57 protein-coding genes and 9 tRNA genes (1 of these 66 only partly in view) are annotated in these 57,671 nt (G+C 43.8%); 42 read left to right on the top strand and 24 right to left on the bottom strand.

From position 1 onward, the window contains the following. The 4 genes in view from yggU to hemW are tightly spaced (at most 38 nt apart) and all read left to right on the top strand, a layout consistent with a single transcriptional unit that may run on beyond the window. Positions 1 to 296, top strand: the 3' portion of a protein-coding gene (gene yggU, locus KP803_RS07115) for a DUF167 family protein YggU (RefSeq protein ID WP_248008161.1). It extends 13 nt beyond the left edge of the window; 296 of the gene's 309 nt are visible here — the last part of the coding sequence; its start codon lies beyond the left edge, outside the window; the stop codon is at positions 294 to 296. Between the two features lie 38 nt (positions 297 to 334). After that, complete coding sequence (locus KP803_RS07120) at positions 335 to 766, top strand: DUF4426 domain-containing protein (protein ID WP_248008162.1); 432 nt, start codon at positions 335 to 337, stop codon at positions 764 to 766. A gap of 32 nt (positions 767 to 798) precedes the next feature. Further along, complete coding sequence (locus KP803_RS07125) at positions 799 to 1,389, top strand: XTP/dITP diphosphatase (protein ID WP_248008163.1); 591 nt, start codon at positions 799 to 801, stop codon at positions 1,387 to 1,389. A 12-nt stretch (positions 1,390 to 1,401) separates the two neighbouring features. Further along, on the top strand, positions 1,402 to 2,574 hold the full coding sequence (gene hemW, locus KP803_RS07130) for a radical SAM family heme chaperone HemW (protein WP_248008164.1): 1,173 nt from the start codon (positions 1,402 to 1,404) through the stop codon (positions 2,572 to 2,574). Positions 2,575 to 2,639: 65 nt separating this feature from the next. Here hemW and KP803_RS07135 read toward each other — a convergent pair whose 3' ends face one another. After that, a complete protein-coding gene (locus tag KP803_RS07135) occupies positions 2,640 to 3,737 on the bottom strand; it encodes a DUF1254 domain-containing protein (protein ID WP_248008165.1) in 1,098 nt (365 codons plus the stop codon). Positions 3,738 to 3,907: 170 nt separating this feature from the next. On the opposite strand from KP803_RS07135, the gene KP803_RS07140 reads away from it, so the two are divergent. After that, positions 3,908 to 4,831 carry a LysR family transcriptional regulator gene (locus KP803_RS07140; protein WP_248008166.1) on the top strand — a complete coding sequence of 308 codons (924 nt, stop codon included), beginning with the start codon at positions 3,908 to 3,910 and terminating at the stop codon, positions 4,829 to 4,831. 3 nt (positions 4,832 to 4,834) lie between these two features. Here the strand turns inward: KP803_RS07140 and glsB are convergent, their stop codons facing one another. Both glsB and trmB read right to left on the bottom strand, forming a co-directional pair. After that, a complete protein-coding gene (gene glsB / locus KP803_RS07145; RefSeq protein WP_248008167.1) occupies positions 4,835 to 5,755 on the bottom strand; it encodes a glutaminase B in 921 nt (306 codons plus the stop codon). 95 nt (positions 5,756 to 5,850) lie between these two features. Beyond that, the gene (gene trmB / locus KP803_RS07150; protein ID WP_248008168.1) at positions 5,851 to 6,570 is read right to left on the bottom strand and encodes a tRNA (guanosine(46)-N7)-methyltransferase TrmB; all 720 of its coding nucleotides are present in this window, start codon (positions 6,568 to 6,570) and stop codon (positions 5,851 to 5,853) included. A 165-nt stretch (positions 6,571 to 6,735) separates the two neighbouring features. Here trmB and mutY point away from each other — a divergent pair, with 165 nt between their 5' ends. From mutY to KP803_RS07215, 13 genes are all read left to right on the top strand, one after another. Beyond that, positions 6,736 to 7,797 carry an A/G-specific adenine glycosylase gene (mutY, locus tag KP803_RS07155; protein WP_248008169.1) on the top strand — a complete coding sequence of 354 codons (1,062 nt, stop codon included), beginning with the start codon at positions 6,736 to 6,738 and terminating at the stop codon, positions 7,795 to 7,797. Between the two features lie 12 nt (positions 7,798 to 7,809). Continuing rightward, entirely contained in the window at positions 7,810 to 8,082 is a 273-nt protein-coding gene (locus KP803_RS07160) for an oxidative damage protection protein (protein WP_248008170.1), read from the top strand. A 106-nt stretch (positions 8,083 to 8,188) separates the two neighbouring features. Continuing rightward, positions 8,189 to 9,340 carry a membrane-bound lytic murein transglycosylase MltC gene (gene mltC, locus KP803_RS07165; protein WP_248008171.1) on the top strand — a complete coding sequence of 384 codons (1,152 nt, stop codon included), beginning with the start codon at positions 8,189 to 8,191 and terminating at the stop codon, positions 9,338 to 9,340. Between the two features lie 103 nt (positions 9,341 to 9,443). Continuing rightward, positions 9,444 to 9,519, top strand: a tRNA-Phe gene (locus KP803_RS07170). A gap of 63 nt (positions 9,520 to 9,582) precedes the next feature. Continuing rightward, positions 9,583 to 9,658, top strand: a tRNA-Thr gene (locus KP803_RS07175). 7 nt (positions 9,659 to 9,665) lie between these two features. After that, positions 9,666 to 9,741 (top strand) — tRNA-Phe (locus KP803_RS07180). Positions 9,742 to 9,797: 56 nt separating this feature from the next. Next, positions 9,798 to 9,873: transfer RNA gene (locus KP803_RS07185), tRNA-Asn, on the top strand. 309 nt (positions 9,874 to 10,182) lie between these two features. Beyond that, positions 10,183 to 11,805 (top strand): methyl-accepting chemotaxis protein, encoded by a 1,623-nt coding sequence (locus tag KP803_RS07190; protein ID WP_248008172.1) that lies wholly within the window; start codon positions 10,183 to 10,185, stop codon positions 11,803 to 11,805. Between the two features lie 222 nt (positions 11,806 to 12,027). Next, positions 12,028 to 12,103, top strand: a tRNA-Phe gene (locus KP803_RS07195). 59 nt (positions 12,104 to 12,162) lie between these two features. Continuing rightward, positions 12,163 to 12,238, top strand: a tRNA-Thr gene (locus tag KP803_RS07200). A 42-nt stretch (positions 12,239 to 12,280) separates the two neighbouring features. After that, positions 12,281 to 12,356, top strand: a tRNA-Asn gene (locus tag KP803_RS07205). A 40-nt stretch (positions 12,357 to 12,396) separates the two neighbouring features. Continuing rightward, positions 12,397 to 12,472: transfer RNA gene (locus tag KP803_RS07210), tRNA-Thr, on the top strand. 29 nt (positions 12,473 to 12,501) lie between these two features. After that, positions 12,502 to 12,577 (top strand) — tRNA-Asn (locus tag KP803_RS07215). A gap of 247 nt (positions 12,578 to 12,824) precedes the next feature. Here the strand turns inward: KP803_RS07215 and KP803_RS07220 are convergent. The 8 genes from KP803_RS07220 to mlaF form a co-directional block, all read right to left on the bottom strand. Next, positions 12,825 to 13,565: a 1-acylglycerol-3-phosphate O-acyltransferase gene (locus tag KP803_RS07220; protein WP_248008173.1), complete on the bottom strand. Its 741-nt coding sequence runs from the start codon at positions 13,563 to 13,565 to the stop codon at positions 12,825 to 12,827. Positions 13,566 to 13,652: 87 nt separating this feature from the next. Further along, positions 13,653 to 14,918 (bottom strand): UDP-N-acetylglucosamine 1-carboxyvinyltransferase, encoded by a 1,266-nt coding sequence (gene murA, locus KP803_RS07225; protein ID WP_248008174.1) that lies wholly within the window; start codon positions 14,916 to 14,918, stop codon positions 13,653 to 13,655. Positions 14,919 to 14,927: 9 nt separating this feature from the next. Further along, entirely contained in the window at positions 14,928 to 15,182 is a 255-nt protein-coding gene (ibaG, locus tag KP803_RS07230) for a BolA family protein (RefSeq protein ID WP_248008175.1), read from the bottom strand. A gap of 3 nt (positions 15,183 to 15,185) precedes the next feature. Continuing rightward, positions 15,186 to 15,503, bottom strand: coding sequence for an STAS domain-containing protein (locus tag KP803_RS07235; RefSeq protein ID WP_248008176.1), 318 nt, complete (start codon positions 15,501 to 15,503; stop codon positions 15,186 to 15,188). Beyond that, entirely contained in the window at positions 15,503 to 16,126 is a 624-nt protein-coding gene (locus KP803_RS07240; RefSeq protein ID WP_248008456.1) for an MlaC/ttg2D family ABC transporter substrate-binding protein, read from the bottom strand. The genes KP803_RS07235 and KP803_RS07240 overlap by 1 nt, the downstream gene beginning before the upstream one ends. Positions 16,127 to 16,157: 31 nt before the next feature. Next, positions 16,158 to 16,652 (bottom strand): outer membrane lipid asymmetry maintenance protein MlaD, encoded by a 495-nt coding sequence (gene mlaD / locus KP803_RS07245; protein ID WP_248008177.1) that lies wholly within the window; start codon positions 16,650 to 16,652, stop codon positions 16,158 to 16,160. 2 nt (positions 16,653 to 16,654) lie between these two features. After that, complete coding sequence (mlaE, locus tag KP803_RS07250) at positions 16,655 to 17,443, bottom strand: lipid asymmetry maintenance ABC transporter permease subunit MlaE (protein ID WP_427916935.1); 789 nt, start codon at positions 17,441 to 17,443, stop codon at positions 16,655 to 16,657. After that, positions 17,443 to 18,240, bottom strand: coding sequence for a phospholipid ABC transporter ATP-binding protein MlaF (gene mlaF / locus KP803_RS07255; protein ID WP_248008179.1), 798 nt, complete (start codon positions 18,238 to 18,240; stop codon positions 17,443 to 17,445). The genes mlaE and mlaF overlap by 1 nt, the downstream gene beginning before the upstream one ends. 243 nt (positions 18,241 to 18,483) lie before the next feature. Between mlaF and KP803_RS07260 the strand changes: the two genes are divergently transcribed. From KP803_RS07260 to mgtE, 12 genes are all read left to right on the top strand, one after another. Next, positions 18,484 to 19,449 carry a calcium/sodium antiporter gene (locus tag KP803_RS07260; protein WP_248008180.1) on the top strand — a complete coding sequence of 322 codons (966 nt, stop codon included), beginning with the start codon at positions 18,484 to 18,486 and terminating at the stop codon, positions 19,447 to 19,449. Between the two features lie 20 nt (positions 19,450 to 19,469). Then, the gene (locus KP803_RS07265) at positions 19,470 to 20,441 is read left to right on the top strand and encodes a KpsF/GutQ family sugar-phosphate isomerase (RefSeq protein ID WP_248008181.1); all 972 of its coding nucleotides are present in this window, start codon (positions 19,470 to 19,472) and stop codon (positions 20,439 to 20,441) included. Then, positions 20,441 to 21,013, top strand: coding sequence for a 3-deoxy-manno-octulosonate-8-phosphatase KdsC (gene kdsC, locus KP803_RS07270; RefSeq protein WP_427916927.1), 573 nt, complete (start codon positions 20,441 to 20,443; stop codon positions 21,011 to 21,013). The genes KP803_RS07265 and kdsC overlap by 1 nt, the downstream gene beginning before the upstream one ends. Then, positions 21,010 to 21,573 carry an LPS export ABC transporter periplasmic protein LptC gene (lptC, locus tag KP803_RS07275; protein ID WP_248008182.1) on the top strand — a complete coding sequence of 188 codons (564 nt, stop codon included), beginning with the start codon at positions 21,010 to 21,012 and terminating at the stop codon, positions 21,571 to 21,573. The genes kdsC and lptC overlap by 4 nt, the downstream gene beginning before the upstream one ends. Then, a complete protein-coding gene (lptA, locus tag KP803_RS07280; protein ID WP_248008183.1) occupies positions 21,554 to 22,048 on the top strand; it encodes a lipopolysaccharide transport periplasmic protein LptA in 495 nt (164 codons plus the stop codon). Before lptC ends, lptA begins: the two co-directional genes overlap by 20 nt. A gap of 2 nt (positions 22,049 to 22,050) precedes the next feature. Then, positions 22,051 to 22,776: an LPS export ABC transporter ATP-binding protein gene (lptB, locus tag KP803_RS07285; protein ID WP_248008184.1), complete on the top strand. Its 726-nt coding sequence runs from the start codon at positions 22,051 to 22,053 to the stop codon at positions 22,774 to 22,776. 51 nt (positions 22,777 to 22,827) lie between these two features. Then, entirely contained in the window at positions 22,828 to 24,291 is a 1,464-nt protein-coding gene (locus KP803_RS07290; protein WP_248008185.1) for an RNA polymerase factor sigma-54, read from the top strand. A gap of 25 nt (positions 24,292 to 24,316) precedes the next feature. Beyond that, positions 24,317 to 24,604, top strand: a complete 288-nt coding sequence (gene hpf, locus KP803_RS07295) for a ribosome hibernation promoting factor (protein WP_248008186.1) — start codon at positions 24,317 to 24,319, stop codon at positions 24,602 to 24,604. Position 24,605: 1 nt separating this feature from the next. Beyond that, entirely contained in the window at positions 24,606 to 25,052 is a 447-nt protein-coding gene (gene ptsN, locus KP803_RS07300) for a PTS IIA-like nitrogen regulatory protein PtsN (RefSeq protein ID WP_248008187.1), read from the top strand. An 8-nt stretch (positions 25,053 to 25,060) separates the two neighbouring features. Beyond that, a complete protein-coding gene (rapZ, locus tag KP803_RS07305; RefSeq protein WP_248008188.1) occupies positions 25,061 to 25,921 on the top strand; it encodes an RNase adapter RapZ in 861 nt (286 codons plus the stop codon). A gap of 39 nt (positions 25,922 to 25,960) precedes the next feature. Then, complete coding sequence (locus tag KP803_RS07310) at positions 25,961 to 26,239, top strand: HPr family phosphocarrier protein (RefSeq protein ID WP_248008189.1); 279 nt, start codon at positions 25,961 to 25,963, stop codon at positions 26,237 to 26,239. A 129-nt stretch (positions 26,240 to 26,368) separates the two neighbouring features. Further along, a complete protein-coding gene (mgtE, locus tag KP803_RS07315) occupies positions 26,369 to 27,724 on the top strand; it encodes a magnesium transporter (protein ID WP_248008190.1) in 1,356 nt (451 codons plus the stop codon). Positions 27,725 to 27,852: 128 nt separating this feature from the next. Here the strand turns inward: mgtE and pmbA are convergent, their stop codons facing one another. Beyond that, positions 27,853 to 29,196, bottom strand: a complete 1,344-nt coding sequence (gene pmbA / locus KP803_RS07320; protein ID WP_248008191.1) for a metalloprotease PmbA — start codon at positions 29,194 to 29,196, stop codon at positions 27,853 to 27,855. A gap of 121 nt (positions 29,197 to 29,317) precedes the next feature. Between pmbA and yjgA the strand changes: the two genes are divergently transcribed. Next, positions 29,318 to 29,848 carry a ribosome biogenesis factor YjgA gene (yjgA, locus tag KP803_RS07325; RefSeq protein ID WP_248008192.1) on the top strand — a complete coding sequence of 177 codons (531 nt, stop codon included), beginning with the start codon at positions 29,318 to 29,320 and terminating at the stop codon, positions 29,846 to 29,848. 84 nt (positions 29,849 to 29,932) lie between these two features. On the opposite strand, the gene thiQ is transcribed toward yjgA, so the two are convergent. The 5 genes from thiQ to mpl form a co-directional block, all read right to left on the bottom strand. Continuing rightward, a complete protein-coding gene (gene thiQ, locus KP803_RS07330; protein ID WP_248008193.1) occupies positions 29,933 to 30,637 on the bottom strand; it encodes a thiamine ABC transporter ATP-binding protein in 705 nt (234 codons plus the stop codon). Continuing rightward, complete coding sequence (gene thiP / locus KP803_RS07335) at positions 30,631 to 32,226, bottom strand: thiamine/thiamine pyrophosphate ABC transporter permease ThiP (protein ID WP_248008194.1); 1,596 nt, start codon at positions 32,224 to 32,226, stop codon at positions 30,631 to 30,633. Before thiP ends, thiQ begins: the two co-directional genes overlap by 7 nt. Positions 32,227 to 32,278: 52 nt before the next feature. Further along, positions 32,279 to 33,247: a thiamine ABC transporter substrate binding subunit gene (thiB, locus tag KP803_RS07340; RefSeq protein WP_248008458.1), complete on the bottom strand. Its 969-nt coding sequence runs from the start codon at positions 33,245 to 33,247 to the stop codon at positions 32,279 to 32,281. 344 nt (positions 33,248 to 33,591) lie between these two features. Next, entirely contained in the window at positions 33,592 to 34,212 is a 621-nt protein-coding gene (locus KP803_RS07345) for a flavin prenyltransferase UbiX (protein WP_248008195.1), read from the bottom strand. Between the two features lie 37 nt (positions 34,213 to 34,249). Then, on the bottom strand, positions 34,250 to 35,602 hold the full coding sequence (gene mpl / locus KP803_RS07350) for a UDP-N-acetylmuramate:L-alanyl-gamma-D-glutamyl-meso-diaminopimelate ligase (protein ID WP_248008459.1): 1,353 nt from the start codon (positions 35,600 to 35,602) through the stop codon (positions 34,250 to 34,252). 241 nt (positions 35,603 to 35,843) lie between these two features. On the opposite strand from mpl, the gene fbp reads away from it, so the two are divergent. Then, the gene (gene fbp / locus KP803_RS07355) at positions 35,844 to 36,854 is read left to right on the top strand and encodes a class 1 fructose-bisphosphatase (protein ID WP_248008196.1); all 1,011 of its coding nucleotides are present in this window, start codon (positions 35,844 to 35,846) and stop codon (positions 36,852 to 36,854) included. Between the two features lie 307 nt (positions 36,855 to 37,161). Then, complete coding sequence (ppa, locus tag KP803_RS07360; RefSeq protein ID WP_248008197.1) at positions 37,162 to 37,692, top strand: inorganic diphosphatase; 531 nt, start codon at positions 37,162 to 37,164, stop codon at positions 37,690 to 37,692. Between the two features lie 126 nt (positions 37,693 to 37,818). On the opposite strand, the gene KP803_RS07365 is transcribed toward ppa, so the two are convergent. From KP803_RS07365 to tamA, 3 genes are all read right to left on the bottom strand, one after another. Next, complete coding sequence (locus tag KP803_RS07365; protein WP_248008198.1) at positions 37,819 to 38,172, bottom strand: DUF2799 domain-containing protein; 354 nt, start codon at positions 38,170 to 38,172, stop codon at positions 37,819 to 37,821. Between the two features lie 127 nt (positions 38,173 to 38,299). Further along, positions 38,300 to 42,073: an autotransporter assembly complex protein TamB gene (tamB, locus tag KP803_RS07370; RefSeq protein ID WP_248008199.1), complete on the bottom strand. Its 3,774-nt coding sequence runs from the start codon at positions 42,071 to 42,073 to the stop codon at positions 38,300 to 38,302. Continuing rightward, the gene (tamA, locus tag KP803_RS07375) at positions 42,070 to 43,785 is read right to left on the bottom strand and encodes an autotransporter assembly complex protein TamA (RefSeq protein WP_248008200.1); all 1,716 of its coding nucleotides are present in this window, start codon (positions 43,783 to 43,785) and stop codon (positions 42,070 to 42,072) included. Before tamA ends, tamB begins: the two co-directional genes overlap by 4 nt. A gap of 150 nt (positions 43,786 to 43,935) precedes the next feature. On the opposite strand from tamA, the gene msrA reads away from it, so the two are divergent. From msrA to KP803_RS07415, 8 genes are all read left to right on the top strand, one after another. Beyond that, complete coding sequence (gene msrA / locus KP803_RS07380; protein ID WP_248008201.1) at positions 43,936 to 44,559, top strand: peptide-methionine (S)-S-oxide reductase MsrA; 624 nt, start codon at positions 43,936 to 43,938, stop codon at positions 44,557 to 44,559. Positions 44,560 to 44,682: 123 nt separating this feature from the next. Beyond that, positions 44,683 to 45,234, top strand: coding sequence for a YtfJ family protein (locus KP803_RS07385; RefSeq protein WP_248008202.1), 552 nt, complete (start codon positions 44,683 to 44,685; stop codon positions 45,232 to 45,234). A gap of 170 nt (positions 45,235 to 45,404) precedes the next feature. Continuing rightward, entirely contained in the window at positions 45,405 to 45,710 is a 306-nt protein-coding gene (locus KP803_RS07390; protein WP_248008203.1) for a DUF2607 family protein, read from the top strand. 33 nt (positions 45,711 to 45,743) lie between these two features. Further along, a complete protein-coding gene (zrgA, locus tag KP803_RS07395; protein WP_248008204.1) occupies positions 45,744 to 46,499 on the top strand; it encodes a zinc uptake protein ZrgA in 756 nt (251 codons plus the stop codon). A gap of 71 nt (positions 46,500 to 46,570) precedes the next feature. Next, positions 46,571 to 47,287 (top strand): ABC transporter ATP-binding protein, encoded by a 717-nt coding sequence (locus KP803_RS07400; protein WP_248008205.1) that lies wholly within the window; start codon positions 46,571 to 46,573, stop codon positions 47,285 to 47,287. Next, positions 47,284 to 48,543 carry an ABC transporter permease gene (locus tag KP803_RS07405; RefSeq protein ID WP_248008206.1) on the top strand — a complete coding sequence of 420 codons (1,260 nt, stop codon included), beginning with the start codon at positions 47,284 to 47,286 and terminating at the stop codon, positions 48,541 to 48,543. The genes KP803_RS07400 and KP803_RS07405 overlap by 4 nt, the downstream gene beginning before the upstream one ends. Positions 48,544 to 48,551: 8 nt before the next feature. Beyond that, the gene (locus KP803_RS07410; RefSeq protein ID WP_248008207.1) at positions 48,552 to 49,058 is read left to right on the top strand and encodes a DUF3299 domain-containing protein; all 507 of its coding nucleotides are present in this window, start codon (positions 48,552 to 48,554) and stop codon (positions 49,056 to 49,058) included. A gap of 297 nt (positions 49,059 to 49,355) precedes the next feature. After that, on the top strand, positions 49,356 to 50,258 hold the full coding sequence (locus KP803_RS07415) for a TIGR03899 family protein (RefSeq protein WP_248008208.1): 903 nt from the start codon (positions 49,356 to 49,358) through the stop codon (positions 50,256 to 50,258). A 17-nt stretch (positions 50,259 to 50,275) separates the two neighbouring features. Here KP803_RS07415 and cysC read toward each other — a convergent pair whose 3' ends face one another. From cysC to cysD, 4 genes are all read right to left on the bottom strand, one after another. After that, the gene (cysC, locus tag KP803_RS07420; protein ID WP_248008209.1) at positions 50,276 to 50,899 is read right to left on the bottom strand and encodes an adenylyl-sulfate kinase; all 624 of its coding nucleotides are present in this window, start codon (positions 50,897 to 50,899) and stop codon (positions 50,276 to 50,278) included. Between the two features lie 80 nt (positions 50,900 to 50,979). Next, on the bottom strand, positions 50,980 to 52,704 hold the full coding sequence (locus KP803_RS07425) for an SLC13 family permease (RefSeq protein ID WP_248008210.1): 1,725 nt from the start codon (positions 52,702 to 52,704) through the stop codon (positions 50,980 to 50,982). Positions 52,705 to 52,798: 94 nt separating this feature from the next. Next, complete coding sequence (cysN, locus tag KP803_RS07430) at positions 52,799 to 54,226, bottom strand: sulfate adenylyltransferase subunit CysN (RefSeq protein WP_248008211.1); 1,428 nt, start codon at positions 54,224 to 54,226, stop codon at positions 52,799 to 52,801. Positions 54,227 to 54,243: 17 nt separating this feature from the next. After that, on the bottom strand, positions 54,244 to 55,152 hold the full coding sequence (gene cysD / locus KP803_RS07435; protein ID WP_248008212.1) for a sulfate adenylyltransferase subunit CysD: 909 nt from the start codon (positions 55,150 to 55,152) through the stop codon (positions 54,244 to 54,246). A 512-nt stretch (positions 55,153 to 55,664) separates the two neighbouring features. Here cysD and cpdB point away from each other — a divergent pair. After that, complete coding sequence (gene cpdB / locus KP803_RS07440) at positions 55,665 to 57,626, top strand: 2',3'-cyclic-nucleotide 2'-phosphodiesterase (protein ID WP_248008213.1); 1,962 nt, start codon at positions 55,665 to 55,667, stop codon at positions 57,624 to 57,626. Positions 57,627 to 57,671 lie beyond the last annotated feature (45 nt).

Genomic DNA, 57,671 nt, shown 5'->3' on the forward strand with positions numbered 1-57,671 from the left:
CTTGTAAAGATTTGGCGGCTTGGAAAGACGGCCACGATATTGTTTTAAGGCTCTACATTCAGCCTAAAGCAAGTCGAGACAAAATCGTTGGCGTGCATGGCAATGAACTGAAAATTGCCATTACCGCTCCTCCTGTTGATGGGAAAGCGAACGCACATTTGACTAAGTTTCTTTCCAAACAGTTTAAAGTCGCGAAAGGGTTAATTGATATAGAAAAAGGTGAGCTTGGGCGGCATAAACAGATAAGAGTTCAAAGCCCAACTCTCATCCCTAGCGATATCGAAGCCATCTTATGATGGCTTTTTAATTTGTGAATTTAGATAAGGAACGCTTAATGACTCAATGGATCACCTTACTTATTAGTGCTCTACTCGTCGCACCAACGTGGGCAGGGCAATTTACGACAATTAAAGATGTCGAAGTACACTACTCCGCCTTTAACTCCACCTTCCTCACCAAAGAGGTAGCGACCAGTTACAAGCTAAAGCGTAATGGTTACTCTGCCATTTTGAACATCAGCGTGTTGGATAACTCTCAATTAGGTAAACCAGCAACGACAGCGGAAATATCCGGCAGCGCACGAAACCTTATTGGCCAAACTCGCCAGTTAACGTTTCGAGAAATAAAAGAAGCCGATGCCATCTACTATCTCGCTGAATTTCCTATCAGTAACGAAGAAGTGCTTACATTTAATATTGATGTACACGCAGGGAATGCAGGGGCAGGACCGTTGACGTTCCAACAAAAATTCTATGTTGAAGAGTAAATATCTCTCCATCCAATACATTTGAGAAAATCATGAAGAAATTAGTATTAGCAACAGGCAATCAAGGCAAGGTTCGTGAAATGGCAGACCTTTTATCAGACTTCGGTTTTGATGTGGTCGCTCAAAGTGAATTTAACGTTTCAGACGTTGCTGAAACGGGTACTACGTTTATTGAAAATGCCATTATCAAAGCTCGCCACGCCGCAAAAGAGACCGGGCTTCCGGCTATTGCCGATGATTCAGGACTAGAGGTCGACTTTCTTCAAGGCGCACCTGGTGTTTACTCAGCACGTTATGCTGGCGAAGGAGCTACCGATCTTGAGAACCTAGAAAAACTACTTGAGGCAATGAAAGATGCCCCACAAGATCAGCGCACTGCCCGCTTTCACTGCGTTTTAGTGCTAATGCGTCATGAAAATGACCCAACTCCAATTGTGTGCCACGGTAAATGGGAAGGTAGCATTCTAACGAAACCTGAAGGTGAAAATGGTTTTGGTTATGACCCAATTTTCTACGTACCAGAAGAAAGCTGTGCTTCGGCATTACTGGACTCAGTACGTAAGAAGCAGCTTTCTCACCGTGGCAAAGCGCTTAAAAGCCTGTTTTCTGCACTTGAAAAGTAAGTGACCGACACAATGCTAAAACCACCAGCACTTAGCTTGTATGTACACATCCCTTGGTGTGTACAAAAATGCCCATATTGCGATTTTAATTCACATGCGTTGAAGGGGAACATTCCAGAGCAAGAATATATCGCTGCGCTTCTCGAGGATCTTGATAGCGATATCGAACGCTATCAACTTAACGACAATATACGTCCAATTCATTCAATCTTCATTGGTGGTGGTACTCCTAGCCTTATTTCCGCGGAAGGTATCGATAGCCTATTGCGAGGAATTGAGTCTCGAATTCCATTTAAACGTGACATAGAAATCACCATGGAAGCGAACCCAGGGACCGTTGAAGCAGAGCGTTTTACTGGCTATAAAGCGGCGGGCGTCACTCGAATATCGATTGGCGTACAGAGCTTTGAACAAGAGAAACTAGAGCGTCTTGGTCGTATCCATGGGCAGCAAGAAGCGGTAAAAGCGGCACAGTTAGCGCACAAGATTGAGCTTACCAGCTTTAACCTTGATTTAATGCACGGCCTACCTGATCAAAGTATTGAAGAAGCTCTGAGTGACCTTGATAAAGCGATAGCACTTAATCCTCCGCATCTCTCGTGGTATCAGCTCACCATTGAACCGAACACTCTGTTTTACTACAAAACACCGACTCTTCCCGATGATGATGACCTGTGGGATATTTTTGAACAAGGACATCAAAAGCTCAGCGATGCAGGTTATGTTCAATACGAAATTTCTGGCTACAGTAAACCTGAATTTCAGTGCCAGCATAATTTGAATTACTGGCGCTTTGGCGATTATTTGGGTATCGGTTGTGGTTCGCATGGAAAACTCAGCTTTGCAGATGGGCGTATCGTTCGCACTACTAAAGTTAAGCATCCAAAAGGGTATTTAGCCGCTTATCAAAATCTCACCAAACCTTACTTAACGGGCGAAAGTTTAGTTGAAGATGAAGATCGACCCTTCGAGTTTTTCATGAATCGTTTTCGTTTAATGGAAGCGTGTCCGAAGCAGGACTTTATTGATACAACCGGGCTAAGCCTAGAAAGCATTAAACCTATGACCGAGTGGGCGATTGAAAAAGGGTACTTGATTGATTCAGATCTGAATTGGCAGATCACCGAGAAAGGTAAACTATTTTTCAACGACTTGATTGAAGTATTTATGCCTGATAGCGAATAAAACAAAAAAAGCGAGCAACTAAATGCTCGCTTTTTTTTACTATTTTAAACCATGGCTAAGAGAAATTATTTCTCTACGCGCTGTAGTACTGGAACTTGGTATTCATACATCGCTTCAACGTCAGGCTGGTATGCACGAACCATGAAGTGCCAGTTATCATCTGGAGTTGCTAGGAAGTTCATTCCTTCAACCGCACACTCAGGTGCACCAAACATGATTTCAAAAGTACCGTCTTCATTCTCAAGCCAGTTATGGTGATAAGTACCGACAGACGTTGCGGCATCAGCATAGTCCGTCATTAGGTAACGATCGTGGCCGTAAACCGTTACAGAGCCAAATGCGCCGTGTGGGATCGATTCGAACTTACCGTAGTAACAGTCACCACCTTTCGCCTCAGGGAAGCCATTGGTGTACATTGCAGTAGAATGGTGAGAAAGACCAAATGAGTTTGCAATAACATACGTTGTTGCTTCCCAGTTTTTGATGTCATCTAGCGAGTAACCGACCCAGCCAAACGGAGTGTCAACATCTTGGAATGCTTCAACAAGCTCTCCACGCATCTCTAGCATTAGTGCAGAATCAAACTCAACGATGTTAACTTCGCCTTCCCCTTCAGAGTTAATTGCTAGCTGTGGTTGGTACTCTTCCACAATGTGGTTAGCATCTTCTGGTGTTGCTGTGGTACCAATACGGATACCTACGATCACGTAGTCGGTGTTAATGTCTTCCGCTTTAAACGCATACTCACCGCCACCGGTTTGGTAATCTACATATGTATGGTTAAAGTCTTGTACTTGAATAGAAATGAAACGATCGCCAGTATCTGGAACCGTTACTGAGAAATCATGACGCGCATCAACAACCGCTACAGAGTAAATCGTGTCTTGGTTTGGTGATACAACCCAAACCATGTCTTTAGTTGAAAGTTCTTTAAAGTGGAAAAACTCATTCACACCAACTTGTTGTTGGAACAAGTTTGCGAAGAATTGGTGCTCCATGTGGATGTACTCAATTGGGCTTACGCCCCACTTTTCTTGAGTATCAACAGCCCAACCTTCAGAGCTAACCGTTGGAATATTGTCTCCTAACATAGGAACTTGAGTTTGTGCAGTTGCACCGAATGCTACGGCACTGATTGCCATCGCTAGAGCTAATTTTTTCATCATATCACCATTGGGAACAGTTATTTTCTATCCATGATGTTATAGCGATGCTTAGGCGTTCTGAAGCGAATATATCGACTTCATTACTTTCCAAAATGGAATGTTAGGGCTAACATAATTGCGTACTTTAGCTTCAATACTTTCCCAAATGGAATAATGGTAGCAATAATATGATTGATGAGCGTCACCTACTTAGCCTAGATCTTAATCTGTTACTTCTTTTAAAAATCATAGGAGAAGAGAGAAATAGCCGTAAGGCGGCGGAAAGAATGTTCGTGACTCAATCGGCAGTCAGTAAAGGGCTGAAAAAACTCAGGCATCAACTTGGCGATGACATGTTTGTTCGAAATAAGAATGGATTAGAGCCCACTGAATATTGTGAGCAAATCTTGGAACAACTCCCTGATGTGATCAATTCTATCGGGGAGATGCTGAGCAACAAAGCAGACGTCTTTGATGACACATTTTCAGGCTCAATCTGCATTGCAATTAGCCCCACATTCTATAAACCCTATAGCACAGCAATCATTCGACATTTCAATTCTTTAGTCCCTAATGCGACACTAAAAATTGTGAATTGGACATGGCAAACTGAGAATGACCTTATCAATAAGAATGTCCACTTAGCGATCAATTACTACCCTTTAGATATATCGAAATCGATTATCCAAAAACCAGTGTGCGACATTGATTTCAAATTCTGCGTCCGTAAAGAGCACCCTTTAACGAAATCTCCGCATACGTTGTCAGAGTTTTCCCATTTCCCTTTAGTGCTCGCTATTCAACCTAGCTTTGCGAATCAAAAGAGTCACGTTGAACGAATATTCGATGAATCAGGGCTTCAAACTCGCGTAAGCTTCCAGTCTGATCAAATTACGTTATGCTATGAAAAACTAAAGATCAGCGATGGGTTTATGCCTATACATAGTGGCGCAGAGCAAGAGTTACCGGCAGAGCTCCAACTGATTGACATCCCATTTGACGAATTGCCTTTTCGACGTTTTGGTATCTACTACCCAACGCCAAGTAAAGAGGCAAAAATAACCCGTTGGTTAGCTCAAGAAGTCTCATCTCTCCTAAAACGGTTTAACTAAGATCTAAAAGATAGAGCGACCAATTCGCTCAGATAATAGCTCAAGCGCCTGAGTACCAGCCAATGAGTTTCCAGATGCATCAAGCTCTGGAGACCAAACCGCAATACTCATTTCATTAGGCACAATGGCCACAATTCCGCCGCCAACACCCGACTTCCCAGGCATACCAACGCGATAAGCAAACTCTCCCGCCCCGTCATACAGCCCACACGTTGCCAACAGTGCATTCAACTGCTTGGTTTGTGTCGGAGTAATGATCTGTTTACCAGTCTGTACAGATGTCCCTTTATTGGCTAAGTAACTGAATGTCTTAGCGAGATCCACACAACTCATTTTGAGCGCGCAAGCATGAAAATAATTATTCAAAACAGGGATAACGTCATTTTCAAAATTACCAAATGAACGCATAAGATAAGCAATCGCTGCGTTTCTATCACTGTGCATCATCTCAGAGGCTGCTACGACCTTGTCGTAAACAATATGAGTATCACCAGAGAGCTGACGGACAAAATCCAACAAGCGCTGCCTAGGAGCTGATAGGCGACTTTGAAGAAGATCTGCAACTACAATCGCACCCGCATTAATAAACGGATTACGTGGAATACCCTGCTCCATCTCTAACTGAATCATTGAATTGAAGGCTTGCCCCGAAGGCTCTTTACCTACACGTTGCCAAATCTCTTCGGGTTGATACAAAGACATCGCCAAAGTAAGGCTGAGCGCTTTAGAGATAGATTGAATCGAGAACGCATCATCGGCATCCCCAGCTTTAATCACTTCACCTTGGTTGGTGTACACCGCAATCGCTAATTTATCATTGGCAATTTTAGCTAGCGCTGGGATGTAATTTGCAACTTTACCTTGACCAATTAACGGTCGAACTTCTTGTAAAATATCATCTAAAATTAACTGTGTTGGTTTCATTTAGCTCTCACTCGAACCGTTAAAGGCAACTCTCAAAGGGCAAAAAAGCCAACATTACATGCTGGCTTTTCTCAGTACTTAATCAAAATGAAAGATTAAGCGGTACGACGATATTTAATATCCCAAACACCATGACCTAAACGATGACCACGTGCTTCAAACTTAGTAAGAGGACGCTCATCTGGACGAGGGATATAATCACCATCAGTGGCAATATTAGTGAAACCTGGTGCTACTTTCATCACATCAATCATGTGCTCTGCGTAGTTTTCCCAATCAGTTGCCATGTGGAAAATACCGGTTTCAAGTTGAAGCTTGCCACGTACCATTTCCGCAAATTCCGCTTTAACAATACGACGCTTGTGGTGACGAGCTTTGTGCCAAGGGTCTGGGAAGAAAAGCTGTAGCGTATGCAGGCTATCGTTTGGAATCATGTGTTCGAATACTTCAACCGCATCATGACACATAACGCGTAAGTTAGTCACACCGACATCACGAGCCGTTCCTAAACATGCACCAACACCAGGGCTGTGTACTTCAATACCTAAGAAATTTTTCTCAGGGGCATTCTTTGCCATCTCAACCAATGAAGCACCCATACCGAAACCAATCTCTAGTACAACAGGGTTGTCATTGCCAAACACTTCACTCCAGTTAAGTAGCTCAGGGTTGTAATCGATGCCCATTGTTGGCCAGCATTCGTTCATCGCATTTTCTTGGCCTTTTGTTAAGCGGCCTTCGCGACGAACAAAACTACGGATCTTACGAACCAGTTTGCCGTCTTCAGTATATTCGTTGGTGGTCACTTCACTCATTGGTCTTTGCCTGCACATTGATTAATCAAAGCGGGGATTATCCAAAGAATCGCCTCGGGTGCAAGTCTTTCTACAGATAAATTCCCACACAATTTGTCGGTTTTACATCCAACCGTAATTGTGGTGCAATTTTAGACCTAATAAAAGAAAAACATCGAGTATGTCGTGACACCTTTCGCAAACGCCATTTTAGAATGGTATGACGCCTACGGGCGAAAAAGTTTACCGTGGCAACAAAACAAAACTGCCTACAGTGTTTGGCTCTCTGAAATCATGTTGCAGCAGACGCAAGTTACTACGGTTATCCCGTACTATGAACGCTTCCTAGAGCGCTTCCCAACGGTTGTCGACTTAGCCAACGCGAATCAAGATGAAGTACTTCACCTTTGGACGGGGCTTGGTTACTACGCCAGAGCGAGAAACCTCCACAAAGCCGCGAAAATTGTCGCGACTGAATACAAAGGTGAATTTCCACTTCAGATTGAGCAAATGAATGCCCTACCTGGCATTGGGCGTTCAACTGCAGCCGCTATTTTGTCGTCCGTTTACAAGCAGCCTCACGCCATCTTGGACGGCAATGTAAAAAGAACCTTGGCGCGCAGCTTTGCCGTTGATGGATGGCCGGGGCAAAAGAAAGTAGAAAACAAGCTCTGGGAAATCGCTGAAGCGCATACGCCCAATAGTGACGTCGATAAATATAATCAAGCAATGATGGATATGGGGGCAATGGTCTGCACACGAAGCAAACCAAAGTGCTCACTCTGCCCTATCGAGACTCTGTGTGTTGCAAATAAACAAAATAACCCCCTTGATTACCCGGGTAAAAAACCGAAAAAAGAAAAACCAGTGAAAGAGGCTTGGTTTGTTATTCTGCATAACGATAATCAAGTTTGGTTAGAGCAGAGGCCTCAATCTGGTATTTGGGGCGGGCTATACTGCTTTCCAGAACACGCTAATGAGAACATTGAACAGACACTGGATAAGCGCGCTATTCAAACTAAACATATTACGAGTCAGCAGACGTTAATCTCATTTCGCCATACATTTAGCCATTATCACCTCGATATCACACCAATATTGATTGAGTTGTCAAAACAACCTGATTTGATAATGGAAGAGGCTAAAGGTCTTTGGTATAACTTATCTCAACCAGATGAAGTCGGTTTAGCCGCACCAGTAAAACAATTACTGGAAAGCCTACCTTTCGAACTTCAATCATCAATTTAATAAGGAATCACTATGAGCCGTACAGTATTTTGTGCTCGTTTAAATAAAGACGCTGAAGGGTTGGATTTTCAACTTTACCCGGGCGAACTGGGTAAACGTATCTTTGACAGTATTTCAAAAGAGGCGTGGGCACAGTGGCAGAGTAAGCAAACGATGCTCATCAACGAAAAGAAACTCAACATGATGGATCCTGAGCACCGTAAACTTCTGGAAACTGAAATGGTTGCCTTTCTATTTGAAGGTAAAGAAGTTCACATTGAAGGCTACACACCACCAAGCCAGTAACCGGATATAGAGTGCGTTACTCGCCTAAAGAGCATCAAATTCATCGGTGCTCTTTATAACCTTCAGACACCAATTTTTTAGGGATTGATACCAATCTAGGGAATCTATGAAAAAGTTAGCCTACTTTTTTACAGCAGCGCTTGTGAGTGCAACAACATTAACCGGCTGTAGCCGAGAGTTTATAGAAAATATCTACTCCGTTAACTACGAGCCAACCAATCGATTTGCTACCAACCTCGCTGAACTTCCCGGTCAATTTGAGAAAGATCTAGGTGCACTTGATGCACTGATCAGCAGTTTTAGCGGCAACATAGAAAAACGCTGGGGTAGTCGCGAGATTAAAGTAGCCGGTAAAAGTAACTACGTAAAATACATAGACAATTACCTAAGTCGGTCTGAAGTGAACTTTGACAAAGGCACCATTATCGTCGAAACCGTCTCTCCTACCGACCCTAAAAAGCACTTAAAAAGCGCCATTGTCACCACCCTATTGACGCCTGATGATCCGGCAAATGTCGACCTATTTTCTTCCAAGAGCATTAAGCTTGAAGGCCGCCCATTTCTCTATGAGCAAGTTGTTGACCAAGATAAAAAACCGATTCAATGGTCGTGGAGAGCAAACCAATTTGCCGACTACCTGATCGCTAACCATTTGAAAACAAAAGATGTAGACTTTAAAAAAGCCTATTATGTCGAGATTCCTATGGTTGAAGATCAAGTCGAGATCCGAAGCTATCAATACGCTAGCATTGTTCGTCAAGCCTCGCAAAAATACGATATACCAGAAGATCTTATCTACGCCATCATCAAGACAGAAAGTAGTTTTAACCCTTATGCGGTAAGCTGGGCAAATGCCTATGGCCTGATGCAAGTTGTACCTAAAACAGCAGGTCGTGATGTATTCAAACTAGTAAAAAAGAAACCGGGTGAACCCTCGCCTGAATACTTATTTGATCCCGCAAAGAACATCGATACGGGTACGGCGTATTTCTACATCTTAAAAAATCGCTACCTAAAAGATATTAACCATCCACTCTCTCTCGAATACAGTATGATCTCAGCCTATAACGGCGGTGCTGGCGGTGTATTGAACACGTTTAATCGAAATGACCGTAAGAGAGCAATGCGCGATCTCAACTCACTACAGCCGAATCAAGTTTATTGGGCACTAACCAATAAACACTCAAATGCGGAAGCGCGCCGTTATCTAGAAAAAGTTACAAATTACAAGAAAGAATTTAACGCAGGCAAAACCTAAGCGACACATCTGGCTAAATAAGCGGCAGTTAATCACTTTTTTTGCATTTTTTAAAAAAAGCGGTTGACGAAGTGGAAGAAAATCCGTTTAATAGCGCTCCGTTGCCCGGATAGCTCAGTCGGTAGAGCAGAGGATTGAAAATCCTCGTGTCGGTGGTTCGATTCCGCCTCCGGGCACCACAATTTGATTTGTTGGTGTCTAAGTAAAATTAAACACGAACAGAAGCATTAAGAATTTAGTGTGCCGACTTAGCTCAGTAGGTAGAGCAACTGACTTGTAATCAGTAGGTCACCAGTTCGACTCCGGTAGTCGGCACCATTCTTTTGCCTCGATAGCTCAGTCGGTAGAGCAGAGGATTGAAAATCCTCGTGTCGGTGGTTCGATTCCGCCTCGAGGCACCATTATTTGGTGCTTAACAAATAATGGTCTTTTTAGACCTGATGTTGACACAGATAATTCCCCTTTAGTTCAGTTGGTAGAACGGCGGACTGTTAATCCGTATGTCGCAAGTTCAAGTCTTGCAAGGGGAGCCACTTTAAAGAAGGCCTCATCATTTGATGAGGCCTTTTTGCATTTCAGTACATTAAAAACCTCGAGCCTTTCTCAGTTTCACTCTAAACATCAACCATACTCAAACTGATATTTAACCCAATTAAGATATGAGCCGTTTGATAACAACACTTTAGTTCGAAACTTTTTTTGCGTTAGAAATTTAATCTCTATCATATTTTAGTGCTAAGCACATACTCGTGTCAGAATTTCTACACTATGATTAATTTTACATATCATTCCGATATGAACATTACCTAATAAAAACCACTACCTCAGTGGGGACAGAGCAAATGAAATTAAAAACACAAGCTTACATACTTTCCAGTCTTATCCTTATTGCCTTGCTTGCGTTAACAATGACGGGCCTTTGGACACTTCGTGTTGCGAGTAATCTCGATAATAAAGCACGCGTGACTGAACTCTTTAAAAGCGCCTACAGTGTTTTAACCGAAGTCGAAAAAATGGCGGCAGATGGCACACTCGATGACGACCAAGCAAAGCAGCTTGCAACCCGTCTTTTGCGTAATAATATCTATAAAGATAATGAGTACGTTTATGTTGCCGACGAGAATCTCATTTTTGTAGCCGCTCCTCACGATCCGGAAATTCATGACACCAGCTTTCACGACTTTAAAGATGGTAGCGGGAACAGCGTTGGTCAAATCCTCCTTAACGCACTTGGACGCTCTAACCAACTTGTCGAATACACCTGGACCCAAAAGCAAGCAGATGGGTCTATAGAAAGTAAACTCTCTATCGCTCAAAAAACCCCTCGTTGGAATTGGGTTGTTGGTACTGGTATCGGTTTTAACGAGGCAAATGCTCGATTTTGGGCAACAGCCCAATGGCAGCTATTCCTTTGCGTTATCATTGCAGGAGCCATCCTCACCATTGTTATTATCTCTATTCGCAAAATCCTTGCCCTACTCGGTGGAGAGCCTCAAGAAGTAAGCGACGCAGTTCAAGCTGTAGCCGACGGTAATATTCAAATATCTTTTGATAAGTCTGCACCTTCAGGCAGCATCTATCACGCCGTACAACAGATGAGCCGCTCACTCGCAGAGCTCGTTACCAACCTCGATAGTTCGATGCATGCACTACGTAACGAATTAAGCCAAGTAGAAGAGCGTGCAGGTAGCATTGCTTCGTTAACTGACACTCAGCAACAATCAACCGCAATGATTGCAACAGCAATGACTGAGATGGCCTCTTCAGCTAACAATGTGGCCGATTCAGCTCGTGACACGGCGAGCAATACTGATGAAGCGGATAAGCAGAGTCAGCATACTCAAAATCTAATTCACAACACGGTAGAAAACATTGAAGGCTTAGCGACGCAGCTTGGTACTGCAAGTCAGGCTGTTGCGGATCTCGATAACGACGTAAACAGTATTGTAAAAGTCTTAGACGTTATCGGTGATATTGCCGAGCAAACTAACCTACTTGCGCTTAACGCCGCCATTGAGGCAGCCCGAGCGGGTGAACAAGGTAGAGGCTTTGCTGTGGTTGCTGATGAGGTTCGTAATCTGGCAGGCCGAACTCAAGAGAGTACCAAAGAGATTCAGCAAATGATCAATAACCTTCAAGAAGGCTCACGTAATGCCATTAATACAATGGAAGTGTGTGCTGAAACGAGCCAAAGTACCGTTACTGAATCACAGAACGCGTCTGAAGCACTTCAGCAGATCGTAGTTGCATTAGAGTCAATTTCAGCGATGAGCCATCAAATTGCTACTGCAGCGGCTGAACAGACTCAAGTTGGTGATGACATTTCAAAACGAATCAATATGATCGAAGAGAGTGGAACGCAGCTTAGTGGCGTCGTTACTGAGAGCCACAACAGCACTCAAACTCTCACTTCTCTATCTAATGAATTAGAAACTTGGGTTAACAAGTTCACGATTAAGAAGTAATTTTCTTATCAGATAGCAAAAAGCACGCATTCTAGCGTGCTTTTTTTCTCTTTATTTCCACTTGCTTGTTCCCTTATCTCTTGCAGCAATAACCATATACTGTCGTTTAACTGCTCATAATGAATAAAAATGCCTCACTGAGTATAGAAAAACACCAAACGATATTTTTTTTGCAATTTAATGTTGACCTGAAAAGAGAAAAACCGTTTAATACACCTCGTCGCCCGGATAGCTCAGTCGGTAGAGCAGAGGATTGAAAATCCTCGTGTCGGTGGTTCGATTCCGCCTCCGGGCACCACAATTTAAAATTGCTGGTGTCTTGACATCGACAATTGTAAAGTAAGAAGAATATAGTGTGCCGACTTAGCTCAGTAGGTAGAGCAACTGACTTGTAATCAGTAGGTCACCAGTTCGACTCCGGTAGTCGGCACCATTCTTTTTATGCCTTCTCTGAATGTTGAGAAGTAAAATCTGTTCCCTTTTAGTTCAGTTGGTAGAACGCCGGACTGTTAATCCGTATGTCGCTGGTTCAAGTCCAGCAAAGGGAGCCACATTACAACTAACGTGAAAACGGTAGTTAAAAAAATAAGTGCCGACTTAGCTCAGTAGGTAGAGCAACTGACTTGTAATCAGTAGGTCACCAGTTCGACTCCGGTAGTCGGCACCACTTCTTTCTTTAAGAAGATAAAAATCTGTTCCCCTTTAGTTCAGTTGGTAGAACGGCGGACTGTTAATCCGTATGTCGCAAGTTCAAGTCTTGCAAGGGGAGCCACTTTTTAAGAGACCTCATCATTTGATGAGGTCTTTTTTTATGCTTGTCATTTTAATATCTCCTATCTCTCCCCCTAGAAATATTCCTGCTCTATGCTCCCTACGATCTAGGTTTGATTATTCATACGATGTGCTACCAAATCCGAAACAACACGCTTGCTCGTCTCCTGGTGCTTCTTCTTCAGAGTCATGATCATCAGGCATAAAAAAACCAGCAACATGTGCTGGCTTTTCGTTATGTCTAAAATTTAACTCTTTGCTGTTTGAGCTTGATTCAAGCTTTCTACTTCTTTATCCAGAGCTTCAAGCTTATCTTTCATCTGCTCACGGCAGTCATTGGCTAACTGACGAAGGTTCTCTTTACCATAGCCTTCTGTGCTTACAGGTGGCAGCATTTCAACAATGACATGACCATTATCCCAACGGTTTAGCTTAACGCCATCTGTAGAGCTACACACGATCGGAATGATAGGGACTTCAGCGCCGATCGCCGCATGGAAAGCACCAGTTTTAAATGGCAGTAGGCCACGGCCTCTTGAACGCGTCCCTTCTGGGAACATCCAAACCGACACACCACTCTTCTTAATGCTATCTACAACCTGATCAATCGTTCCTTTCGCTTTAGAACGGTTGGCGCGATCAATAAGAATATTACCCGTTAGCCAATAAAGCTGACCAAATAGTGGCATCCAAGCTAAGCTTTTCTTACCAACCGTGACTACCTTTGGTGTTACCGCTGAAGAGATGGTGAATAGATCCCAACTGTTTTGGTGGTTAGCGATGTAGACATGCTGGCCGCGATCATAAGCGTCTTCAGGGATGCGAAGCTCTAACTTAATACCGAATACTTTTGACATGCGGCCAAAGTATCGACCAAATGTGAATACGTGTTTAGGGTTGCGTGGGCTAAATAGACAGTAGCCGCAGCCAAAAACAAACATGACGACCGCAAAGATCGCCAAAGCCAATACACGTAATAGTGCAATCATTTCTGTTCTCCAATAGAACCTAATAAAAAAGCCGAAACGCTATGCCAATTTGGGAATAAGGTTTCGGCTCTAATTCTTACGCTGATATTAACTCGATTCTTTGAATCGCTCAATATTTGCACCCAGTGCAGACAGCTTATCTTCAATTTTGTCGTAGCCACGATCGATGTGGTATATACGATCAACAATCGTTTCGCCTTGTGCAATACAGCCTGCAATCACTAAGCTTGCTGAGGCACGAAGGTCCGTTGCCATCACTTGAGCGCCACTAAGTTCATCAACATCGCCACAGATAACCGTGTTGCCTTCAATCTCAGCTTTCGCGCCCATACGCATCAGTTCAGGAACATGCATAAAACGGTTTTCAAAGATATTCTCAGTGATCACGCCACCACCTTTCGCCATTAAGTTTAATAGCGTAAATTGTGCTTGCATGTCCGTAGGGAAGCCAGGGTGAGGCGCAGTACGTATCGTTACCGCTTTAAGCTCACGTTCAGTCATATCTACACTGATCCAATCTTCACCCGTTTCAACATCAGCACCTGCTTCTTCAAGCTTGGCTAATACAGCTTCTAAAAGGTGAGCATTGGTATTCCGACACACCACTTTGCCACCTGATACTGCAGCGGCAACAAGGAATGTCCCTGTTTCGATACGATCAGCCACAACCGCGTGCTTACCACCATTCAGGCGATCAACACCTTCAATCGTAATCGTATCAGTACCTGCACCACTAATTTTAGCACCTAGCTTATTTAGGAAGTCCGCGGTATCAACAATCTCAGGCTCACGCGCTGAGTTATCTAGTACCGTTGTGCCTTCAGCAAGTGTCGCTGCACACATGATCGTAATCGTTGCGCCTACGCTCACTTTATCCATCACAATGTGAGCGCCTTTAAGACGACCATCGACAGAGGCTTTCACATAACCATCTTCAAGAACAATCGTTGCACCAAGTTGCTCTAACCCATGGATATGAAGATCAACAGGACGTGCACCAATCGCACAACCACCAGGAAGAGAAACTTGACCTTCACCAAAACGAGCGACCAACGGACCTAACGCCCAAATAGAAGCACGCATCGTTTTCACTAAATCGTACGGTGCACAAAATTCATTAATATCGCTTGGATCAACATGAACAGAGCCGTTACGTGACACTTTTGCGCCTAGACGTTTAAGCAGCTCCATCGTTGTATCAATATCACGAAGATGCGGAACATTACTCACTTCAACTGGCTCTTCAGCTAAGATTGATGCAAATAAGATAGGCAGTGCTGCATTTTTAGCACCAGAGATCGTCACCTCACCACTAAGTGGTTGGCTTGATCCAATTACTCGAAACTTTTCCATTAAATAACCTTACAACGACATCAGTTTTTTATCGCGAGCCCACTCTTCAGGCGTAAACGCTTTTATTGATACTGCATGGATGTCGTTTCTTTGAATGAATTCCATCAGAGGTGCATAAATAAGTTGTTGTTTTTTAACGCGGCTCATTCCATCAAAACAAGCATCAACAGCGACGACTTCGTAATGGCTTCCCTCGCCTTTTACGTGCACTTCTTGAAGGCTTAACGTCTCTTCTAAAATCTGTTGTACTTTTGCGCTATCCACAATTCACCTCTGCTTTGTGTGTATATGTTCTGTTAAGACGGATTCTATATGACTTAACTTAAATAAGGTGCTCAGCTGCTCTGGCACGAAGCTGAGCATTATATGACAGTTTTGTTTTTTTGCATGCTCTATTAAGTGAATTAACATCACCATTCCCGCAGAATCGATTCTTTCTACGTTTTTCAATGATATTTCGACCTCTTTTTCACTGGTCTTCCATGTTTGAGCGTAGCGCCATAAAGAGGGAACTGACTCTCTATCAATCGTACCGAGTAAGCTCACACTGTCAAAGTTAGATTGCTGCCATTGAGGGTGACTCATTATTGGGTTCTCTCAAAGCGTACTGGCTGGGCCGCTAAAGACTCTAGCTCTTTAGCTACCGTTAAAATACCCTCTTGACGAATTTTACCGCCCCACTCGGACTGCTTACTTGAAAGCAAACTGATGCCTTCAGCAATAATATCAAAGGCCGCCCACTCTCCGGTTTTCTTATCTTTACGCAGCTTAAACTCAAGCTGAATATTCGGTCTTGGTGTATCGACAATATCCACTTTAATGCTAGTAATGCGCTTTCCCTCTTCCAAATAGGGCTCTGGGCCTAATTCAATCGTCTGGTTAGTGTATTGAGTCAATACCTGCGCGTAAGAGGTGACAAGATACTTACGAAAGGCTTGCATAAAGACTCCAACATCATTTCGATCTGCCCCTCGAACGTTCTGTCCTAAAAGCTTCAGGGCAGCGTAACGATCATTAACGTATGGCATCAACTCCTCTTCAACAATGACCTTTAAATATTCAGGATCTTGTTGAACCAACTCTTGTTCCGACTTAAGACGATCAAATGCTTGGACTGAGACTTGTTTCATCATCTGATATGGCTGAGTTTTATCGATCTCTTCCGCTTGAACTGAAAAGAGTACGAACAAGCCTCCACAAAGGCCCATCGTCACTTTCATTAACCATGACTTTAACATCCTATTGCTCCTCTGCTGCACTATCGTCAGAACCGCCAAGACTATAAAGCACCTGACCAATTAGATTTTCAAGCACCAAAGCCGACTTGGTGTCTTCAACATAGTCTCCGTCCACCAACATCTCTTCATCATCAAAAACAAACCCAGGCACCAAGCTGATGTACTGTTCACCAATAAGACCAGACGTCAATATTTGTAAACTCGACGTCTCGGGAAACTGCTGATAGTTGCTGCTGACATCCATCGATACCATTGGCAGTAGATTATTAGGATTAAGACCAATACTGGTCACTCGCCCAATCACTACACCACCCACTTTCACTGGAGAGCGCACCTTTAAACTACCAATATTGTCAAACTCAGCATGCAGGGTATAAGTATCGTTTGAACCTAGCCCCTTCACGTCAGCGACTTGAAAAATCATTATCAAGATTGCGCAAATCCCAACCAGCACAAAGCAGCCAACGCTAAATTCCATTTTTTTATTTTGTTGCATGATTAATTCCCAAACATCAATGCGGTCAGTATAAAGTCTAGCCCTAAAACAGCTAGAGATGAGTGCACGACGGTGCGTGTTGTGGCTTGGCTAATACCCTCTGATGTTGGTACAGAGTCATAACCATTAAATAAAGCAATCCAAGTAATGGTGAAAGCAAACACCATACATTTAATCACGCTGTTTCCGATATCTTTACCAAGCTCAACAGAAGACTGCATCGCCGACCAAAAGCTTCCATGGTCAATGCCTTTCCAGTCCACACCAACGATTTGTCCACCCCAGATGCCGACTGCCATAAAAATCATCGCGAGCAATGGCATTGAGATAATTCCAGCCCAAAATCTAGGAGCAATAATGCGTTTAAGTGGATCTACTGCCATCATCTCAAGACTCGAAAGCTGCTCGGTGGCTTTCATCAAACCAATTTCAGCCGTTAAGGCAGAGCCAGCTCTACCCGCAAATAGCAATGCAGTCACCACTGGGCCAAGCTCTCTTAATAGCGAAAGTGCAACCATTTGACCTAAGCTCCCTTCTGCACCGTAATCCACCAGCACGACATAGCCTTGCAAGCTCAATACCATGCCGATAAACAAGCCAGAAACGAGAATAATAGCCAGAGATTGAACCCCAACGCTATGAAGCTGTTTTATGAGTAGAGGAAAGTTCTTAATCGGTTGCGGGCGAGCTGCAAGCGCCCCAAAGAGCATAAAGCTAGCACGGCCAAAGGCTTCACAAAGTGAGATAGCCCGCTGGCCGATAGAGGAGATTATTGAGGCCAATTTCGTCATCATCGAAATAACTCCTGTTTAATATCACGAGCTGGATAACGAAACGGCACAGGACCATCAGCGAACCCTTGTAAAAATTGCACCACTTTTGGATCCGTATTATTCTCCAAGTCTTGCGGCGATCCTTTGGCGATCACCTTGCCGTCAGCCAGCAAGTACACCCAATCAGCAATGCTCATCACTTCTGGAACATCATGAGAGACCACAACAGAAGTCACGCCAAGCGCTTGATTTAGATTACGAATAAGCTCAACAAGAACCCCCATTGTAATAGGATCTTGGCCAACAAAAGGTTCATCGTACATGATAAGTTCAGGATCAAGAGCAATAGCCCGAGCTAAAGCCGCACGCCTTGCCATTCCGCCTGAGAGTTCACTCGGCATCAGCTGTGCGGCACCACGTAGACCAACCGCTTCAAGTTTCAATAACACAAGAGTGCGAATAAGCGATTCGTCTAATTGCGTGTGTTCTCGTAGCGGGTATGCCACATTATCAAACACGGTTAAGTCAGTGAACAGAGCACCCGATTGAAATAGCATGCTCATCTTTGTACGAGCCTGATAGAGCTGATGGCGAGTTAACTGGGGAATGTTGTCGCCATCAAACCAAATCTCTCCTGCATCAGGCGCGAGCTGCCCTCCAATCAATCGCAGAAGAGTCGTCTTTCCAATTCCAGACGGCCCCATAATTGCGGTTATTTTTCCTGTCGGAACTGACAAGCTAATATCATCAAAAATCACCCTCCCGGAACGAGAGAAGGTTAAGTTATTGATAGTAATAAGATCACTTAGTGGCATAAGCACTCAATATCATCCATGTATGTGCACCTCTTAGACTATGAATCATAAGCATATTACTGGTGAAGTTAAAGTTATAGCGTAGCAAATCCAGTTTAAGTCGAGATAAATGGCTCACAATTGTCACAATAGAGACGGAATGGGAATTAACTACGAATTAATTTCATTATTAACCTTCCCTTTTAGCAACCAAACCGTCAAAATTAACGGTTAACTCATTATCGAAATAATTTAGGAATCATCATGCTGGAAGCAGTAGCATTGCTCATTGTCGGACTAGTATTCTTAGTATGGAGTGCGGACAAACTGGTTTTTGGTGCCGCGGCACTGGCTAGAAATGTTGGTATATCACCGCTTGTTATCGGTATGACAATTCTAGCGATGGGTTCTTCTGCACCAGAAATGATGGTTTCAGCAACGGCAGCGCTAGAAGGTAAAACGGATACTGCGGTAGGTAACGTTTTAGGCTCAAACATCGCCAATATCGCTTTGATTCTTGGTATTACCGCACTTATCAAACCGCTTTCAATTAGCTCAGCCGTGCTAAGACGTGAACTTCCTCTAATGATTGGCGTGACCTTAGTGGCTGGCGTCATCTTGTGGGATAACCATCTTGGCCGACCTGAAGGGATTTTGCTATTCGTTCTATTCGCCTTTTTCATCCTAACCATGCTTCGTATTAGTAGAAAAGAGAAGCAAAATGGTGACGTTCTTATTGATGAACAAGAGTCAGAAGTGCCAGAAGGCGTTAGCAACAAAAAAGCCGCTATGTGGGTGATTATTGGCCTAATCATTCTACCAATTGCCGCTAATGTTCTGGTTAACAATGCTGTTATTATCGCCAAGTTCTTTGGTATGAGCGATTTAGTCATCGGTTTAACCATTATCGCCGTGGGTACTAGCTTACCTGAACTTGCCGCTTCTCTGGCTGGTGTACTGAAAGGCGAAGATGACATGGCGGTGGGTAATATCATCGGTTCAAACGTCTTTAACATCCTCGCGGTAATGGGGATCCCTGGTATTTTAAGCCCTTCTATTATCAATGCCTATGCCATGGATCGCGACTTTTGGGTCATGCTTGGCGTCTCTCTACTATTGGTAATAATGGCTCTGGGTAAGTCTCGTAGCATTAACCGCATTGAAGGTGGCGTTCTGTTTTTGATCTTTATCGCCTACCAAGCATACCTCATCATCAATATGACTGCGTAAAGCAGAACTGGAGTAACGTAATGTCATCAGCATTTGATTATCATCGGGTTGCCAAGCAAGTTCTCACGACTGAGATTCAAGCATTAGAGCAACTTGAGCAGTATTTTAATCAAGACTTTACTGGCGCCTGTGAACGCATCTTGAATAACCAAGGCAAAGTTGTTGTCATGGGGATGGGCAAATCAGGTCATATTGGCAATAAGATAGCGGCGTCGTTGGCAAGTACAGGGACTCCATCGTTCTTCGTTCACCCAGGAGAGGCGGCTCATGGCGATCTTGGGATGATTGGCGCCGATGATATCGTGCTCGCTATTTCAAACTCCGGTGAATCTTCTGAAATTTTGTCGCTATTTCCCGTATTGAAGCGTCGTAATATCTGCATCATTAGCATGACTGGAAAGCCAAACTCCAACATGGCAACTCTGGCTAACTTCCATCTGCAAATAACGGTACCAAAAGAGGCTTGTCCACTCGAACTAGCGCCAACCTCTAGCACAACCGCTACATTGGTCATGGGCGATGCCCTAGCTGTCGCATTAATGGAAGCTCGTGGATTTACCGCTGAAGACTTTGCTTTATCACACCCCGGTGGCGCATTGGGCAGAAAGCTACTGCTAAAACTCTCAGATATTATGCACTCAGGCAGTACGCTACCAGTAGTCACACCTGAGACAGTGATTCGCGATGCTCTACTAGAAATTAGCCAAAAAGGGCTTGGTATGACGGCTGTTGTTGATGATAGTCAGTATCTGGTCGGCATATTTACCGATGGTGATTTAAGGCGTATTCTAGACAAACGTATTGATATCCATAACGCCCAAATTGGGGAAGTAATGACACAAAACCCAACTGTGGCTCACCCAGACATGCTGGCAGCGGAAGGTCTTAACCTAATGCAAGATAAGAGTATCAACGGTTTAATGCTATGCCATGAAGGTCGACTCGTTGGCGCACTTAATATGCATGACATGTTAAAAGCAGGAGTGGTTTAATGAGTGCTCAAGCCCTGAAGAATCAAATACAAACATTATATGCTCCAGTAGCTGCGAACATTCTCGACATTGCGAAAGAGATCAAGCTGCTTATTTGTGATGTTGATGGCGTCTTTTCTGATGGTCGCATTTACATGGGCAACAATGGCGAAGAGCTTAAAACCTTCCATACTCGCGATGGATACGGTGTGAAGTCTCTGATGAACGCCGGCATCGAGATCGCTATCATCACAGGTCGTAAATCTCAGATCGTTGAAAATCGAATGAAGGCACTGGGCATCTCCCTCATTTATCAAGGTCAAGATGATAAAGTAAAAGCCTACTTAGATATTTGTGACAAGCTCAATATCTCTCCAGAGCAAACAGGTTATATTGGTGATGATTTAATCGACTGGCCTGTCATGGAGAAGGTAGCGTTGAAAGTATGTGTCGCGGATGGACACCCACTACTTGTTCAACAAGCAAACTATGTCACCACTATTAAGGGAGGCCACGGGGCCGTTCGTGAAGTCTGTGATTTAATCCTACAAGCTCGTGATGAACTTGATTGCCATAAAGGCCTCAGTATATGAGTCTATCTCGCATTCTGTATGTATTACTCTTCTTTGTCTCTACATGGTCGATTTACTACCTCTATGACAAAGAGCAAGAGTTTGATATTCAAGTCGCTCCTGACCAAGAACTCCCAATGTTCACTGGTCGTGATATTGAGAATGTCTCTTACACCGAAGACGGCATTCGTAGCTACATCATTACCTCGGTGTATTTGGAAAACTTTGCTGAAAGTGGTGACACTTGGTTTGACCTTCCTGTACTTAAAATATACAAAGAAGGCACAACTCAGGAGTGGGAAATCACCGCAGACAGAGCTTTGCTCGATAGCGATCAAATTCTAACTCTGTATGACAACGTTATCGCACATAACCTACTCGACGAGTCGGGCTTTGATACGATGTCGACAGAAGAGCTCAGCATTAAATTATCCAATCGTGATTTTTGGGCCGACAACCAAGTAGTTCTAGTGGGCCCGCAATTTGAAACAGAAGGACAAGCAATGAAAGGCAACTTTGCCGATAATCACGCTGTTCTTTATAACTATGTTCAAGGTAGATATGAAACTCTCACACCTTAGCCTGATAGCTTGTTTGGCCGCTTCAGGTAGTGCTATGGCGCTCTCAACAGATAAAGACCAGCCTGTTTACATTGATTCAGACAGTCAGCACCTTGATATGCAAAGCAACAAGGTAACCTTCATTGGTGATGTTAAGCTTAAACAAGGCAGCATCAACATCAATGCTGATAAAGTGATCGTTCTTCGCAATCCAGAAGATGGCACCATCGAAGAAATTGAAGGGTATGGTGATTTAGCGACTTTCTCTCAACTGACCGATGACGGTAAGACACTTTATGGTGAGGCCGAAGAGCTTTACTACAAGATGGTGGACGACCGATTAACGATGATCAACCGTGCCATGCTTTCACAAGATGACAGCATCACACGTGGTACTAAGATTCGATATCAAATTACCGAGCAAAAGCTGATTGCTGACGGTAAACAAGGCGATCGTGTCTCAACGGTACTTCAACCTCAAACGATACAAGAGTAACTATGTCGATACTAAAAGCTGAAAATCTGGCGAAGAGCTACAAAAACCGCCGTGTGGTATCTGATGTTAGTCTTCAAGTAGAGTCAGGACAGATTGTTGGATTACTTGGCCCGAATGGGGCGGGAAAAACGACATCATTTTATATGATCGTTGGCTTGGTCGCTCGCGATGAAGGCAAGATAAGCATTGATGGAAAGGACATTAGTATCCTACCAATGCACAGCCGTTCTCGTATGGGGATTGGTTACCTGCCTCAAGAAGCCTCGATCTTCCGTAAGCTTTCTGTCCAAGATAACATCATGGCAGTCCTTCAAACTCGTGAAGAGATGACACCAGAAGAGCGCCAAGATAAGCTTGAAGATCTGCTCGAAGAGTTCCATATTCAGCACATCCGGGAAAGTGCAGGTATGGCACTTTCTGGTGGTGAAAGACGCCGAGTTGAAATTGCACGAGCATTGGCAGCAAATCCTCAGTTTATTCTTCTCGATGAACCCTTTGCAGGGGTCGATCCTATCTCTGTTATCGATATAAAAAAAATCATTGAGCATTTAAGAGATCGTGGCTTAGGGGTACTAATCACCGACCATAACGTTCGCGAAACCCTTGATGTATGTGAAAAAGCTTACATTGTGAGCCAAGGGCATCTTATTGCGGAGGGAACTCCGGCAGATGTTCTCAATAATGAACAAGTAAAACAAGTTTATCTCGGTGAACAATTCCGTCTATGATTAAATAGAGAGTGAAGCGGATTCTAAAAACAACAAGGTAAGCGATACTGAATGAAACCCTCATTACAGCTCAAGCTAGGTCAACAGTTAGCCATGACACCCCAGTTGCAGCAAGCGATTCGCTTGTTGCAATTGTCGACTCTCGATCTTCAGCAAGAAATTCAAGAAGCTCTCGATTCCAATCCTTTACTTGATGTTGAAGAGTCAGGTAACGAAGAACCGACTGCCAATGAAGAAAAAAACACACGCGAAGAGAAAGAACCGACCGTTGAAATTGCAGAGCCAGAAGTCAAAGACAGTTCTGAGCTAATCGAGAAGTCAGAGATCAGTAACGACCTTGAGATAGACACCACTTGGGAGGATGTCTATTCTGCCAATACTGGTAGTACAGGGATTGCGTTTGATGATGATGCTCCGGTATACCAAGGTGAGACCACTCAGTCGCTACAGGATTACCTATTGTGGCAACTCGACTTAACCCCATTTAGTGATAATGATAGAACCATCGCGCTGGCCATTATTGACGCGATTGACGACTATGGTTACCTCACTACATCCACTACCGATATTTTAGAAAGCTTTGATAACGAAGAGATTGAACTCGATGAGATTGAAGCCGTTCGTAAACGTATTCAACAGTTCGATCCACTTGGGGTTGGCTCTGCCAATCTGCAAGATTGCCTGCTTCTTCAATTAGCGACCTTTCCAGAAGAGACCCCTTGGCTTAAGGAAGCTAAGCTAGTCCTCAATGATCACATCGATCAACTGGGCAATCGTGACTATAAACTCATCATCAAAGAAACCAAATTAAAAGAAGCCGATCTACGTGACGTACTCACTTTGATCCAACAATTGGATCCAAGACCAGGTAGCCGCATTACCCCTGATCATGCTGAGTATGTAATCCCGGATGTTTCCGTGTATAAAGATCACGGAAAATGGGTAGTGACTATTAACCCCGATAGCGTACCAAGGCTTAAAGTTAATCAACAATATGCAAGCCTTGGGAAGGGTAATAGCCCTGATAGCCAATACATCAAAAGCAACCTTCAAGAAGCTAAGTGGTTAATCAAAAGCTTAGAAAGCCGCAATGAGACACTGCTCAAAGTTGCTAAATGCATAGTTGAACATCAACGTGAATTCTTCGAATATGGAGAAGAAGCGATGAAACCAATGGTACTTAATGATGTAGCATTGGCCGTTGAAATGCATGAATCGACCATTTCACGCGTTACCACACAGAAATTTATGCATACCCCTAGAGGTATCTTCGAGTTGAAATATTTCTTCTCCAGTCATGTGAGTACCGACAATGGAGGAGAGTGTTCATCTACTGCAATTCGCGCTCTCATCAAAAAGTTAGTCGCCGCTGAGAACACAGCTAAGCCTCTGAGTGATAGCAAGATTGCAGCCTTACTGGCTGAGCAAGGGATTCAAGTTGCTAGACGAACAATAGCGAAGTACAGAGAGTCCTTGGGCATCGCCCCTTCAAGTCAGCGTAAACGCCTGCTATAAGGCCTAAACTGAATAAGGAAAGTCTATGCAAATCAATATTAATGCCCATCACGTTGATCTTACCGATTCAATGCAAGACTATGTAAATACCAAATTCCAGAAGCTAGAGCGGTTTTTTGACCACATAAATAACGTTCATGTAGTATTGAAGGTTGAAAAAGTTCGCCAGATCGCAGAAGCTACCCTCCACGTAAATCAGGGAGATATCCACGCAACCGCCGACGATGAAAGTATGTATGCGGCAATCGATTCACTCGTGGATAAACTCGTTAGACAACTTAATAAGCACAAAGAAAAGCTAAGTAGCCATTAACATGCAATTAAGCGAAGTATTAACATTGGACTGCACAAAAAGTGCAGTTCAATGCACCAGCAAAAAAAGAGCCTTAGAGATGATCAGCGAGATTGTTGCTGACCAAACTGGGCAAGATTCCACTGAGCTATTTGAATGCATGCTCAGCCGTGAAAAAGTAGGCAGCACCGGCATCGGCAATGGTATTGCGATTCCGCATGCCAGAATGAACTCTAGCGATCACGCTATCGCGGTACTGCTTCAGTGTGAAGAGCCTATCGAATTTGGAGCCATCGACAATAGACCTGTTGATCTCCTATTTGCCCTGCTAGTACCTGAAGAGCAGTGTAAAGAACACCTCAAAACGTTGTCATCGATGGCAGCGCGCCTCAATGATAAACAAGTCTTAAAACAACTGCGTAACGCTCAAAATGATGAAGAGCTTTACGACATTATGGTTAATCACTGAGTTCTATTATGCGTTTAATTGTTGTGAGCGGTCACTCAGGAGCGGGCAAAAGTGTCGCGCTACGAGTACTTGAAGATCTCGGCTATTACTGTGTTGATAATCTACCCGTCAACCTGCTTGATGCGTTTATGGACTCCGTCAACGACAGTAAACAGAATGTCGCCGTTAGTATCGACATCCGAAATCTGCCTAAAGAACCCAATTTAGTTGATGACCTCATTACTAAATTGAAGCAAAACAACAATACCAGCGTACTGTTTCTCGATGCCAATCAAGAAACGCTACTAAAACGCTACAGTGAAACAAGACGTATTCACCCTCTCTCTCTTAGCGACTCTAAACCCTCTCTTGCTCAAGCAATTGAATTAGAGAAAGCCGTTCTATCTCCACTCAAAGAGCATGCAAATCTGCTTATTGACAGCAGCAATCAGTCTCTGCATGAATTGAGTGAAACGGTGAGAGTAAAAGTAGAAGGGTGTGAGAGCAAAGAACTCATTATGGTGTTTCAATCGTTTGGGTTTAAATATGGCCTGCCGAATGATGCCGACTATATTTTTGACGTTCGCTTTCTGCCAAACCCCCATTGGGAACCAACGCTTCGCCCTATGACGGGTGTTGATAAACCGATCATCGAATTCTTAGAAAGCCACCAAGAAGTTATTGAGTTGAAAGAGCAGATTCAAACATTTATCTCAAACTGGCTACCTAACCTTGAGAATAACAACCGGAGTTATTTAACCGTAGCTATCGGCTGTACGGGTGGCAAACATCGCTCTGTTTACCTCACGCAACAAATTGGTGAATACTTTTCATCACTTGGTAAACAAGTTCAGATTCGCCATGCATCACTAGAAGAGCACCACTCTTAACGCTTACTCTATTTCTCAGTCATTTTATAAGGCCCGAATATGCAGCAACAAAGTCGCACTGTTTTAATTCAAAACCGTCTTGGTCTGCACGCTCGCGCTGCTGTTAAACTCGTTGAACTCGCACAATCATTTGATGCTGTCCTAACCATCATTAATCATGAAGGAACCGAAGCAACAGCGGATAGCGTCATGGGTTTGCTGATGTTGGAATCCGCCCAAGGGCAGCATGTCACAATCAATGCCGAGGGAAATAACGCAATTAATGCGCTCGAAGCTGTTTGTCATCTCATAGAAGACCGTTTTGAAGAAGAAGAGTAACTTTCATTTCAGTTATCCATCAATTACCACTTTCATTTTTATCCAACATCGTCAGCATTAGTAGTTGCTTAGGTATAGAATTAAGTTACTATTCAAAGCATTGTAAGTATTAGGAACTAGGGGGAACCAATGGCAGAGCAAATAGAATTTGATCAGGCTCACCAAGCCCTCCAAGAAGTGACCGACGCCCTCGAAAATGGTCGCTTTGTCCATGTCAGACGCCAACTGCAAGACATGGAACCTGAAGATATTGCTCACCTACTTGAAGCCTCTCCACGTAAAAGTCGTGAAGTCCTTTGGCAACTCACCGATCCTGAAGATTATGGTGAGATCCTCGATGAGCTGAGCGAAGACGTAAAAGATGCCCTCGTATCCAAGATGGCACCTGAGACGTTGGCTGAAGCCACAGAAGGTATGGATACCGATGATGTCGCTTATGTCCTTCGTAGTTTGCCAGACGATGTCTCACGCGAAGTATTGTCTCAAATGGACACCGCCGATCGTCAACGTGTAGAGACCGCTCTCTCCTACTCGGAAGATACTGCTGGCGGTATCATGAATACCGACGTTATCACTATTCGTGCTGACGTTGATGTTGATGTGGTTTTGCGATATCTACGTATGAAGGGAGAGCTGCCTGAAGCAACGGACTCACTCTATGTTATCGATCAAGAGAGCCGACTCATTGGTCAATTGCCGCTGATTGCTCTTTTAACCACGCAGCCCGATATTCCCATCATAGACGTGATGAATGACGTTGATGAGGCAATTTCAGTCGAAGCGAGTGACTCTGATGTCGCGAGCTTATTTGAACGTCGTAACTGGGTTTCTGCACCCGTTGTCGATGAAAACCAACATCTTGTCGGCCGTATTACAATCGATGATGTGGTTGATGTTATTCGTGAAGATGCCGAGCACTCAATGATGAGCTTAGCCGGTCTTGATGATGACGAAGATACCTTTGCCCCTGTTGTGAAATCCGCGCGTAAGCGGAGTATTTGGCTGGGTGTCAATGTTCTTGCAGCGCTAACCGCCGCTTCTGTTTCAAACATGTTTGAAGCCACGCTTGAGCAAATGGCAGCGATTGCCGTCTTGATGACTATCGTTCCGTCCATGGGTGGGGTTGCGGGTAACCAAACCGTGGCCCTAGTGATTCGTGGCCTAGCACTTGGTCATATCGGTGACTCAAACAAACGCGAATTACTACTCAAAGAAGCCGCGATTGGCTTTTTAAACGGGATTCTGTGGGCGCTGATCATTGGTGCCATTGTTGTCGCTTGGAAAGGTGACTGGGTGCTTGGTGGAATAATATCGGCCGCGATGATGGTCAACTTACTTGTCGCTGGTGTTGCGGGGGTAAGTATTCCAATCATGCTTAAGAAGATGGATATCGACCCAGCACTCGCAGGCGGTATGATGCTCACCACCATTACTGATGTGATTGGTCTGTTTGTCTTCCTTGGTCTTGCGACCTTAGTGATTTAAAGCTGAAATTTAAAAGCAGTGATTTAAAGACATTCGCTTTTCCATCGGAAATGAAAAAGGCTTAACAGCAATCACTGTTAAGCCTTTTCTCTATTTAGTATCTCGCTATATCAGCTTCACTAAACTAGCTATTCACCCGCAATTTTCATTGAGTCTAATAAAATAGAACCCGTTTGAATTTGAGAACGTGTTTCCACATCGCTACCCACAGCGACAATGCGTGAAAGCATCTCTTTCAGATCGCCCGCAATGGTAATTTCAGAAACTGGGTATTGAATTTCACCGTTTTCGACCCAGAAGCCCGCAGCGCCACGAGAATAATCACCGGTGACGATATTCACGCCCTGCCCCATAACTTCAGTCACCAACAAACCAGTACCAAGTTCTTTCAGCATCTGCTCAAAATTTTGTCCTGTTGATTGCACGTACCAGTTATGGATACCACCAGCATGACCGGTTACCTGCATATTCATCTTACGCGCGGCATAACTAGTAATAAGATAAGTCGCAAGAACGCCATCCGTAATGATCTCTCGATCTTGGGTATACACCCCTTCGCTATCGAATGGGCTAGAGGCTAAGCCACGTAGCACATGTGGACGCTCAGAGATATTGAACCACTCAGGAAGAATCTTCTCGCCTAGCTTATCCAGTAAAAATGAAGACTTACGGTATAAGTTACCGCCACTAATAGCCATCACTAAGTGACCTATCAACCCTGTTGCCACATCCGCTGCAAACATCACAGGATAGCTGCCTGTAGTAAGTTTTCTTGCATCTAAACGACTAATGGTTTTTTCTGCCGCTTGCTGACCCACGGTTTCAGGCGTCCAAAGCTCATCACGATGACGAGCAAGTGTATAACTGTAGTCACGCTCCATCTCGCCATTTTTACCCTGACCAATCACGCAGCAGCTTGTGCTATGACGGCTTGAAGCATAGCTCGCTAATAAGCCATGGCTGTTACCATACACTTTCACACCATAGTGGCTGTCGTAGCTTGCGCCGTCGCTCTGCTTAATCTTGTCACTGATCGACAATGCTTTCTGCTCTGCTGCAATGGCGATTTTCGCGGCATAGTCTGGATCGGGCGTGTCTGGGTGGAAAAGGTCTAGGTCAGGAATCTCCTTAACCATAAACTCTGCAGGTGCAGGACCTGCATGTGGGTCTGCAGACGTGTATTGAGCGATATCTAATGCTGCAGCGACGGTTTGTGCAATCGCTTTATCACTCAGATCAGATGTCGATGCACTGCCTTTTTGCTGATTACGATAGACAGTAATGCCGAGTGCACCATCACTATTAAACTCGACATTCTCAACTTCACACATGCGAGTGGAAACACTAAGTCCTGTCGATTTTGTAATCGCGACTTCTGCGGCATCAGCACTCACTGAAGCCATTTCGAGAGCTTTAGCAACTGCAGCTTCTAAATCAACGCGCTGTTGAGCGACTTGTTGTTTTACATCCATATCTAATCTAAGTCATTTTTGAATTATATTGGCTAAGGATAACAAGAATTTCCCAATCTCCCCACGATTGTTGTTAAAATAGGCCTAATATTAGTTTAAGACAGTGATATAGGCAGAAAAGATGGCTCGTAAAAATCAAAAAGCGCCTTGGGAACCAGAAGAAGAGATCATTTGGGTCAGTAAGACCGAAATGAAGCACGATATGGATATTCTGCAAAAGTTGGGCGAAGAGCTGGTTGCTCTGACACCTGCTATGTTGAAAAAGATCCCAATGAGTGAAGATCTTGCTGATGCAATTAAAGATGCACAGCGCTTCAAAAATGAGGCAAAGCGTCGCCAACTGCAATACATTGGTAAGATGATGCGCACCATCGATACGGAGCCACTACAGGCTGGGTTAGATAAGATCCGCAACAAGCACTCACAAGCAACAGTTGAGTTTCACAAACTTGAAAAACTGCGTGACCGAGTCGTTGAAGAAGGCGATAGCGCGATTGCTGATGTAATGGATTTATACCCAAATACAGATCGCCAACGTCTGCGTCAGCTTGCTCGTCAGGCAGCCAAAGAGAAAAAAGCAGGCAAGCCTGCAAAAGCTTTCCGTGAGGTATTCCAAGTACTAAGAGAGCTGCATGAATCTAGCGATAGCTAAGCTGTCATAGGTGAAGAGTATTTCTAAAAGTAGACCAAAGGGTTGATGAACTTTCATCAACCCTTTTGCTATCTGTGAAGAATATTATTGAGCCGCTAACACAAATTCAGCTAATTGCTTGTTGCTATGCTGTTCCGTTAATTCCTCAATACGCCCAGCAGACTCAACTTGATAATTAGCTATGAAGGCATAATGGCTCGCAATGGCTTTGGCGTCATTGATATGATGTGTCACCATTAATACCGTAATATTACGTTCCTTAACCAAGCGTTTAACTAACGCCAACATCTCCTCTCTTAATACTGGGTCTAATGCCGAAAAAGGCTCATCCAGTAACCAGATAGAGTGAGGCTGAACAAAACATCGAGCTAGGGCAACACGTTGTCTTTGTCCGCCCGATAAATGCTCAGGTAGACGATCAAGTAGCTGATCCACTCCCACTTGTCGGGCAGAGTCAATGATCAGCTGCTGTTGCTGCTTAGTCAGCTTCAAACCTGGGTGTAAGCCTAAGCCAATATTCTCTCTAACCGTCAAATGAGCAAAAAGATTATGCTCTTGAAATAACATCGAAAATGGGCGCAGATAAGGGGCCTTCCCTACAACGGAACGACCCTGTGCTTCAATATCACCAGAAACAGGTTCAATAAAACCCGCGACTAAACTCAATAACGTCGATTTACCTGCACCACTTGGGCCCATTAGCGCCGTTATCGTGCCTTTCTCTATCTTTAAATCAAAGCAAAAACACTCTTGGTGATAATGGTAATTGACACTTTTTAAATTCAGCATTTATCCACGCTCGCATTCGATTTAAACAGGGTTTCCATAATGGCAAAACAGCTCACACTAAGTAGCAGTAGAGTTACAGAGACAACCGCGGCCGCTTCCATTTGATAACTACCTAGCAGTTGAAACAGATACAAAGGAAGCGTTCTAAACTCTTGACTACCAAACAAGGCAATCGCACTTAAATCACCAATAGAGAACATAAAGCTGATGGCAAAAGCGTGCGCCATCGGCTTGCGTAAAGCTCTAAGCTCAACCACTTTAAAGCGTTGCCAACCTTTCATGCCTAAACTGGCACACACATACTGATATTGCTGAGCAATATGCAGCATCGGCTGAGCCAGTGTTTTAATCACGTAAGGCAGAGCCATGAGTGCATTAACCAGCACGACAACAACACCTGCAACACTGAATACATCGGTGAAGTTACGTAGCAGTAGAAACAGCCCTGTACTCACCACTAGCCCCGGAGTTACTAATATAATCGTGCCCATCAACTCTATCTGATCCGCATGACGATGCTGACTTCTAAGGCGTAGAACTCGACTCGTGGTAAGGATGCTGACACCGACCACAACAGCAATAATACTGGCAAGGCTCGCAACTTTAAGCGAAGACCACAGCGCTAACCAAAAACGGTTATCCATTAATACAACCGGTAACTGACTATTGATTCCACTGATGATAACCATCACTAAAGGCGGTAATACGAGTAATAGAGCTACCATGATCCAAAAGCTATCCCACCCTTTAGAGAGCCAATTATCATTACTTATATAGAGCTGTTTATTAATGGACCCAGAGCTAACCGATAACGGTTTTGATAGACGTTGAATACTAAAGGCAATTACCGCGCAAAGTAACATCTGCCATATCGCAAGCAGTGCGCCTGCTTGAAGATCAAAATCAAATTTAATCGCTTGATAGATGGCAAGCTCAATGGTCGTTGATTTGGGGCCTCCACCCAACGCCATCACGGTAGCAAAACTCGTAAAGCAGAGCATGAAAACAAGCCCAAACACATGGGGAAGTTGCTGTTTGAGGCGAGGCCACTCCACCCATTTGAACTTATTCCAATGACTCATACCTAAATGGGCACATAACTTGTGTTGCTCACTTGGAACCGTATCTAATGCCTGAAGTAATAAGCGACTCGCGTAAGGAAGATTAAAGAAAACATGCGCAAGTAAGATTCCATTCAAACCATAGATAGAAAATGGCATCGTCCTATCAATGCTTTGTAACCACTGAGCGATTAAGCCGCTATTACCATAAATAGCCAACAAACCAAATACACCGACTAACACAGGTAAAACTAATGTGGTGGCAAAGAGCTTTAGTAGAATTTCCTTGCCACGAAATTGACGTCGCGATAGCGCGTGAGCAACAGGGATAGCAAAGCCCACGCTAAGCAATGAAGAGAGCAAAGCTTGATAAAAACTAAATTTCGTCACATGACGATAATAAGGGTCGTGCCAAATCTGGCCCAACTCCAATGATGGCGCTTCGAATAATAGCGCTGCTAATGCCGAAATGACAAAGGCCGCGATAGCTATCGCGACCCAAATGCCAATCTTAGGAATGGTGTTCAATACCGCGCCTCAAGCAATTTAATATGATGTCCCTTACTTTCAGCCCTATGGCTTACATCGTTAGTGCACTTTGCCATTCACGAATCCAACCCTTACGCTCTTCTGCTACTTTATCAGAACTAAAGCTTAGCGCTTTTTGTGGCAAGGTCAGCGTTTCATAGCCTAGAGGGAGTTCAATATCCGTTACTGGATACATCCAGTTGCCCGTAGGCATTGCTGATTGGAATTCATCACTTAAAATAAACGCCATAAACTCATCGGCCAATTTTTGATTGGTTGAGCTTTTTACTTTAGCGGCGACTTCTACTTGTGTGTAGTGGCCTTCCGCAAAATCGGCCGCAGCAAATTTCGAATCATTTTCAGCAATCAAGTGATAAGCAGGCGATGTGGTGTATGACAGAACAAGGTCGGATTCCCCTTTTAAAAACATAGAGTACGCTTCTGACCAACCTTTAGTCACCGTCACTGTTTTCTTCGCAAGCTGTTGCCATGCTTCGCTACTCTCATCGCCATATACTGACTTCACCCAAAGTAGCAGCCCTTGGCCTGGTGTAGATGTGCGTGGATCTTGATAGATCACTTTCAGGTCATCACGCTCTTCGACTAGCTCTTTTAAGCTTTTTGGTGGGTTTGCTAATGTCTCTTTGTTGTATACAAAAGCGAAGTAACCGAAGTCATAAGGCACAAACGTCTCGTCACTCCATCCGTTCGGAAGAGTCACATTTGATGTATCAACACTGTGAGTAGTCAGTAAGCCCGTTTTCTTCGCTTCGGCCATTAAATTGTTATCAAGGCCCAATACGATATCAGCTTTGGTTCTATTACCCTCTAATCGGAGGCGATTCAAAATAGTCACGCCATCATCAAGGGCGACAAAATTTAAATCACAGCCACACTGAGCTTCAAACGCTTTTTCAACCGCAGGACCAGGCCCCCAATCAGAAGCAAATGAATCGTAGGTATAAACCGTCAGTGTTTCTGAGGCTTGAAGCTGCATTGATACGACTGACAAAGATGCCATCGTGGCTAGAGTAATTGCGTTTAGAGGGGTTTTCACTGCTCGCTCTCCTTAGTTGAGCAGCGCAGAAACAGGGGGTGAAGGCGTGATAGTCGATAAGATTTTTCATTAAAATCTATATCACTGTCATGGGTAGACATAAGATCGACGCTCCACACTCAATTCCTACGCCAGCATTATCTGGTTCAGGTTAATAACCGTTTAAACCGAAAGTTCTGTTAAACGGTGTGCGGGTCCCAAGCTTGGCTTGATCTCAGCTGACACACTCTCTTGTGTCTGGCTCCCCGATGAGTCGTTAATGATTGTAATTCGTATTGACTAACTTATCCATAAGTATAATCAATGGACTATTTTGAGTATCCCCACCGAGGGACCAAACCTTGCTCTATACCTAAGTGATCCAAGATTCTTGCCACCATAAAGTCTACGAGATCGTCAATGGATTTTGGTTGATGATAAAAACCTGGAGCGGCAGGCATAATGGTCACCCCCATTTGAGAGAGCTTATGCATATTCTCTAAATGCAGGGTTGAGAATGGTGTTTCTCGAACCACAAGCAATAATTGTCCACGCTCTTTCATAACGACATCTGCGGCACGCTCTATCAAATTGTCTGACATTCCATGTGCAATAGCCGCTACACTGCCCGCTGAACATGGGCAGACTACCATCTGTTTTGGTGCTGCAGAACCTGACGCCACAGGTGAGAACCAGTCCTCTTTACCACACACTTCAAGATTCTCAGCACTACACCCTAAATGCTCTATAAGTGCTTTCTTACAAGCATCAGGGCCACTTGGCAGTTTCAATCCATGCTCTGTCGCAAGAACAACACGGGCAGCAGAAGAGATCAGCAGATACACTTTGTAGTCTGCTGCCAGTAGGCATTCTAATAAACGAATACCATAGGGGGCGCCAGAAGCACCAGTAAATGCCAACGTAATGGCCTTTTGATTCTGCTTAGTCATAGATACAACTTTTTTGTTCACCGTATTTTAATACTAATTATACTTTTAATGCTTCTAGAAGCTTAGTATGGATACCTTCAAAGCCACCATTACTCATGACTAAGATTTGATCGCCCGGTCGCGCTTCTTCACTAATGCTAGCGACTAAATCATGAATATCATGACAAACCGTTGTTTCTTGATGACATTTATCCGCAACATCTTGTAGTAACCAATCGATATTGCTTGGTTGATACAGGTAAACGGAGTCAGCTTTGATTAGTGAAGTGGCTAACGTCTCTTTATGCACGCCGCGCTTCATGGTCGCAGAGCGAGGCTCTAGCACCGCAATGATTTTATTGTCGCCGACTTTATTACGTAACCCATCCAAAGTGAGTTCAATGGCTGTTGGGTGATGAGCGAAGTCATCATACAAAGTCACATCATTGACCACACCTTTAAGCTCTAAACGGCGCTTAGTATTGATAAACTCTCCCAGTGCTTCACAGGCTAGATCGGGTGTAACGCCTACATGCCTAGCTGCCGAGATAGCCATTAGTGCGTTATCAACGTTATGATCGCCCACTAAATCCCACGTCACTTGCCCTACGCATTCATCATGTAAATAAACCTTAAATACAGAGCCATCTTTCTCTACTTTCTCGGCGCGCCATTCACCTTGATCGCCAGTAAATTCAGTCTCACTCCAGCACCCTCGCTGTAGAACGTCATCAATATCACTATTATGTTTCGGCGCTAATATTCGACCATTACCGGGAACCGTTCTTACCAAATGATGAAATTGACGCTTTATCGCTTCAAGATCGTCGAAGATGTCAGCATGATCAAATTCTAGGTTATTCATCACTAACGTTCTTGGGTGATAGTGCACGAACTTGGAACGCTTATCAAAAAAAGCACTGTCGTATTCATCCGCTTCAACAATGAAAAACATACTCTCACCTAAGCGAGCCGATATTCCAAAGTTCCCAAGTACTCCACCAACTAAGAAGCCCGGCTGATAGCCACACGACTCTAGGATCCATGCAAGCATACTCGATGTGGTTGTTTTTCCATGTGTGCCCGAAACAGCCAGCACCCAACGATCATGCAGCAGAAACTCTTGCAACCATTGTGGCCCCGAAGTGTAACGTATATTGGTATTAAGCACATGCTCAACACATGGATTGCCACGGCTCATTGCATTGCCAATCACGACTAAATCAGGCTTTGGCTCTAATTGAGAAGGGTCAAAACCTTCAATTATTTCTATACCTTGAGATTCAAGTAACGTGCTCATAGGAGGATAAACATTGGCATCAGAGCCGGTTACCTTATGCCCAAGTTGGCGCGCTAATACTGCTGCTCCGCCCATAAATGTGCCACAAATTCCCAAGATATGAATATGCATACAACCTAGCCTTACGAAGTGATTTTCGATTGAATCCTTCATTATCATCATTTCCTTGTTAAAAGGAAGCGAGATTGCAAATCGCTGACAATCGACAAATGATATGAGATCTCAATCGGTTACTTCATTACCATAATTAAGATCTAGCGCTTACACTATAATGAGTGTGATGGCATAAAGCCCAAAAAGAGGCAAACGTTATCGCCACGCCCCCAACACTCATAATTGTTAAGGATATAACATGTCGGAAATGCGCACCCTTGGCGAGTTCATTGTTTCAAAACAAGCGGACTTCCCCCACGCTAGCGGTGATCTTTCATCTCTTATTTCTTCGATTCGACTTGCTGCAAAGATCGTAAATAGAGAAATCAATAAGGCCGGACTAGCAGATATTACAGGCTCTGTCGGAGCTGAAAACGTTCAAGGTGAAGAGCAACAAAAACTGGATCTCTACGCGAATGACAAATTTAAAGCGGCGCTGGAAGCTCGTGACCAAGTTTGTGGCGTTGCCAGTGAAGAAGAAGATGAAGCCGTTGCGTTTAATAAAGAACTCAACAAAAATGCTAAGTACGTTGTTTTAATGGACCCACTCGATGGCTCATCGAATATCGATGTGAACGTCTCTGTTGGTACGATTTTCTCTATCTACCGCCGAGTCTCTCCTGTTGGCACCCCTCCAACTCAAGAAGACTTCCTTCAACCTGGTAATAAGCAAGTCGCAGCGGGTTACGTTATCTACGGCTCTTCGACCATGCTGGTTTATACAACAGGCAACGGTGTGAATGGGTTTACTTACGATCCTTCTATTGGCACTTTCTGTCTCTCTCATCCAGACATGATGACACCGGAAGATGGTAATATTTACTCGATCAACGAAGGGAACTACATTCGCTTCCCAACCGGTGTGAAAAAGTACATTAAATACTGCCAAGAAAACGAGCCTGAAGATGGACGCCCATACACATCTCGTTATATCGGTTCATTGGTATCAGACTTCCACCGTAACTTGCTAAAAGGTGGAATCTACCTTTACCCAAGTACGCAGAGTCACCCGAACGGTAAGCTGCGCTTGCTTTATGAGTGCAACCCAATGGCGTTCCTCATTGAACAAGCAGGCGGTATCGCATCTGATGGTGTGAATCGTATTATGGACATTAAGCCAACTGAGTTACACCAGCGTGTCCCATACTTTGTAGGTTCGAAAAACATGGTCTTGAAAGTCGAGGAGTTCATTAGCAATAACCAAGACTAACCCACATTAAAAAACAACTTAAGGCAGGTACTTTAGATTTTAGTATCTGCCTTTGTTTTATCATGAGCCTCGCGCCTTTATGTATTCTCTACAACCAACTGAATTACCTAATCGACTTTGTCATGAGTGAGAGGTTTGACTAAAAAGCGTCCCTCTCAGTCAAATATGTCTCATTACTCACATTCCTAGTGATTTCTAATTTATATAAATATAGACAACAATAAGATTTCGTGGATTTTTCTCAATTTCCTCGCTAGCAACTAGACTTATACAACATTAGAAATGTTTCACTCTCAGGGAGATTGCGATGAGCCTAAAAACCGTTCCTGCTGGTAAAGAATTGCCTGATGACATTTACGTCATTATTGAAATACCCGCAAATGCAGACCCAATAAAATATGAAGTCGATAAAGACACGGGGGCGGTATTTGTCGACCGTTTTATGTCTGCACCCATGTTCTACCCTTGTAACTATGGTTACATCAATGACACGCTTTCTCTCGATGGAGATCCTGTTGACGTGCTGGTACCAACCCCTTTCCCACTAATGCCAGGGTCAGTTATACGCTGTCGGCCTGTTGGTGTCTTGAAGATGAGTGATGAGTCAGGAGAAGATGCAAAAGTGTTTGCTGTGCCCCACTCGAAACTGTCAAAAGAGTATGACAATATTCAAGATGTCGACGACATTCCAGAGCTTTTAAAAGCACAGGTAACTCACTTTTTTGAGAGATATAAAGATTTAGAAAGTGGTAAATGGGTCAAAGTGGACGGTTGGGAAGATGCCCAATCAGCAAGAAATGAAATTATGGAATCTTATCAACGAGCTAAAAAGCCATAGTATTTAGACACCTTGTAAATAACAATTAAAGTGCCGTTTAATTTTTGTTTAAGCGGCACTTTCAACTACAGAAGTGATAAACCACAGCTGTAACATCACTCCTCGAACTGAGTAGACAACATTATATTAGAGTGAGCTTCCCGACTGTCGGCCTGAGTCGTAATCTTGGCGAAACCAGATATTGATGTCATCACAAACACCTCGATAGGGTTTCCCCATAACACCTAACATATGGGCACTCTGCGAACAGTATTCCGCTTTTCCTTCGCCATAGCCATTTTCATAAGCCATGTATAACTCGTCAGTTAACACACCTTGCGTGTCGTATTTTGCTAATCGTTCTTGTGAGTGGAATAGTTGCCCTTCTACACCACGCTGTTTACCAAATTCAGACCAGTCCGCTTCAGCCATTGATTCTGGCGTTGATAGCTGAGCACAACCAACAACAAACAAGGTGATTAATAGCCCTATATATCTCATCACTTCCTCCTGATTCAAATGAAACAACTCTTGGTAACAAATACCAAAGGTCACTTAGCTCATAGTAAGACCTATTAAGCATGGTCTTTCTTTCATTTAAACTTTACGTTACTCGCTCAGAAACCGATCACTCAAACTCAAATTGGTAAAGCAGATCTACAGCGTTATCGACGCCAGACAGGACTTCCAAATACAAGTCGTTCATTAAGCGATAGCGGACGGTGAATTCACCTATAGAGTCAAAGATACCGACACCATATTTAACCTGAAGTCCCGGTAAAATATAGCCGCTCACCGTAACTTGCGCCTCTTCACCTGAACCCGCGGTATCTAACTGTAGGTCTTGAACTCCAAACGCTTCGCCGATTTCACCAACGACCTTACCGCTTTTCGCAAGGCTAAGACCGATTAACGTTGTCGTCATTGCATTACCACCAGTTTCAGCATCGATATCTTGCCCACGTAGAAGATAAGAAAGGGCGTTCGCTTGAGGCATTGCAGGTTCTGAAAAAATCGTCACTGTCGGTTCTTCAGCAGGACCATCTACTCGTACCCCTGCAACCACATCATCTCGGGTATTCTCTGGGTTTCGAATCGCACTGATGGACACATACGGCTGATCGACGGGGCCATTCATTAATATTTTACCTTCATCGATCATCAGATCCTGACCAAATGATCGATACGCTCCATCGACGATATTTATTTCACCATGAATAATTGGTCCTTTGTCCTTTTGCGTCACATTCAGCTGACCAACCAAGTTCCCTTCAAGACCAAATGCCGATAACGCGAACTCATCACCAATGGTAATTTTAATATCGGTTTCGATAGCAAATACCCCAGAGCCTGAATCTTCAATGGGATGGAGGTTTTCATCGAGCAGTATTTGATCTTTTGAAACGCCAATCGCACTCGGCGGAAGATCTTTAACAACGATATTGCCCCATGGAAGATCGATGGTTCCCGTTACCTTCGCATGCTGAGGTGCCAAACTGATGGTCATATCAGGGCTAACTTTGACACTAACCATAGGAGGTTGGCTGACCAGTAGTTCATTCGCAAAGACGCGAATATTACTGCTCCATGCTTCTAGGTCTCTCCAGTCAGCATTACCTTCAATATTTAATGGGCCATCTGGCGTATCAATGTTCGCTAACAATTCAGCGCTGGTTCCTGCAAAGGTAGCGATAATTTTTCCACCTTGAATATCAAGGGGTGAGAGTTCTCCACGTAGCTGAAGATCTTCGACTCTTAGTTCCCCTTCTACGTTCGGCTTAGTCAGGTCGCCGCTCAATTCCAAGTGTGAGTTCACTTGCGCATCAAATTTATTGTACTCACCGATAATCGGTGACAGGAAGGCCAGAGCAATTTTAGATATTCGAATGTCCCCTTCTATTTGCTTATCGGGATCATCAATATTAGGGATTATCACATCACCGGATAATTCACCATTATCGGTGAGATCTAACAACCAATTAGCCTCAAGCTGATTATCAGCAAGCCTTGCATTCACAGAGACGGAATCCCAACCTACACTCAATGGGGCATTAGGTAGGCTGGTTACCTGACCAGCTGGCATTTGAACCTGCACGCTTACCTCTGGTAACGCTTTCTCTCCCCACTTAGCATTTGCTTGAGCATTAACGACACCTTCCACGGCAGTATCTTGTGGCATGAAGGCCGCCAATTGTGTAAAGCTAAACTGGTGAATGGAGAGCTGAGCTTCGCCTTGTTTTCCAACATTAATATCGTCATCAAGACAAATGGAAGAATCACTTTGTATCCAACAATGCGCTTCAACAAAAGCTTGCTGCTCGTCAATATTAACGTTGACTTTCGTCGCTTTATTTAGGGCCCATGGGCCTTGTTCTGTCGTCAATAATAGACGCTCTAACTCACCACCCCACTTCATAATAGGCTGCTGCTCAAAAGCCCCTGAAATAGCCAAGCTCGTTGAGATAAGATCGGATTGAACATCGAGTAAGAGTTCGTGTTCATCAAGAGAGCCACTCAATTTCAAATCAACATCATCAACGATATTCTCTTGATATTGAATAGTGTTTGCTTGGAGATGAAGATCCAACGTTGGCTCTGGTAATGGCTTAATATCTCCAGAAAGCGTTATCAGTTTAACCGTTGCTTCATCCTGCCAAGCGAGATCATTTGCTGTTAGAGAAAGGCTGACACTTGGCTCAGACAACTGGCCCGATAACGATACATCACCTATTACTGCGCCGTTCAGATCGGGCACCGACTTGGCTATTTCAGGAATTGATAACCCAACCTGCATATTCCAGCGATCTTTCAATGCACCTCGAGCTTCGATAGAGTTAGGCCCATGAGAAAGAATAAGGCTTGGCGTTTGAATATGAATAGCCCCACTACCTTTCTCATCAGAGGCAAGCAACGATCCTTCAATATTCAAAGGGTAGTCTCGCAAGATCCCATCAATATCAATCACCGATGTATCCGTTATCCAGCCACCTTGCGATGTCAGCGACCCTTGAGTATGAATATCGCCACTGATATTACCTTCCGCTTCAGGCCAATATAAACCCGGCTGAATATGATCCAGATAGAGCTTACCTTGCCAGTTTATCGGCTCATTCCAACTGGCAAAGACTTCACCATCGATGGTGCCGTCTAATGTCTCGAGATGAATCTCTGTAATCTTTATCTGCTCTAGATTGCCGTCTCCTTTAGCCTTTAAGGAGACTTCAGGAAAGCTGCTTCCTTTCACATCTGCAATAAGATCGAGGTCATACCCCTCTAAACCACCCGAACTGGACAACCGCTCTATTGCGACTTGGTAATCCGCTTTGCCTGATAACGGCCACTGTGCCTGAGCATCACTTAAGAGAATGCTATAAGGCAAAGTCGACTTGAGTGGTTGCAACTCTGCTTTTAGGCTCGCTTTTATTAACCCACTAAAATCACTGTCAATCGCAAGGTTAGCAACGCTGCCATCAACCGTTAGGGAGACTTTTTGCCCTTTCGCTTGCGGGTGTTTAACCTCTGCAGAAAGTTGTGCCTTTAATGGGTAATCATTTTGAAGTGTTATTTCCGCGGCTAATGCTGCCTCAACTTCCGGCATAGTTAGCGCTAATGACGTAATAGCCACATCAGATCCAGAAGCATTGGCTATCAAACCTAGGTGGTTTACGACAACGGGGGATTCTTGCTCTAAGGTAAACTCACTCACATCAAACCGCTCAATCACAACAGAAAGAGGCATGATAAACGGCGGTAACTCTATCGGACTTTTATCTTCATCTACCTCTGTTTTAGCTTGAGCTTGAGGTGCTCCCTCCTCTTCGCTAGAAGATGCTAGAGATAATGAAATGTCATTCCACAGTGTCGGCGTTAATCGCAATCTATTATTTTGAAAACGTGCGCCTGTCGTTAAGCTTTCCCAGCGAACTTGGTTACCTAAAATATCAAGATTAATATTTGAAAGACCAAGATGCCTAACTTGAATCGGTATCGGTGTCGAGATTCTTAGCGGCTTTGTGTTGTCATCAACTTGCGGCTCGACCTTTTCTGACTCTGGCAATTGAGGCATTGAAAAATCGAGCCCATCAATAGCAAGCTCATTGATACAAATAGAGGGCTCTAAAAAGCAGCTTGGATTGATCGCTAAGGTCAGACTTTTCGCTTGAAGATCAATGAACAGATCATCATCTTGAAATTTCACCTGATTAAGCGTAAATCGAGGGAAAATGGCCCCTTTCGTGTGGTCAACCTGCAACTGAGGTAGCGCCTGTTGAGCTCCCCACAACGCCACGTTCAAGCCCACATTGGTGTAAAGCAAAGTAATCACTAACAACAGCAATAAGACAACAATAGAGATAAATGTGATTGACAGCCACTTAGACCATTTTAAAACTATCTTGGTCATAATTCAGGGCCCAGCGTGAAGTGAATTCTATATTCGTCTTTGCCCTCTTCAGCATCGAGAGCTTTAGCAAAATCAAGTCGAATAGGGCCAACTGGTGACCCCCAGCGAATACCCACACCAGCACCACTTTTGAACTCAGCGGATTCGTTAAAGGCATCACCATAATCATAGAATGTTGCAACCCACCAATTCCCAGTGACTCGATATTGATATTCAAGCGATGTGGTTAGCATGTACTTACCACCGGTTAATGCGCCTGTCTCATCTTTTGGTGAGATAGATTCATAACCATAGCCCCGAAGGTTATTATCACCACCAGCAAAAAACAGCAGTGAAGGCGAAAGCTTCTCGAACTCTTGAGTAAAGTTAGCTCCACCATCGATACGGAATAGACCGCGATGATTAGTGCCAATACCACGAATCCAAGAGGTTCCACCCACTAAACGAACTAAGCGTGTCTCAGAGAGAAGTGAAGGGTCGCCATATTCAAGCGTTATCGTTTTCCGATCCCCCCACATTGGCATGCTGCCACCTTTCGTGCGCGTTCGAGAAAAAGAGATACCAGGTAAGACGAAATGCCCGACATCATCTTGTATACCTTGCTCATAGTTTTCAAGGAGGTAACGGACACGAACTGTTTGATGCCAACCACTATCAAGTAACCAGTGACGCCCAACGGAGAGGTTAGACTCTAAACTTTTAGTATCTCGACTATCGACTTTTTTCATCCCGTATTGAATCCGATAGTACTCATGTAAAACGTCATCAAGAGGGATTTTGTAGCCCGCAACGATACTTTGCTCAGGAAGTGAGAGTGAAATACTACTATCAAAGCTATGCCCGCGATCGTTTACCCACGGCTTTTTCCACTTTAATGTGCCTCTAGCACCAACGTCGGTAGAGAAACCAATACCCGTTTCAAGTTGGTTTCTTGCTTGGGGAGCAAGTGCTACCTTCATTTGAAGCTCTCGGCTATTATCTAATTGAGATAAATCAGGCTCAACAAAGACAGATGAGAACCAATCGGTATTGGACAGGTTTTGATTATACTCACCAACCTTAGATATATGATAAGGCTCTCCACTTTCATAAGGCTGTAAAGATTTAACGCGCTCTTCTCGTATCTGGCTTCCAGTTATCTCTGTTGAACCAAAGTGATAGCGCATGCCACTATCGTAATGCAAGCGAATCATGGCTTGATTTAAACTAGGGACAACCTCTAAGCGACTTTCCGAAAAGTCACCTTTAAAGTAACCTTTTTGCAAAGCCATATTACGAATCGACGATTTTAGACCGTCATACTGGCCGTGGTTTATCGGTTGGTTGAGCTTTAAACCACTACGAGAGATTAACTGCAAAAAGTCAGGATCAGTTTGAGCCTCACCCATAATAACAATATCCAGCTTAGTAATAATAACTGGCTCACCCGGTGAAACATGAACAATGAGCTCTTTGTCTTCAATAATCTCGAAACGAAATTCAGGTTGGTAGTAACCTAACGCATTAAGTGCCTTGGTAATATTTGTCTCAAGACGAGACTGGAAACGCAGACTGACTTCATAGTCCGTTTCTGGAATGGATAATAAATAAGCATCGACATTGTCTTGCAATGCATCTTCTAGCCCAACAACACTCATCTCAATGTCGTTAGCGCGAACGAGACTGGATAAGGCTAAGCTTAAGATAAAAACTGGAAATCGCTTAATTAACATGCTTAATTGATATAAACCACAAATGAGAGTTACCGCTAATAAAAATAATACCTAGATTAATCCCGTTAGTCTTTAGCTATTCATATAATTAGCGCTATTAATTCACCTCGACGTAACAATTAGGTTCCATATAACAGGGGAGACAAAACGATGAATACCAATTCGTTAATCATAACGCCAGAAGAAGCGCTTGCAGGGCGAGATACCCCTATTGCCGCACCTATCACTCACTTCGTGAATCAAAAGCCAATCAACAAGCAACCACAAGAAAATGAACAGCAAGTGTTATTCGGTATGGGCTGCTTTTGGGGGGCTGAGCGTCTATTTTGGTCATTAGAAGGAGTAACAAGCACCTCTGTTGGTTACGCGGGGGGCTACACAAAGAACCCCACCTATCAAGAAACCTGTACTGGGCTCACCGGGCATACTGAAGTAGTGAGTGTCTTCTTTGACCCAAGTATCATTACTTTTAAACAACTTCTTACTCACTTTTGGGAACGACATGACCCAACTCAAGGGATGCGACAAGGGAACGACGCTGGAACCCAGTATCGCTCTGCGATTTATGTTTATAGTGATGAGCAGGCAACCATCGCTTTAAACTCTCAACAGGACTATCAAACACTCCTTACGAACCAAGATAAAGGAGAGATAACCACTGAGATACTTCCCGCGGGACAATATTATTACGCTGAAGAGTACCACCAGCAATACTTAGCGAAGAATCCAAATGGCTACTGTGGCCTTGGTGGAACAGGGGTTTGCTTCACCTAATACTATTTCGTCTGCTATTAAATTGAGTAAATAGTCTACAGAGCTCACGACTTGGTTATGCACTTTGAGCCCTTAATCTAGGTTGGTATATACTTTTTTGGCACTATCAAAAGGAATATAATAATGAAAAACAGACAACTTCTTACCCTCCTACTTGCTTGCTCTCCACTCTTAGCATCCGCTCACAACATCACTTTAGGCGAGCCAGTTTTAGATGTCGATGTTAAAAAACATGGCGAAATCATACTTAATGATGGCGAGGCTGAATACCAAGCATGGAGCAATCAAACCATGCTTGGTAAAGTACGAGTAATCCAAGCTATAGCAGGCAGAGGAAGCTCTAAAGAGCTCAATGCCCCCTTAATGGCTGCAATAACAGCAGCTAAATTTCCAGAAGACGCCTACCAAACGACAACAATCATTAATCAAGATGATGCGATGTGGGGAACAGGCTCGATAGTTAAATCAAAAGCTCAAAATAGTAAAAAAGAGTTCCCTTGGTCTTCCATGGTATTAGACGCTGATGGGGCGGTTGCGAGTGCATGGGAACTTGAAGAAGAGTCATCAGCAATTATTGTACAAGACAAGCTAGGTAAGGTTGTGTTTGTTAAAGAGGGTGCACTAGACGAGAGTGAGGTGGCCTCAGTTATTACACTGATTCGCGAGCATTTATAAACTCGACATCAAACAAATCGCGAGAACACTATGCGATAGCCTAAGCGCTATCGCGTTTTTCATCTACATTATCAAAAAGTCACCTCATTTTTGCTCAAATTACCCTGACATTCACAGCCACAATATTGTTATACTATAACAGTTAAAGTTTATACACGACGTCCATACTTATGATTAAGCCAATAACTTCTATCCAGCGACTGCTTACATTAGGTGCTTTAGTTGGCGTGCTATGGCTTAATTTTGCGGCTATCGAGCACCAGTTCGACTTTCATCCAGATCATCATAGCGATCACCATTGCCAGCTCTTTTCAGCAGTCAGTCACGGCCTCAATCAGCACGCGTCAGCTTGGGCTAATTTGATCGCCCGAGATGTTTTTTCGTTTGATTATACGGCCGAGAACGTTGTTATAGGCTTCCACGCTTATATGGCGCGTTCTCCACCTAATTCAACTAATCTCAAAACTGTAGTGTAATTTTTATATTCAAATTTTTAAGGATTAGATCCAATGCAAATCAAAACAACTCTTGCTGTTAGTATCGCTTTACTGATGAGCACGCCAATTTTAGCTGAAAGCACTTTTCGTCAACACGATGCTCACGTTCACGGTCACGTAGAGTTCAATATCGCTCAAGATGCTCACGATTTACTGATTGAAGTGACAGCACCTGGTGCCGATGTCGTTGGGTTCGAACACGCGCCACAAAATGCACAGCAAAAAGAGAAGTTAGCCAGTGCGGTGAACATCCTCAATGATGTCGATAATATTTTTGCTTTGAATGCCTCAGCTAAATGTGAGTTGGAATTTAAATCAGTGACACATACGTTGGGCGGTGATGATCACAAACATCATGACCATGACAAGCACGATAGCCATGACGACCACAAACATCATGACCATGACAAGCACGATAGCCATGACGACCACAAACATCATGACCATGACAAGCACGATAGCCATGACGACCACAAACATCATGACCATGACAAGCACGAAGGCCATGACGACCACAAGCATCATGACCACGACAAGCACGATAGCCATGATGATCATAAACATCATGACCACGACCACAGCGGCGGCCATGGTGAGTTCACGATTGAATACCACTTCCATTGTGACAACATTGATAAGCTACAATCGATTTCAACAGAATGGTTTACTCAATTCGAGACAACCGAATCAGTTAGCATTAACCTATTGACTGATAAGGCGCAATCTGCAACTAAATTATCACCAGGAAGTAATACAATATCTTTCTAACCTAGTTTGCTAGAGCAACCTTGCTAGGGTAATTCCCTTACCCTAGCAAATCTAACTAATTGGAACTTGAGATGGACAATACCCTGTCTGACACCAATAACGTGGTCGTCAACTTAACGAACCTACGCTTTACTTGGCCCAATGCTAGCCAAGCGATCCTCGACATTCCCGAGCTTTCTATTCATCAACAAGAGCACGTCTTTATCAAAGGTCCAAGTGGGTGTGGTAAATCAACACTTCTAGGGCTATTAACCGGAATTAACCAGGTACAAGACGGTCAAGTGGAAGTATTAGGAACAGATATCAGTACGCTAACACCAAGCCTGCGAGATAAGTTCCGAGCGGATAACATTGGCTATATTTTTCAACAGTTTAATCTATTGCCTTATCTCAGTGTGATTGAAAATGTCATACTGCCTTGCCAGTTCTCGTCTCAAAGAAAAAAACAGCTCAAGCAATCACCAGAACAAGAAGCAAGAGATCTACTGGCTCGATTGCATCTGCCTAAAGACCTACTTGATAAACCTGTCATTGAACTGAGTATTGGTCAGCAACAGCGAGTCGCAGCTGCGAGAGCGCTAATAGGAGCACCCAAGTTAATCATCGCTGATGAGCCCACTTCCGCTCTCGATCATGAAAACCGAAGTGCTTTCATTGAGTTACTTATGGAGCAAGCAAACCTTGCAAGCTCTACTCTGGTTTTTGTTAGCCATGACCCAACGCTCGAAGCTCTATTTGATCGCTCTGTAGACTTAAAACAAATCAACGAAGCGGGGACTCACCAATGAGAGCAATAACCAGCCTTGCATGGAAAAGTGTTCGTAACCGAAAAACAACCGCTATTCTCACCATTTTGACCGTAGCAATTTCGGTCATTCTATTAATGGGGGTTGAACGAATTCGTACTCAAGCCAAAGACAGCTTTGCCAATACTATTTCTGGTACCGACCTTATTATTGGTGGCCGTTCAGGACAGGTAAACCTGCTACTTTATTCCGTATTTAGAATCGGTAATGCAACCAACAACATTGATTGGAAAAGCTATGAAGAGTTTAGTCAGCATCGAGCTGTAGACTGGGCTATTCCAATTTCACTTGGTGACTCCCATCGAGGGTTTCGCGTCATGGGCACCAATGGTAGCTACTTTGAACATTACAAATACGGAAGTAAGCAACCACTTACTTTTAGCACTGGTAACCCATTTAGCGGTTTATTTGAGACGGTTATCGGCTCTGATGTCGCCAGATCTTTAGGCTACGAGATAGGCAGCGAAATCATCATTGCTCACGGTATCAGTGATGTAGGCTTTAGTCGACACGACAATCTGCCTTTTACCGTTGTGGGTATTCTTGCACCAACCGGAACCCCCGTAGATAAAACCGTCCATGTCTCACTTGAAGCAATAGAAGCGATTCATGTCGGCTGGGAATCAGGGGCAAACTTAGGCAATGCACCAACCGCTGAGCAACTTAATGCTCTAGATTTTAAGCCTCAGCAAATTACAGCAATGATGGTTGGCTTAAAATCCAAAATTCAAACCTTTGCTTTGCAGCGCCAAATCAACACCTACCCACATGAGCCACTGAGCGCGATTATGCCAGGCGTTGCCTTGCATGAACTTTGGGGGATGATGTCGGTTGCTGAGCAAGCCTTAATGGCCGTGTCTATCTTCGTCGTGATTGCTGGATTACTTGGTATGCTGAGTAGTCTATTAACGAGCCTTCAAGAGAGGAGGCGTGAAATGGCGATTCTTAGAGCTATGGGAGCCAGGCCAAAACATGTCTTTGCTCTGCTCATTAGCGAGGCGAGTGCCCTTACATTTATCGGTATTCTTGTCGGAATCACTGGGCTATACTTTGCCCTCGCTGTGGGACAACCCATCATCCAGCAGCAATATGGAATTACAATTGCAATGAGTGCAATTACCGCTTACGAATGGACTTTACTAGGATTTGTACAACTTGCCGGCATCATTATCGGCTTTATTCCAGCGCTAAGAGCCTATCGACAATCTCTTAGTGATGGTATGACAATAAGAATCTAGGAATCACTATGAACAAGTTTCTTTTATCTGCAATGTTATCAATCGTGACATTGCTGCCGAATCTAGCGACTGCGTCTGATGCTACAGCAGATGTAATGACCATTAACTGGATTGACTTAGTCCCTGAGAATGAACGCAATCAATTTGATGCGGCAGGCATGCCAGAACTGGATCACTCAGGCAATCAAATGGCCCAGTCAATGGTAGGAAGCGTTCGCCCTGAACTTAATAACAGCACGGTAAAGATTCCGGGATTTGTTATTCCACTTGAAGGCGATGCCAATAAGGTCACTGAATTTCTCCTCGTCCCTTACTTTGGTGCTTGTATTCACGTTCCACCACCACCGCCAAACCAAATCATCTACGTGAAGTTTCCAGAAGGCGCGCCAGTACAACAGCTGTGGGATGTAATATATGTAACAGGAACGTTAAAGACAGAAACTATCAGCCATGAACTGGCTGAAACTGCCTATTTCCTAGAGGGAACTGCGATTACCGAATATGATGATATGTAATCTCTAATCCTCAAGATAACCTGTCAATCTTCTACTCTAAGATATAAAGCTAGATAGATACGCTAATATTGCCATGTATAGCAGTAAGAGTAGGACGATTGATAGGTGCTTTTTAATTTTATTCTCTTTGATATACTTCATAAGCCCTCTCAATCAATAGTAACAACTTTAACAAATTGTTATCATTTTTAATAGTCTCATTTTTTATATCTCGTTTAGTCTTTATCTAGAAGTCCTCGTCATAACGCGTTACATTTTAATTAGTTGTAAACAAGCTCTGTGAGTTGAGGGACATCTATGGCAAATGATAACAAACCCACCGTTATCGAACATGAATCCACCGGTAACACAAAAAAGCAGCAAGATAAAAAATCCAGTTACATTAAAGACAGTGCTAGCTGTGTGCTTAATATTGCTCAAACCTATGGCCTAGATGCGCTGCTTCAAGATGATCCCGTGGAAAAAACACCGCTTGATAGGGCTATGCAGCGAGAGCGTAAACGCCATGAGCAGCGACAAAAAAATTTAGAGCAGATCCTCAAAGCGACTCACGGTGCTTGCCGAGATGAAACCGCAGGAAAACCTGACAGTGATTGGTTATATCGCTATTTTGATATGGCGCAGGAGATACATAATCCTTCGATGCAGAGGCTTTGGGCACAGGTATTAAAACGAGAAATCACCAACCCAGGCTCTACTTCAATGAAAGCGCTTAAGGTTCTTCAAGACATGAGCCCGAAAGAAGCACAGGTACTACAAAAAGCAGCATCGCTTGCGTGCAGTTTTGGAACAGATAGCAGTAGAAAATTATTGGTTGGACTAAAAGCACGCAATGGCATTTTTAGTTTCGGTAAGCGAGATACAACGACAGCAGTTAACACCGGTAATTTTCAACTTCCCTACTCTAGCTTGCTAGTACTCATCGAGCTTGGTCTACTGCACGGCACTGAGCTTGAGTCAGGAGAGATTGAGATGGATCCGCCTTTACCTCTCACTTATCAAGGTAAAAGCCACTCGCTACAGCCTCAAACGAAAGGAGTCAGGTTACTCTACTATCGCTTTAGCCCTACAGGAAACGAGCTGTGCAAGCTACTTGGTAACAAGCCAAATGCCCAGTATTACGATCAGGTTGTCGCCCTACTGAGCCAGAAATTCACGGTGCACACTGAGGTCAAAAGCTCAATCCATCACACCGTTTAACAAAACAAACCGTTGGCTTAATCGGCTTGTATAATGCCTTGCGCTCGAAGCTGTACAAGGCATTGTTCAACTAACTGTTCAATAGAGTATTCACCCGTTAACAAATCAATTTCAGGGTTAAGAGGCGCTTCATAAGCCGAGCTGATGCCCGTAAAGTTGCTGATCTCACCTGCCCTTGCTTTTTTATACAATCCTTTTGGGTCACGCTTCTCACACACATCCAAAGGTGCATTGACGAATACCTCTAAAAACTCGCCATTTGGCAGCATTTCACGAACTAATTGACGCTCAGAGCGGTGCGGTGAAATAAAAGCAGAAAGCACTATCAAACCTGCGTCAGCCATCAGTTTAGATAGCTCACCAATTCGACGGATATTCTCTCGGCGATCTTGTTCAGAGAAGCCAAGATCACTACACAAACCATGACGAACATTATCACCATCAAGCAAGTAAGTGTGGTAGCCAAGCTCTGCCAACTTATTCTCTAGTGCCCCAGCCACTGTAGATTTTCCAGAACCAGAAAGGCCGGTAAACCAAAGCACTGACGGTCTCTGTTGTTTTATCTTTGCACGGTACTCTTTATCAATCACATGCTGATGCCACACAATGTTTTCATCTTTTTCTGGCGTTAAAGTGGCCATAATTTACTTCCTTAAACTAAACGCTTTTTTAAACCGAGCACTCTTTCAAAGTTAACACTCAATAAATCAAAGCTTTAAAATCAAAATGGGAAAAACACAGGGATTAGGCTTAACACCAATACGGAATAGACAATAGAAATCGGTATCCCAATTCTCATATAGTCACTCAGCTTATAATTTCCTACGCTATAGACCAGTAGGTTTGTTTGATAGCCATAAGGCGAGATAAAACTCGCACTGGCACCAAAAAGGACGGCCATAATAAACGGCATGGGATCAACGTTATAACCAAGCGCCATACTGTAGCCAATAGGAAAAGCCAACGCGGCGGCCGCGTTGTTAGTCACAAGCTCAGTTAAAATGAGAGTCATTAAGTAGACTGCCACCAACGCACCAAACACACCCCAGCCATTAAAGGCTTCCATGAACATCTCTCCCATTCTAATCGAGAGACCCGAAGAGAGCATCAACTGAGCAATAGAGAGGGCAGAGCCGACAATCACCACAATGTCGATTGGAAAGCGGCGTCGAAGTTCATTGATTTTGATGGTGCCCAGTGCCAGCATAACGAGTAAGTAGACTAGCAACCCCTTGATAATAGGAACCAAATCAAGAAGTGCTAGACCAATGACCATAGCAAAACCAGCCAACACAATGCTGGATTTATTGGCATCGAGCTTTGCGCTTGAGTCTAAGTCGTTAATCAAAACAAACTCACGGCGATGGGCACGACGCTCTGATTCAAAACGCTTACCGGGTACTAGAACAAGCGTATCACCTGCGGTTAAAACAATATTACCAAGCCCACCTTCTAGTCGTTCATGACCGCGCCTAATCGCAACTACTACAGCGTCAAATCGGTCTCGAAAGTGGCTAGATTTCAATGTTTTATTACAGAAACTGGCCGATGAACTCACCACCGCTTCAACGAACCCTTGTCCATTGAGGTGATGTTGTCCAAATAGCGTTAATCCTTGTATCTCTTGCAGTGTCGCAACACTTTCTATATCACCACAAAATAACAGACGATCTTTGGCTTGAAGAACAAAATCAGGCTCTACAGAGGGCATGCTATCGCCATCGCGAATCACCTCGGCCAAAAACAATTTTCTCAATGCTCTAAGGTTATTCTCACTGATGCTCTTGTCCACCAACGGAGAACCCGGTTCAACAATCGCTTCTAAAAAATACGGCAATTCATCTTGAGCATGATCGTCGTAGTTAGGCAGTAAGTAACTTAATGGTATCAAGATAAGCACACCACCAAAAAGAACCGCTAAACCGATAAGCGTTGGCGTGAAAAAGGTTAGGCTCGGTAAGCCGACATCTTCAACAAAACTATTGATGATAAGGTTGGTAGAAGTGCCTATCAGGGTGAGCGTTCCCCCTAGAATAGCAGCATAAGAGAGTGGGATTAGCAGCTTCGATGGTGCATGTTTCTGGTTACGCTTAATCGCACCGATTAATGACACCACCACGGCAGTATTGTTGGTAAATGATGAGAGCAACGCTGTAGAGACACCCAGTTTTGCAACCACGGTCCCAAGCTTCCCCTCTGAGATATTCTGACTCACCCAGCTAATAAGTCGTGTTTTCTCTAAAGCACACGATGCTAATATCAACAATACCAGAGTCAATAAGGAAGAATTAGTGAAGTTCGTTGCGATCGATTGAAGCTCGATTGTCCCAGCCATGAAAGCTAAGAATGCTGCACCAGCAAAGATGACGCTCGGCTTTATTCGCGTGACTAACAAGCATGTGATGATGCCTAATAGCATCGCCATAACCAATCCTTGTTCCCACATAAATCATCCTTAGATAGGATAGTGACTACTCACTTCCTACTGTCACATAAATATAAGTCACCTCCGTCACAAGGCGACTTCATTAGCTACTTGATTACTTCAACAGCTGACTTAGGTCCTTGGCACCCCAGTGAGGGAAATGCTTACGAACCAATGCGTTTAGTTCAACTTCAAACGCTGAAATATTGCCAACTTGCTGCTCAACCTGAGTCAAACTCTCTCGCACTAAACCGGCACCAACGGTTACGTTAGTTAGGCGATCAATGATGATAAAACCACCGGTATCTGTACAGTGCTGATAGCTATCGACAGCGACAGATTCCGTTAGTGTCCACTCACATGATCCAATGCCGTTTAATGGCAGCTCGGCTGCAGAATGCGTCGACAGGTTATTAATATCGTATTGGTAGCGAATCGCTTCGACACGACCAACGGTTTTTTTACCCGCAATCTTAATGTCGTATTCACGTCCAGGTTGTAGTGGCTGTTCGGTCATCCAAACAACATCCGCAGCTAAGTGGTTGGTCGATTCCACCTGAGCGTCATCAAGCACGATCAAATCACCACGGCTGATATCGATCTCATCTTCCAGTGTTAAAGTCACGGCAAGACCAGCTTGTGCCTCGTCTAAATCACCATCAAACGTAACAATACGTGCAACTGACGACTCTTTTCCTGAAGGAAGAACTTTGATTTTGTCGCCAACTTTAACGGTGCCAGATGCAATCGTGCCAGCAAAACCACGGAAATCTAAGTTCGGGCGATTAACATACTGAACAGGGAAACGGAACTCACCATCCAGTTTCGACTTATCAATATCAACGGTCTCTAATAGCTCAAGTAGTGTCGGCCCTTTGAACCAGTTCATCTCTTTACTCGAAGAGGCTACATTCTCACCTTCTAATGCAGATAGAGGCAGAATCTGAATGTCAGTTTCGCCTTGCAAGTTTTCAGCAAACGCAAGGTATTCATCACGAATGGTTTCAAACGTCTCTTGTGAGTAGTCCACAAGATCCATTTTATTAACCGCTACAATAAAATGCTTAATGCCAATCAGGTTAGAGATAAACGAGTGACGACGTGTTTGATCCAATACCCCTTTACGTGCATCAATCAAAATGATCGCAACATCACAAGTTGAAGCGCCTGTCGCCATGTTACGGGTGTACTGCTCATGCCCAGGGGTATCTGCAATAATAAATTTGCGTTTCTGAGTCGAAAAGTAGCGATATGCGACATCAATGGTAATACCTTGCTCACGTTCAGCTTGTAGACCATCAACCAGTAGTGCTAAATCGGGTTTCTCACCCGTTGTACCTACACGTTGGCTATCATTGTGAACGGCAGCAAGCTGATCTTCATAAATCTGATGAGTATCATGAAGTAAGCGACCAATTAGCGTGCTCTTTCCATCATCGACTGAGCCACAAGTGAGGAATCTAAGCAGTGATTTATGTTGGTGTTGGTTTAGGTAACCTTCAATACCAAGCTCAGCAACCTGAGCTTCAATTACATTGTTCATGTTCTGTCCTTAGATCCTTAGAAATAACCTTGACGCTTTTTCAGTTCCATCGATCCCGACTGATCGTGGTCGATCGCTCGTCCTTGACGCTCACTTGAAGTAGCTACTAACATCTCTTCGATAATGCCCGGCAGCGTATTTGCTTCTGATTCAACAGCGCCAGTCAGTGGGTAGCAGCCTAACGTACGGAAACGTACATATTTTTCTTCAATCACCTCACCTTCTTGCAGTTCCAATCGATCATCATCTGCCATGATCAGCATGCCATCACGCTCAACGACTGGTCGCTTATCAGCAAGATAAAGTGGAACAATGTCAATATTCTCTAGATAGATGTACTGCCAGATATCCAGCTCGGTCCAGTTTGATAGTGGGAACACACGAATGCTCTCGCCTTTGTTGACCTGACCATTGTAGGTTTTCCATAACTCTGGACGTTGATTCTTAGGGTCCCAAGTGTGGTTCTTATCTCTGAATGAGTAAACTCGCTCTTTTGCTCGAGATTTCTCTTCATCACGACGCGCACCACCAAAGGCAGCATCAAAACCATACTTATTGAGCGCTTGTTTTAGCCCTTGAGTTTTCATGATATCGGTATGCTTAGAAGAGCCATGTTTGAATGGGCTGCACCCCATCGCCAACCCTTCTGGGTTCTTATGAACGAGAAGATCAAACCCATACTTTTCAGCAATTTTATCTCGAAACTCGATCATTTCGCGAAACTTCCAATCCGTATCAACGTGCAACAATGGAAAAGGAATTTTTCCTGGATAAAAAGCCTTACGAGCAAGATGAAGCATGACTGAGGAGTCTTTACCAATCGAGTACATCATTACTGGGTTATCAAACTCAGCAGCAACTTCTCGAATAATATGAATACTCTCAGCTTCTAGTTGCTTCAAGTGGGTTAAGCGTTGTTGATCCATATCTATTTCCTTGTAAGCCTTTAAGCTTAATTTTGTCCCTAAATCTATGGTCAGGATTGTATTGAATTGGCAGATACACTGTGGCTGAAAAAAGAACTAATCTCTCGTTTAAAGAGGCATTCACCATCGCTACAGTGCAGCACTACGAGGTGGAGCAAACCTCTATTCATGACTAAGCTTTACGTGGTTATTTGTTCAATACCTATAACCGCTTTAAATTTGTCACCATAGTGGCATCTACGCATGTAATGATTGCATTATGACCACCTCTTTATATTACTTGAAATTCTAAAATTTCATTTTTTATAACTAAAATAGCTAAGCGACATAATATTCTGATTTTCCTCTCCAATTTGGGAGGAACATTGTGTTTACATTTATGAGATCTTGTTGGCAGTTATTTAACCCAACACCACTCAAAGTCACAGTTTTACCAACGGTAGACATGTTGTTGCATTGTAATTTGTTACATTTATCAAGATTATTCTTTATCCCCCGTAATGGAGAACAAAATGAAAATGGCAGTGAAACCTATTTCGATGGCAGTCCTTGGTGGCATGTTAATGATGGCAGGCCCAGTAATGGCCGATACCATTAAGCTACGTATCATCGAAACAACTGATATTCACACTAACGTGATGGATTACGATTACTACAAAGATGTTCCATCACAAAAGATAGGTCTTGCTCGTACCGCGACATTAGTGAAGCAGGCGCAGCAAGAAGTGATAAACAGTGTTTTGGTCGATAATGGTGACTTGATTCAAGGCAGCCCTATGGGGGATTACATGGCTGCAAAGGGAATAGAATCAGGAGAAGTTCACCCTGTCTATCAAGCAATGAATCAACTTAATTATGATGTCGGCAATATCGGTAACCATGAATTTAATTACGGCCTAGAATTCTTAGCAACAACGCTTGAAGGGGCGGATTTCCCTTACGTGAGCGCTAACGTATTTGATGAGAAAACAGGTGACTTTTACTTTAAGCCTTACCTGATTAAAAGCCACAGCTTTAAAGATGTCGATGGCAACGCTCATGAAATCAAAGTGGGTTACATCGGTTTCGTACCACCACAAATCATGGTTTGGGATAAGAACAACCTAGAAGGCAAGGTTTTCGCCAAAGATATTAAGAAAATGGCAGAAAAGCTGGTTCCAGAAATGAAGAAAGCAGGCGCTGATGTTATTGTTGCGATTCCGCACTCAGGCGTCTCAACTGACCCTCATAAGTTAGGCGCAGAAAATTCTACGTATTACTTGTCTGAAGTAGACGGGATTGATGCGATTGCCTTTGGTCACTCTCACTCAGTATTCCCAGGTCGTGGCTTTGATAACATTCAAGGCATCGACAATGAAAAAGGCACGATAAATGGTGTAACAGCCGTTATGCCGGGGCGCTGGGGCAGCCACGTTGGTGTGATGGACTTAGTGCTTAAGCAACAAGATGGTAACTGGAGTGTCGTTAAAGGCCAGTCAGAAGCTCGTCCTATCTATGATAAGAACAACAAGAAATCACTGGCTAAAGCTGATGAAGGAATTGTTGAAGCGCTAAAAGACGCGCACAAAGGAACGCGTGACTTTGTAAACCAACCGATTGGTAAAGCAAATGACGTGATGTACAGCTTCTTAGCACTTGTGCAAGATGATCCTACCGTTCAGATCGTTAACCTTGCTCAAAAAGATTATGTTGAGAAGTTTATTCAAGGTGATCCTGATCTTGATGGCCTTCCAGTGCTTTCAGCAGCAGCACCATTTAAAGCAGGCGGTCGTAAAAATGATCCAGCTAACTTTACTGAAGTTGAATCTGGTCAGCTAACATTCCGTAACGCCGCCGATTTATACCTTTACCCGAATACACTTGTCGCACTCAAAGTAACAGGTCGTGAAGTTAAAGAGTGGTTAGAGTGTTCAGCGGGTCAGTTTAAACACATTGACGCAACCACAACAGCCCCTCAATCACTTATCGATTGGGATGACTTCCGTACTTACAACTTCGATGTAATGGATGGTGTTGAGTACAAGATCGATGTCACCATGGCACCAAAATACGACGGTAACTGTAAAGTTATCAATGCTGGCTCTCAGCGTGTTGTTGATCTGACTTATCAAGGTAAGCCAATTAACATGAATCAAACGTTCATTATCGCAACCAATAACTACAGAGCCTTCAGCAATAAGTTCCCAGGTACCGGCGCGGATTATATTGCGTTTGAAGCACCAGATGAGAACCGCACCGTTGTAGCAAACTACATCTCTCGTGTAAGCCAAGAGAAAGGTGAAGTGACGCCAAGTGCCGACAACAACTGGTCTTTCGCGCCAATTGACTCAGATAAAGCACTCGATATCCGTTTTGAAACGTCTCCAAGTGACAAAGCAGCGAAATTTATCCAAGAAAAAGGTCAGTACCCAATGGAGCAAGTCGCAACTGATGAGGTTGGATTTGCCGTTTATAAGATTGATCTACAAAAATAGTTAACAGTTAGATAAAGTATCAAGCCGTAGCCTTCCGCTACGGCT

The organism is Vibrio amylolyticus (assembly GCF_023145695.1).
Lineage (GTDB): Bacteria > Pseudomonadota > Gammaproteobacteria > Enterobacterales > Vibrionaceae > Vibrio > Vibrio amylolyticus.

Excerpts from the sequence above, each read along its gene's own strand:
- KP803_RS07120 (WP_248008162.1), top strand. The coding sequence starts at position 335 with ATGACTCAATGGATCACCTTACTTATTAGTGCTCTACTCGTCGCACCA.
- KP803_RS07125 (WP_248008163.1), top strand. The coding sequence starts at position 799 with ATGAAGAAATTAGTATTAGCAACAGGCAATCAAGGCAAGGTTCGTGAA.
- hemW (WP_248008164.1), top strand. The coding sequence starts at position 1,402 with ATGCTAAAACCACCAGCACTTAGCTTGTATGTACACATCCCTTGGTGT.
- KP803_RS07135 (WP_248008165.1), bottom strand. The coding sequence starts at position 3,737 with ATGAAAAAATTAGCTCTAGCGATGGCAATCAGTGCCGTAGCATTCGGT.
- KP803_RS07140 (WP_248008166.1), top strand. The coding sequence starts at position 3,908 with ATGATTGATGAGCGTCACCTACTTAGCCTAGATCTTAATCTGTTACTT.
- glsB (WP_248008167.1), bottom strand. The coding sequence starts at position 5,755 with ATGAAACCAACACAGTTAATTTTAGATGATATTTTACAAGAAGTTCGA.
- trmB (WP_248008168.1), bottom strand. The coding sequence starts at position 6,570 with ATGAGTGAAGTGACCACCAACGAATATACTGAAGACGGCAAACTGGTT.
- KP803_RS07160 (WP_248008170.1), top strand. The coding sequence starts at position 7,810 with ATGAGCCGTACAGTATTTTGTGCTCGTTTAAATAAAGACGCTGAAGGG.
- mltC (WP_248008171.1), top strand. The coding sequence starts at position 8,189 with ATGAAAAAGTTAGCCTACTTTTTTACAGCAGCGCTTGTGAGTGCAACA.
- KP803_RS07190 (WP_248008172.1), top strand. The coding sequence starts at position 10,183 with ATGAAATTAAAAACACAAGCTTACATACTTTCCAGTCTTATCCTTATT.
- KP803_RS07220 (WP_248008173.1), bottom strand. The coding sequence starts at position 13,565 with ATGATTGCACTATTACGTGTATTGGCTTTGGCGATCTTTGCGGTCGTC.
- murA (WP_248008174.1), bottom strand. The coding sequence starts at position 14,918 with ATGGAAAAGTTTCGAGTAATTGGATCAAGCCAACCACTTAGTGGTGAG.
- KP803_RS07235 (WP_248008176.1), bottom strand. The coding sequence starts at position 15,503 with ATGAGTCACCCTCAATGGCAGCAATCTAACTTTGACAGTGTGAGCTTA.
- KP803_RS07240 (WP_248008456.1), bottom strand. The coding sequence starts at position 16,126 with ATGGGCCTTTGTGGAGGCTTGTTCGTACTCTTTTCAGTTCAAGCGGAA.
- mlaD (WP_248008177.1), bottom strand. The coding sequence starts at position 16,652 with ATGCAACAAAATAAAAAAATGGAATTTAGCGTTGGCTGCTTTGTGCTG.
- mlaE (WP_427916935.1), bottom strand. The coding sequence starts at position 17,443 with ATGACGAAATTGGCCTCAATAATCTCCTCTATCGGCCAGCGGGCTATC.
- mlaF (WP_248008179.1), bottom strand. The coding sequence starts at position 18,240 with ATGCCACTAAGTGATCTTATTACTATCAATAACTTAACCTTCTCTCGT.
- KP803_RS07260 (WP_248008180.1), top strand. The coding sequence starts at position 18,484 with ATGCTGGAAGCAGTAGCATTGCTCATTGTCGGACTAGTATTCTTAGTA.
- KP803_RS07265 (WP_248008181.1), top strand. The coding sequence starts at position 19,470 with ATGTCATCAGCATTTGATTATCATCGGGTTGCCAAGCAAGTTCTCACG.
- kdsC (WP_427916927.1), top strand. The coding sequence starts at position 20,441 with ATGAGTGCTCAAGCCCTGAAGAATCAAATACAAACATTATATGCTCCA.
- lptC (WP_248008182.1), top strand. The coding sequence starts at position 21,010 with ATGAGTCTATCTCGCATTCTGTATGTATTACTCTTCTTTGTCTCTACA.
- lptA (WP_248008183.1), top strand. The coding sequence starts at position 21,554 with ATGAAACTCTCACACCTTAGCCTGATAGCTTGTTTGGCCGCTTCAGGT.
- lptB (WP_248008184.1), top strand. The coding sequence starts at position 22,051 with ATGTCGATACTAAAAGCTGAAAATCTGGCGAAGAGCTACAAAAACCGC.
- KP803_RS07290 (WP_248008185.1), top strand. The coding sequence starts at position 22,828 with ATGAAACCCTCATTACAGCTCAAGCTAGGTCAACAGTTAGCCATGACA.
- hpf (WP_248008186.1), top strand. The coding sequence starts at position 24,317 with ATGCAAATCAATATTAATGCCCATCACGTTGATCTTACCGATTCAATG.
- ptsN (WP_248008187.1), top strand. The coding sequence starts at position 24,606 with ATGCAATTAAGCGAAGTATTAACATTGGACTGCACAAAAAGTGCAGTT.
- rapZ (WP_248008188.1), top strand. The coding sequence starts at position 25,061 with ATGCGTTTAATTGTTGTGAGCGGTCACTCAGGAGCGGGCAAAAGTGTC.
- KP803_RS07310 (WP_248008189.1), top strand. The coding sequence starts at position 25,961 with ATGCAGCAACAAAGTCGCACTGTTTTAATTCAAAACCGTCTTGGTCTG.
- mgtE (WP_248008190.1), top strand. The coding sequence starts at position 26,369 with ATGGCAGAGCAAATAGAATTTGATCAGGCTCACCAAGCCCTCCAAGAA.
- pmbA (WP_248008191.1), bottom strand. The coding sequence starts at position 29,196 with ATGGATGTAAAACAACAAGTCGCTCAACAGCGCGTTGATTTAGAAGCT.
- yjgA (WP_248008192.1), top strand. The coding sequence starts at position 29,318 with ATGGCTCGTAAAAATCAAAAAGCGCCTTGGGAACCAGAAGAAGAGATC.
- thiQ (WP_248008193.1), bottom strand. The coding sequence starts at position 30,637 with ATGCTGAATTTAAAAAGTGTCAATTACCATTATCACCAAGAGTGTTTT.
- thiB (WP_248008458.1), bottom strand. The coding sequence starts at position 33,247 with ATGGCATCTTTGTCAGTCGTATCAATGCAGCTTCAAGCCTCAGAAACA.
- KP803_RS07345 (WP_248008195.1), bottom strand. The coding sequence starts at position 34,212 with ATGACTAAGCAGAATCAAAAGGCCATTACGTTGGCATTTACTGGTGCT.
- mpl (WP_248008459.1), bottom strand. The coding sequence starts at position 35,602 with ATGCATATTCATATCTTGGGAATTTGTGGCACATTTATGGGCGGAGCA.
- fbp (WP_248008196.1), top strand. The coding sequence starts at position 35,844 with ATGTCGGAAATGCGCACCCTTGGCGAGTTCATTGTTTCAAAACAAGCG.
- ppa (WP_248008197.1), top strand. The coding sequence starts at position 37,162 with ATGAGCCTAAAAACCGTTCCTGCTGGTAAAGAATTGCCTGATGACATT.
- KP803_RS07365 (WP_248008198.1), bottom strand. The coding sequence starts at position 38,172 with ATGAGATATATAGGGCTATTAATCACCTTGTTTGTTGTTGGTTGTGCT.
- tamB (WP_248008199.1), bottom strand. The coding sequence starts at position 42,073 with ATGACCAAGATAGTTTTAAAATGGTCTAAGTGGCTGTCAATCACATTT.
- tamA (WP_248008200.1), bottom strand. The coding sequence starts at position 43,785 with ATGTTAATTAAGCGATTTCCAGTTTTTATCTTAAGCTTAGCCTTATCC.
- msrA (WP_248008201.1), top strand. The coding sequence starts at position 43,936 with ATGAATACCAATTCGTTAATCATAACGCCAGAAGAAGCGCTTGCAGGG.
- KP803_RS07385 (WP_248008202.1), top strand. The coding sequence starts at position 44,683 with ATGAAAAACAGACAACTTCTTACCCTCCTACTTGCTTGCTCTCCACTC.
- KP803_RS07390 (WP_248008203.1), top strand. The coding sequence starts at position 45,405 with ATGATTAAGCCAATAACTTCTATCCAGCGACTGCTTACATTAGGTGCT.
- zrgA (WP_248008204.1), top strand. The coding sequence starts at position 45,744 with ATGCAAATCAAAACAACTCTTGCTGTTAGTATCGCTTTACTGATGAGC.
- KP803_RS07400 (WP_248008205.1), top strand. The coding sequence starts at position 46,571 with ATGGACAATACCCTGTCTGACACCAATAACGTGGTCGTCAACTTAACG.
- KP803_RS07405 (WP_248008206.1), top strand. The coding sequence starts at position 47,284 with ATGAGAGCAATAACCAGCCTTGCATGGAAAAGTGTTCGTAACCGAAAA.
- KP803_RS07410 (WP_248008207.1), top strand. The coding sequence starts at position 48,552 with ATGAACAAGTTTCTTTTATCTGCAATGTTATCAATCGTGACATTGCTG.
- KP803_RS07415 (WP_248008208.1), top strand. The coding sequence starts at position 49,356 with ATGGCAAATGATAACAAACCCACCGTTATCGAACATGAATCCACCGGT.
- cysC (WP_248008209.1), bottom strand. The coding sequence starts at position 50,899 with ATGGCCACTTTAACGCCAGAAAAAGATGAAAACATTGTGTGGCATCAG.
- KP803_RS07425 (WP_248008210.1), bottom strand. The coding sequence starts at position 52,704 with ATGTGGGAACAAGGATTGGTTATGGCGATGCTATTAGGCATCATCACA.
- cysN (WP_248008211.1), bottom strand. The coding sequence starts at position 54,226 with ATGAACAATGTAATTGAAGCTCAGGTTGCTGAGCTTGGTATTGAAGGT.
- cysD (WP_248008212.1), bottom strand. The coding sequence starts at position 55,152 with ATGGATCAACAACGCTTAACCCACTTGAAGCAACTAGAAGCTGAGAGT.
- cpdB (WP_248008213.1), top strand. The coding sequence starts at position 55,665 with ATGAAAATGGCAGTGAAACCTATTTCGATGGCAGTCCTTGGTGGCATG.